52 protein-coding genes (2 of these 52 running past the window's edge) are annotated in these 57,671 nt (G+C 55.1%); 27 read left to right on the top strand and 25 right to left on the bottom strand.

Annotated features, from left to right (window positions below):
- The 3 genes from clpA to UF64_RS20130 form a co-directional block, all read right to left on the bottom strand.
- Positions 1–2,297 carry the 5' portion of an ATP-dependent Clp protease ATP-binding subunit ClpA gene (gene clpA / locus UF64_RS04780; protein WP_044827478.1) on the bottom strand. It extends 22 nt beyond the left edge of the window, so the window shows 2,297 of its 2,319 coding nt (coding positions 1–2,297); its start codon is at positions 2,295–2,297; its stop codon lies off the left edge, out of view.
- A gap of 3 nt (positions 2,298–2,300) precedes the next feature.
- Positions 2,301–2,627: an ATP-dependent Clp protease adapter ClpS gene (gene clpS, locus UF64_RS04775; protein WP_008890601.1), complete on the bottom strand. Its 327-nt coding sequence runs from the start codon at positions 2,625–2,627 to the stop codon at positions 2,301–2,303.
- A 303-nt stretch (positions 2,628–2,930) separates the two neighbouring features.
- Positions 2,931–3,443: a phasin family protein gene (locus UF64_RS20130; protein WP_152630605.1), complete on the bottom strand. Its 513-nt coding sequence runs from the start codon at positions 3,441–3,443 to the stop codon at positions 2,931–2,933.
- Here UF64_RS20130 and UF64_RS20125 point away from each other — a divergent pair.
- Together UF64_RS20125 and UF64_RS20120 are read left to right on the top strand one after the other, a co-directional pair.
- Complete coding sequence (locus UF64_RS20125) at positions 3,442–3,939, top strand: hypothetical protein (protein ID WP_152630604.1); 498 nt, start codon at positions 3,442–3,444, stop codon at positions 3,937–3,939. The two genes, UF64_RS20130 and UF64_RS20125, sit on opposite strands and share 2 nt — an antisense overlap.
- A gap of 42 nt (positions 3,940–3,981) precedes the next feature.
- Positions 3,982–4,341 (top strand): hypothetical protein, encoded by a 360-nt coding sequence (locus UF64_RS20120; protein WP_044827475.1) that lies wholly within the window; start codon positions 3,982–3,984, stop codon positions 4,339–4,341.
- A gap of 270 nt (positions 4,342–4,611) precedes the next feature.
- Here the strand turns inward: UF64_RS20120 and UF64_RS04755 are convergent, their stop codons facing one another.
- The gene (locus tag UF64_RS04755) at positions 4,612–5,361 is read right to left on the bottom strand and encodes a hypothetical protein (protein WP_044827474.1); all 750 of its coding nucleotides are present in this window, start codon (positions 5,359–5,361) and stop codon (positions 4,612–4,614) included.
- Positions 5,362–5,575: 214 nt separating this feature from the next.
- Here UF64_RS04755 and UF64_RS04750 point away from each other — a divergent pair, with 214 nt between their 5' ends.
- Positions 5,576–6,844, top strand: a complete 1,269-nt coding sequence (locus tag UF64_RS04750; protein WP_044827523.1) for a D-alanyl-D-alanine carboxypeptidase — start codon at positions 5,576–5,578, stop codon at positions 6,842–6,844.
- Between the two features lie 86 nt (positions 6,845–6,930).
- Here UF64_RS04750 and pgmG read toward each other — a convergent pair whose 3' ends face one another.
- The 6 genes from pgmG to UF64_RS04720 all read right to left on the bottom strand — a co-directional run bounded on the left by pgmG (position 6,931) and on the right by UF64_RS04720 (position 13,269).
- Positions 6,931–8,346 (bottom strand): phosphoglucomutase/phosphomannomutase PgmG, encoded by a 1,416-nt coding sequence (gene pgmG, locus UF64_RS04745; RefSeq protein WP_044827473.1) that lies wholly within the window; start codon positions 8,344–8,346, stop codon positions 6,931–6,933.
- 8 nt (positions 8,347–8,354) lie between these two features.
- The gene (locus UF64_RS04740; protein WP_044827472.1) at positions 8,355–9,671 is read right to left on the bottom strand and encodes a UDP-glucose/GDP-mannose dehydrogenase family protein; all 1,317 of its coding nucleotides are present in this window, start codon (positions 9,669–9,671) and stop codon (positions 8,355–8,357) included.
- Between the two features lie 80 nt (positions 9,672–9,751).
- A complete protein-coding gene (gene galU / locus UF64_RS04735) occupies positions 9,752–10,639 on the bottom strand; it encodes a UTP--glucose-1-phosphate uridylyltransferase GalU (protein WP_044827471.1) in 888 nt (295 codons plus the stop codon).
- Between the two features lie 113 nt (positions 10,640–10,752).
- A complete protein-coding gene (locus UF64_RS04730) occupies positions 10,753–11,580 on the bottom strand; it encodes a DnaJ domain-containing protein (protein WP_044827470.1) in 828 nt (275 codons plus the stop codon).
- On the bottom strand, positions 11,580–12,302 hold the full coding sequence (locus UF64_RS04725; RefSeq protein WP_044827469.1) for a hypothetical protein: 723 nt from the start codon (positions 12,300–12,302) through the stop codon (positions 11,580–11,582). Before UF64_RS04725 ends, UF64_RS04730 begins: the two co-directional genes overlap by 1 nt.
- A gap of 67 nt (positions 12,303–12,369) precedes the next feature.
- On the bottom strand, positions 12,370–13,269 hold the full coding sequence (locus UF64_RS04720; RefSeq protein WP_044827468.1) for a division plane positioning ATPase MipZ: 900 nt from the start codon (positions 13,267–13,269) through the stop codon (positions 12,370–12,372).
- A gap of 239 nt (positions 13,270–13,508) precedes the next feature.
- On the opposite strand from UF64_RS04720, the gene UF64_RS04715 reads away from it, so the two are divergent.
- The 4 genes from UF64_RS04715 (at position 13,509) to UF64_RS04700 (ending at position 17,629) form a co-directional block, all read left to right on the top strand.
- Entirely contained in the window at positions 13,509–14,498 is a 990-nt protein-coding gene (locus UF64_RS04715) for a hypothetical protein (protein WP_235284964.1), read from the top strand.
- 46 nt (positions 14,499–14,544) lie between these two features.
- Complete coding sequence (locus UF64_RS04710) at positions 14,545–15,681, top strand: NAD(P)/FAD-dependent oxidoreductase (RefSeq protein ID WP_044827466.1); 1,137 nt, start codon at positions 14,545–14,547, stop codon at positions 15,679–15,681.
- A gap of 32 nt (positions 15,682–15,713) precedes the next feature.
- Positions 15,714–16,886, top strand: coding sequence for an endo alpha-1,4 polygalactosaminidase (locus UF64_RS04705; protein WP_044827522.1), 1,173 nt, complete (start codon positions 15,714–15,716; stop codon positions 16,884–16,886).
- 152 nt (positions 16,887–17,038) lie between these two features.
- Complete coding sequence (locus tag UF64_RS04700) at positions 17,039–17,629, top strand: 2-hydroxychromene-2-carboxylate isomerase (protein WP_044827465.1); 591 nt, start codon at positions 17,039–17,041, stop codon at positions 17,627–17,629.
- A gap of 112 nt (positions 17,630–17,741) precedes the next feature.
- On the opposite strand, the gene UF64_RS04695 is transcribed toward UF64_RS04700, so the two are convergent.
- The gene (locus UF64_RS04695; protein ID WP_044827464.1) at positions 17,742–17,975 is read right to left on the bottom strand and encodes a hypothetical protein; all 234 of its coding nucleotides are present in this window, start codon (positions 17,973–17,975) and stop codon (positions 17,742–17,744) included.
- A 541-nt stretch (positions 17,976–18,516) separates the two neighbouring features.
- Here UF64_RS04695 and UF64_RS04690 point away from each other — a divergent pair.
- Positions 18,517–19,566: a Glu/Leu/Phe/Val dehydrogenase dimerization domain-containing protein gene (locus tag UF64_RS04690; protein ID WP_044827463.1), complete on the top strand. Its 1,050-nt coding sequence runs from the start codon at positions 18,517–18,519 to the stop codon at positions 19,564–19,566.
- Positions 19,567–19,657: 91 nt separating this feature from the next.
- Here the strand turns inward: UF64_RS04690 and UF64_RS04685 are convergent, their stop codons facing one another.
- From UF64_RS04685 to putA, 3 genes are all read right to left on the bottom strand, one after another.
- Positions 19,658–19,891, bottom strand: coding sequence for a bacterioferritin-associated ferredoxin (locus UF64_RS04685; protein WP_044827462.1), 234 nt, complete (start codon positions 19,889–19,891; stop codon positions 19,658–19,660).
- A 164-nt stretch (positions 19,892–20,055) separates the two neighbouring features.
- The gene (locus UF64_RS04680) at positions 20,056–20,685 is read right to left on the bottom strand and encodes a BON domain-containing protein (RefSeq protein WP_044827461.1); all 630 of its coding nucleotides are present in this window, start codon (positions 20,683–20,685) and stop codon (positions 20,056–20,058) included.
- A gap of 249 nt (positions 20,686–20,934) precedes the next feature.
- Positions 20,935–24,738: a bifunctional proline dehydrogenase/L-glutamate gamma-semialdehyde dehydrogenase PutA gene (putA, locus tag UF64_RS04675; RefSeq protein WP_044827460.1), complete on the bottom strand. Its 3,804-nt coding sequence runs from the start codon at positions 24,736–24,738 to the stop codon at positions 20,935–20,937.
- Positions 24,739–24,943: 205 nt separating this feature from the next.
- On the opposite strand from putA, the gene UF64_RS04670 reads away from it, so the two are divergent.
- Both UF64_RS04670 and UF64_RS04665 read left to right on the top strand, forming a co-directional pair.
- Positions 24,944–25,417 carry an Lrp/AsnC ligand binding domain-containing protein gene (locus UF64_RS04670; RefSeq protein ID WP_008890579.1) on the top strand — a complete coding sequence of 158 codons (474 nt, stop codon included), beginning with the start codon at positions 24,944–24,946 and terminating at the stop codon, positions 25,415–25,417.
- Between the two features lie 120 nt (positions 25,418–25,537).
- Positions 25,538–26,170: a 2-hydroxychromene-2-carboxylate isomerase gene (locus tag UF64_RS04665; RefSeq protein WP_044827459.1), complete on the top strand. Its 633-nt coding sequence runs from the start codon at positions 25,538–25,540 to the stop codon at positions 26,168–26,170.
- An 11-nt stretch (positions 26,171–26,181) separates the two neighbouring features.
- On the opposite strand, the gene UF64_RS04660 is transcribed toward UF64_RS04665, so the two are convergent.
- Complete coding sequence (locus UF64_RS04660) at positions 26,182–27,177, bottom strand: hypothetical protein (RefSeq protein WP_152630602.1); 996 nt, start codon at positions 27,175–27,177, stop codon at positions 26,182–26,184.
- 202 nt (positions 27,178–27,379) lie between these two features.
- On the opposite strand from UF64_RS04660, the gene UF64_RS04655 reads away from it, so the two are divergent.
- Genes UF64_RS04655 through UF64_RS04635 form a run of 5 tightly spaced genes read left to right on the top strand, consistent with a single transcriptional unit; the run spans position 27,380 to position 33,257 of the window.
- Entirely contained in the window at positions 27,380–28,990 is a 1,611-nt protein-coding gene (locus UF64_RS04655; protein WP_044827457.1) for a carboxyl transferase domain-containing protein, read from the top strand.
- A gap of 7 nt (positions 28,991–28,997) precedes the next feature.
- A complete protein-coding gene (locus UF64_RS04650; protein WP_044827456.1) occupies positions 28,998–29,810 on the top strand; it encodes an enoyl-CoA hydratase/isomerase family protein in 813 nt (270 codons plus the stop codon).
- Between the two features lies 1 nt (position 29,811).
- A complete protein-coding gene (locus UF64_RS04645; protein ID WP_044827455.1) occupies positions 29,812–31,815 on the top strand; it encodes an acetyl/propionyl/methylcrotonyl-CoA carboxylase subunit alpha in 2,004 nt (667 codons plus the stop codon).
- Complete coding sequence (locus tag UF64_RS04640) at positions 31,815–32,729, top strand: hydroxymethylglutaryl-CoA lyase (protein ID WP_044827454.1); 915 nt, start codon at positions 31,815–31,817, stop codon at positions 32,727–32,729. Before UF64_RS04645 ends, UF64_RS04640 begins: the two co-directional genes overlap by 1 nt.
- Positions 32,730–32,747: 18 nt before the next feature.
- The gene (locus UF64_RS04635) at positions 32,748–33,257 is read left to right on the top strand and encodes a GNAT family N-acetyltransferase (RefSeq protein WP_044827453.1); all 510 of its coding nucleotides are present in this window, start codon (positions 32,748–32,750) and stop codon (positions 33,255–33,257) included.
- A gap of 16 nt (positions 33,258–33,273) precedes the next feature.
- On the opposite strand, the gene UF64_RS04630 is transcribed toward UF64_RS04635, so the two are convergent.
- The 5 genes from UF64_RS04630 to UF64_RS04610 all read right to left on the bottom strand — a co-directional run bounded on the left by UF64_RS04630 (position 33,274) and on the right by UF64_RS04610 (position 38,881).
- Positions 33,274–34,662, bottom strand: a complete 1,389-nt coding sequence (locus UF64_RS04630) for an MATE family efflux transporter (RefSeq protein WP_044827452.1) — start codon at positions 34,660–34,662, stop codon at positions 33,274–33,276.
- Positions 34,663–34,699: 37 nt separating this feature from the next.
- Positions 34,700–35,875 (bottom strand): hypothetical protein, encoded by a 1,176-nt coding sequence (locus UF64_RS04625; RefSeq protein ID WP_235284962.1) that lies wholly within the window; start codon positions 35,873–35,875, stop codon positions 34,700–34,702.
- Between the two features lie 531 nt (positions 35,876–36,406).
- Positions 36,407–36,934, bottom strand: coding sequence for a DUF934 domain-containing protein (locus UF64_RS04620; RefSeq protein ID WP_044827450.1), 528 nt, complete (start codon positions 36,932–36,934; stop codon positions 36,407–36,409).
- Entirely contained in the window at positions 36,921–38,576 is a 1,656-nt protein-coding gene (locus UF64_RS04615; RefSeq protein ID WP_044827449.1) for a nitrite/sulfite reductase, read from the bottom strand. Before UF64_RS04615 ends, UF64_RS04620 begins: the two co-directional genes overlap by 14 nt.
- 11 nt (positions 38,577–38,587) lie before the next feature.
- The gene (locus tag UF64_RS04610) at positions 38,588–38,881 is read right to left on the bottom strand and encodes a DUF2849 domain-containing protein (protein ID WP_044827448.1); all 294 of its coding nucleotides are present in this window, start codon (positions 38,879–38,881) and stop codon (positions 38,588–38,590) included.
- A gap of 216 nt (positions 38,882–39,097) precedes the next feature.
- On the opposite strand from UF64_RS04610, the gene UF64_RS04605 reads away from it, so the two are divergent.
- Complete coding sequence (locus UF64_RS04605; RefSeq protein WP_044827447.1) at positions 39,098–39,514, top strand: DUF1489 family protein; 417 nt, start codon at positions 39,098–39,100, stop codon at positions 39,512–39,514.
- An 8-nt stretch (positions 39,515–39,522) separates the two neighbouring features.
- On the opposite strand, the gene gcvA is transcribed toward UF64_RS04605, so the two are convergent.
- Positions 39,523–40,464 (bottom strand): transcriptional regulator GcvA, encoded by a 942-nt coding sequence (gcvA, locus tag UF64_RS04600; protein ID WP_044827446.1) that lies wholly within the window; start codon positions 40,462–40,464, stop codon positions 39,523–39,525.
- 138 nt (positions 40,465–40,602) lie between these two features.
- Between gcvA and UF64_RS04595 the strand changes: the two genes are divergently transcribed.
- The 3 genes from UF64_RS04595 (at position 40,603) to UF64_RS04585 (ending at position 43,134) form a co-directional block, all read left to right on the top strand.
- Complete coding sequence (locus tag UF64_RS04595) at positions 40,603–40,845, top strand: DUF1127 domain-containing protein (protein ID WP_161794594.1); 243 nt, start codon at positions 40,603–40,605, stop codon at positions 40,843–40,845.
- 243 nt (positions 40,846–41,088) lie between these two features.
- Positions 41,089–42,141 carry a polyphosphate kinase 2 gene (gene ppk2, locus UF64_RS04590; protein ID WP_052657456.1) on the top strand — a complete coding sequence of 351 codons (1,053 nt, stop codon included), beginning with the start codon at positions 41,089–41,091 and terminating at the stop codon, positions 42,139–42,141.
- A gap of 105 nt (positions 42,142–42,246) precedes the next feature.
- The gene (locus UF64_RS04585; RefSeq protein WP_304413227.1) at positions 42,247–43,134 is read left to right on the top strand and encodes an NAD(P)-dependent oxidoreductase; all 888 of its coding nucleotides are present in this window, start codon (positions 42,247–42,249) and stop codon (positions 43,132–43,134) included.
- 84 nt (positions 43,135–43,218) lie between these two features.
- Here the strand turns inward: UF64_RS04585 and UF64_RS04580 are convergent, their stop codons facing one another.
- Entirely contained in the window at positions 43,219–44,715 is a 1,497-nt protein-coding gene (locus UF64_RS04580; protein WP_235284961.1) for a S41 family peptidase, read from the bottom strand.
- A gap of 380 nt (positions 44,716–45,095) precedes the next feature.
- On the opposite strand from UF64_RS04580, the gene UF64_RS04575 reads away from it, so the two are divergent.
- The 7 genes from UF64_RS04575 (at position 45,096) to rsmA (ending at position 54,697) form a co-directional block, all read left to right on the top strand.
- The gene (locus tag UF64_RS04575; RefSeq protein WP_044827442.1) at positions 45,096–46,862 is read left to right on the top strand and encodes an acyl-CoA dehydrogenase; all 1,767 of its coding nucleotides are present in this window, start codon (positions 45,096–45,098) and stop codon (positions 46,860–46,862) included.
- Positions 46,863–47,076: 214 nt separating this feature from the next.
- Entirely contained in the window at positions 47,077–48,195 is a 1,119-nt protein-coding gene (gene lptF / locus UF64_RS04570; RefSeq protein ID WP_235284960.1) for an LPS export ABC transporter permease LptF, read from the top strand.
- On the top strand, positions 48,192–49,295 hold the full coding sequence (lptG, locus tag UF64_RS04565) for an LPS export ABC transporter permease LptG (protein ID WP_044827441.1): 1,104 nt from the start codon (positions 48,192–48,194) through the stop codon (positions 49,293–49,295). Before lptF ends, lptG begins: the two co-directional genes overlap by 4 nt.
- Before the next feature lie 3 nt (positions 49,296–49,298).
- Positions 49,299–51,491 carry an LPS-assembly protein LptD gene (locus tag UF64_RS04560; RefSeq protein WP_044827440.1) on the top strand — a complete coding sequence of 731 codons (2,193 nt, stop codon included), beginning with the start codon at positions 49,299–49,301 and terminating at the stop codon, positions 51,489–51,491.
- A gap of 6 nt (positions 51,492–51,497) precedes the next feature.
- Positions 51,498–52,778 (top strand): peptidylprolyl isomerase, encoded by a 1,281-nt coding sequence (locus UF64_RS04555; protein WP_044827439.1) that lies wholly within the window; start codon positions 51,498–51,500, stop codon positions 52,776–52,778.
- A gap of 24 nt (positions 52,779–52,802) precedes the next feature.
- Positions 52,803–53,819: a 4-hydroxythreonine-4-phosphate dehydrogenase PdxA gene (pdxA, locus tag UF64_RS04550; protein ID WP_044827438.1), complete on the top strand. Its 1,017-nt coding sequence runs from the start codon at positions 52,803–52,805 to the stop codon at positions 53,817–53,819.
- A 5-nt stretch (positions 53,820–53,824) separates the two neighbouring features.
- Positions 53,825–54,697: a 16S rRNA (adenine(1518)-N(6)/adenine(1519)-N(6))-dimethyltransferase RsmA gene (gene rsmA, locus UF64_RS04545; protein WP_044827437.1), complete on the top strand. Its 873-nt coding sequence runs from the start codon at positions 53,825–53,827 to the stop codon at positions 54,695–54,697.
- A 23-nt stretch (positions 54,698–54,720) separates the two neighbouring features.
- Here the strand turns inward: rsmA and gmk are convergent, their stop codons facing one another.
- Both gmk and UF64_RS04535 read right to left on the bottom strand, forming a co-directional pair.
- Positions 54,721–55,353, bottom strand: coding sequence for a guanylate kinase (gene gmk / locus UF64_RS04540; RefSeq protein WP_044827436.1), 633 nt, complete (start codon positions 55,351–55,353; stop codon positions 54,721–54,723).
- 20 nt (positions 55,354–55,373) lie between these two features.
- Complete coding sequence (locus tag UF64_RS04535) at positions 55,374–56,258, bottom strand: YicC/YloC family endoribonuclease (RefSeq protein WP_044827435.1); 885 nt, start codon at positions 56,256–56,258, stop codon at positions 55,374–55,376.
- Between the two features lie 193 nt (positions 56,259–56,451).
- Here UF64_RS04535 and UF64_RS04530 point away from each other — a divergent pair, with 193 nt between their 5' ends.
- Entirely contained in the window at positions 56,452–57,243 is a 792-nt protein-coding gene (locus tag UF64_RS04530; protein WP_044827434.1) for an SDR family oxidoreductase, read from the top strand.
- A 66-nt stretch (positions 57,244–57,309) separates the two neighbouring features.
- On the opposite strand, the gene mltG is transcribed toward UF64_RS04530, so the two are convergent.
- Positions 57,310–57,671: the 3' end of an endolytic transglycosylase MltG gene (gene mltG / locus UF64_RS04525; RefSeq protein WP_044827433.1), read on the bottom strand. 613 nt of this gene lie beyond the right edge of the window; 362 of the gene's 975 nt are visible here — the last part of the coding sequence; its start codon lies beyond the right edge, outside the window; it ends in the stop codon at positions 57,310–57,312.

The following is a 57,671-nucleotide window of genomic DNA, read 5'->3' as shown; positions in this document are numbered from 1 at the left end:
TTCTTTTGCTGTTTCTCGCCGTTTTCATCTTCCGGATAACGGAAGACGACAGCATCGTCTTCGATATCGACCAAGACAGCCCCGCCCTTCGACAGCTTGCCAAACAGCAATTCTTCAGCAAGCGGCTTTTTGACGTGTTCCTGAATGACCCGGCCCAACGGACGCGCACCGAATGCAACGTCGTAACCGCGCTCTGCCATCCAGGCCCGTGCAGCTTCGGTCAGTTCGATCGAAACGTTACGGTCCGCCAGCTGCGCTTCAAGCTGCAGGATGAACTTGTCGACAACCATCTTGACGACTTCCGACTTCAGGTTGGCGAACGGAATGACCGCATCCAGACGGTTGCGGAATTCCGGCGTGAAGGTGCGTTTGATTGCCTCTTCATCTTCACCGGTACGCATTTCACGCTTGAAGCCGATCGGCGGTTTTGCCATATCCGATGCGCCGGCATTGGTCGTCATGACCAGCACGACGTTGCGGAAATCAACCGTCTTGCCGTTATTGTCGGTCAGCTTACCGTGATCCATGACCTGCAGAAGAATATTGAACAAGTCCGGATGAGCCTTTTCAATTTCATCAAGCAGCACAACCGCGTGCGGATGCTGATCCACGGCATCGGTCAGAAGACCACCCTGATCAAAGCCGACATAGCCCGGCGGTGCACCAATCAGGCGAGAGACGCTGTGGCGTTCCATATATTCCGACATGTCAAAGCGGATGAACTCGATCCCCATGACGGTTGCCAGCTGCTTGGTGACCTCAGTCTTACCGACACCGGTCGGGCCAGAGAACAGATAGCTACCAATCGGCTTTTCCGGTTCACGAAGGCCGGCACGCGCAAGCTTGATTGCACTCGCGAGTGCTTCAATCGCGCCGTCCTGACCAAAGACTACGGTCTTAAGGTCGCGCTCCAGATTAGCCAAGGCCTTGCGGTCGTCGGTCGAAACCGATTTTGGTGGGATACGGGCAATCTTGGCGACGATTTCCTCGACATCGCGTTTGCCAACCGTGCGCTTGCGTTTGCTTGGTGCAACCAGCATGCGCGACGCACCAACCTCGTCAATCACGTCAATCGCACTGTCAGGCCGCTTACGGTCACTGATGTAACGTGATGCTAGCTCAACCGCAGAACGCAGCGCTTCGTTGGTGTATTTGACCTGATGATGCTCCTCGTAATAGGGCTTGAGCCCCTTAAGGATCTTGACGGTATCTGCTTCGGACGGTTCCTCGACATCGATTTTCTGGAAACGGCGGACAAGGGCGCGATCTTTTTCGAAGTGCCCGCGGAATTCCTTATAGGTCGTCGACCCGATGCAACGAAGCGACCCACTTGCCAGCGCAGGCTTGAGAAGGTTGGACGCATCCATTGCCCCGCCCGACGTCGCACCGGCACCGATCACGGTGTGGATTTCATCAATGAACAGAACAGCACCTTCGTACTCTTCGAGTTCCTTGACCACAGCCTTGAGGCGCTCCTCAAAATCACCGCGATAGCGCGTTCCGGCCAGAAGTGCGCCCATATCAAGGGCGAAGATCGTGGCGTTCTCGAGCACTTCGGGCACGTCACCATCATTGATGCGGCGCGCCAGACCTTCGGCGATGGCAGTTTTACCAACCCCCGGATCCCCGACATAAAGCGGGTTGTTTTTGGTACGACGGCAAAGAACCTGAATAGTGCGGTCAATCTCGCTCTGGCGGCCGATCAACGGATCGATCTTGCCACTCTGCGCCTTGACATTAAGGTTCACACAATAGGCCTTAAGCGCCTCGCCTTCGGCCGGGCCGCTGTCATCGCCTTCCGGCGGCATACCGGAAACCGGTTCTTCGTCGGCACCGCGCGGGATGCGACGCTCATTAAGCTCGGTCGCCTTGGCGATGCCGTGTGAAATGTAATTCACCGCATCAAGGCGCGTCATATCCTGCAGTTGCAGATAGTAAACCGCATGCGACTCCCGCTCCGAGAACAGAGCAACCAGCACGTTTGCGCCGGTCACTTCTTCGCGGCCGGACGACTGGACGTGGATGGCTGCACGCTGGATCACGCGCTGGAAACCGGCGGTCGGCTTTGGGTCAACCAGACGTGCACTGATCAGACCGGAGAGTTCGCTATCGGCGAATTCCAGCAGATCAGACCGCAGACGATCAATATCAACCCGGCAGGCCTTAAGCACCGCCAGCGCATCCTGATCTTCGGTCAGCGACAACAGAAGATGTTCAAGAGTGGCATATTCGTGCCGGCGCTCCGACGCATATGCGAGCGCACGGTGCAGGCTTTCCTCAAGATTGCGCGATAGCATATGTCACTCCTTCTCTAAGGTACACTGCAGCGGATGCTGATTCTGGCGGGCCAGGTCCATGACCTGGTTAACTTTGGTCTCTGCAATTTCATATGTGAAGACACCGCACACTCCGACACCCTTTCGGTGCACCTGAAGCATGATTTCGGTGGCTTCTTCACGGCCTTTTTCAAAAAACCGTTCCAGTACGTGAACGACGAACTCCATCGGCGTGTAGTCGTCATTCAGCAACAGCACCTTGTACATGGACGGCTTTTTCGTCTTGGGCCGTGTCTTTGTTACGATCCCCGTGTTCGGCAGATCAGTGCCGTCATTATCCTGCTCAGTCATCGTCTACTTACCGGAACCCTTATTTCCTGCGTGAACTCCATGATAGGTCATTGCCAAACTCTTTCAAAGTCCGCTACGCGGTTCTCACTAGGAATTTATTGTGCATCCGAGTGTTGTTTGTTGTCCATCTTCGATTCATTTAGGCCGCGAATAACGCACTGCAAGATCAAGCAACAAACTTCCTGATTATTGTTGATCCAAAATGGCATGACAGGAAATCAGGCAAAGAAAAAGCGGGCATGGCCAAAAGCCATACCCGCCCGGAAATTCTGATTGCTGGAATACCCAACATCGTCGCTTGCATCATTTCATCGCAGCATTGGTTGCCTTGCTGATCGCATCCAGGCTGTCTGAGATGGCAGAAAACATGATTTCCTGCATCTTTTCGCCTTCGGCCATGCTGCTGGCATAGCAGCGATTGAGGATGCGCGAATGCAGCTCCTGAAGATCAGCAAGGCTTTCGACCTTGGCCAGCTCATCAAGATCGTCCTGTGATGCTTCAAATTCCTTCTGCATCCAGCTTGAAAGCTCGGTTCCGATCCCGCCGGTCTTTTCAAACATCGTCATGGTTGCCTGCCAGACTTCCTCGAAACTTTTCTTCTGGGTATCGAGGAGCTCTTCATACTGTGCAGCAACCCGCGACCCAGCCCCGGAAAACACATCGGCCTGACCGGTCATGGTTTCAAAGATTTTACCGAATGCTTCGTTGGCAGCAGAAACGCTGTCTTCGAAGGCATCATTGCCAGCCGCAACCATAGCTTCCACCTCGGGCGTTTTCCAAAGCTCGAAATACGGCTCCATACCGGTGCCATCCATGAACAGCGCACCAAAGCCAAATACGTCAGCCTGCTTAGGCGTGGCTTTTGGCTTAGCCTCGACCGTTTTTGGCGCAGCTGCCGGCTTGGCCGGGCCCGGCACAGGTGCCGGTTTGGCAGGTGCTGCCGATTGCGGCGCGGCCGCCTTTACAGCAGGCTTAGCCAGTGCCTTTGGCGCAGCTGCCGATTTGGTTGCAGCACTTGCCGGGGCAGCAGCCGCCTTTTTCGGAGCAGCCTTAGCGGTTGCTGCCTTGGTAGCGGTTGTCTTTTTTGGGGCGGAAGAAGCGGCCGACTTGCTCGTTGCCGCAGATTTGCTTTTCGTGCTCACAGTACTGACCTTTTCAGTTTTGGTGGATGGTACGGGCGCTGTCGATTTTGCTGCCGGCGTGCTTTTCGCAGCAGGTCGCGCGGCCCCGGTGGTTGCAACAGGTGACTTCTCAGAGGGTTTCGATGTCTTCGGCGCTGGTGAAGATGAAGGCGCCTTGGACGCTGGTTGAGTTTTCTCGGAGGCAGCGGCACTGCTCGCAAGCTCTCCCGAAGTGCTGGATTGCGCGTTTTCGGCACTCGCCGCACGTGACGGCTCCGGCATCGCAGGCGCTTCGGCCTTGACAGGCTCGGGCGATGCACTGGCTGACGCAGCCGAGCTTTCCGGCGCTTTAGTCAGGGGAGCTTCGGGCGTCGCTGCCGGAACCTCTTTAGCCGCCACTGCCGGTTTTTCGTCTGCACCCGATACCTTCTGGGCAGCAGCCTCGATCTCGGAAGATGTCATCACCCTGCGCTTGGAAGGTGTGCTTCCCACTGCGGGCGCTGTCGATTTGGGCGACGCTTTGGAAACCGGCTTCGTTGCAGTTTTCCCGGATGTTTTTTTCCTGGAATCAGCCATTGCCTCGACCTCCTGATCGCCGGGATACACATCCCGGATCAATGTTGCATTGCAACATAACCCTAGATGGAAATACCCCGCTTCGTCAAGCACAGTTTAGTGACATTTCGGACACAAACCGAGGTTCGGGATCAATGAAAAACGCCAGAAGTCCGCGATAAACTTCAAAATGACTTATTGAACAAGGCACTAGCAAAAGTCATCGCTGCATTGCAGCAATATGGTGCAACGAAACAGCAGCACGCACCTTACATGCTGCTGTTTCAATCTTTTGGTCGTCGCTGCCCTAGCGAAGCATGTTTCCACGCACGGTGCGGTAGAAATCACGAGAGTCGTTATTCTGAACGTAGTGCAATTGCGCAGCCCCCTGGGACCGCGCATTTTCAACGGCAGGCGGTTCAGGCAATTCGCGCTCCACGGATGACAGGTTTGCCAAAACATCCGGGAAATCAAGCGCGCGCATGTCATCAACACCCGATGCCCATGCCGCCAGCGTTATGTTGCTCGAAGAACACCCGATTGCCACCCAGTAGTAGTCATCGGAATAAAGACGCAAACCATCACGGCTTTGGGTTCCGAAGCCTTCAGCCTGCAGGGCATCGGTGATGGCGAGGTAGGATGCGCGATCAATCCGGTCGACCGCCTCTTCCCCGCCAAAGGCGCCAAGCGGCGCATTCAACTCAACATTGATATCCTTGACCTGAAGCGGGCCGAACACGCGCGTGGTCAGGTTGAATTCTTCGTTGCCGGGATACGGCATCAGCTCAAAAACGCGCACTTCCTTGTAGTAGTCAGCATTGTAAATGATGCGGATTTGACCATCAGCAGTCCCCGCCGAACAGGCCTGACGCAGATCATCGGCATTCAGATACGAAAACCAGGATGCCTTGCGCACAAGCGGATTACTGACATCACTTGTCTGGGTAAAGGTGCAGCCGCCAAGCCCGGCAATCACAAGTGCTGCGATGCCTGCCTTGGCCCAATTGGCACGGGTCGTTGCGCTACGGGTGTGAACTGAAACCCTCTTTTCAAACATTCGATCCTCGATTTTTTGCCGATCTGGAGATATAAAATGTACTTTCGCGTATAAAAATGGCCATCTCAAGGCCCGAGTGACGACCGTCAAAATTTGATGCTCTTAAACATTTGTTTAAGGCTGGGATGCGACAGTGAGCTTATTTAGTTCTTGGGGAAACCTCAAAGCCGAGCCCGATATAATGCGTTTAATGACCCTTGCCGGGCCAAATGCAATGGCCAAAGCTCAGTCCGCCGCACGCACGCTTTGCATGCGTGGCCTTGTTCCTGTGCTTTTGTGTCTGGTCGCAATCATCTCAGTCACGGTTCTTTCGCCGTCCGCTGCCCTTGCGCGGACTTATACGGCGATGATCATTGATGGCGATACTGGCGAAACGCTGCATGAATACCGCCCGGACCATAAGGTCTATCCGGCATCCCTGACCAAAATCATGACCCTTTATATGGTCTTTGATGCACTCGAACACGGCAAGGTGTCGCTTTCGACTCGCATGAAGGTTTCCAAACGCGCCTGGGGTCAGGCCCCGTCCAAACTGGGCCTTAAGGCCGGTGAAACCATTTCGGTCAAGGACGCGATCCTGGCACTGGTAACCAAATCAGCCAATGACATCGCAGTTGTTGTTGCCGAGCATCTTGGCGGCACGGAAATCAAGTTTGCCCAGATGATGACATCCGAGGCACGCCGCCTTGGCATGACGCGGACCACGTTCCGCAATGCGTCGGGCCTGCCCAACCGCGGGCAGATGACCACCGCACGCGACATGATCAAACTGGCTGTGGCGCTTCGCAAGAATTACGGCAGCTACTATCATTACTTTGCCACCCAGAAGTTCCGTTTTGGCAACCGCACCTATGGCAACCACAACAATCTTCTGGCGTCCTACTATGGCACCGACGGGATCAAGACCGGCTATATCAACGCATCGGGCTTTAACCTTGTTGCGTCGGTCAATCGCAATGGCAAACGCCTGATCGGTGTTGTCTTTGGCGGGCGTACTGCACGTACCCGCGATGATCAGATGAAAAAGCTTCTCGATCAGGCCTATGTCAAACTGACCAAAGAAGGCGAGATCGTTGTTCCACGTCCGCGTATCAGCCCGGAAGACAAGATCCTGCCGGCCGACGCCCAGTTGCTGATTGCCAAACGCAATACGCTGCGCGAAGCCGAACAGCCGGGCCGCATTGATACGCAAACGGTCGTAACCCGCCTGAAACCCGAAACCGATGCAGGTTGGGGCATTCAGGTTGGCGCGTTTAGCGACCAGCGCCGTGCACAGGAAGCCGTTCTTGCCGCTGCGCGCACTGCACCCGATGTTCTGCGCCTGACACGTGCCGCCGTCGAACAGCAATCCAGCGGCACCGGTATCGTCTATCGCGCCCGCCTGCTGGGCTTTGATGGCGAGACCGAGGCACGCGCCGCCTGCGCCGCACTCAAGCGCGAAAACGTCGCCTGCATCCCGGTAAATGCTGGTGACGCTGGCTAACAGCCGCCGACCAAGTAAAGAGATACAAAAAAGCCCGTCAGAGTGTTCTGACGGGCTTTTTCAGTTTTGACGTTATCGCTTGGGACTTAGTGTCCACCACCCGGGGCAAAGAAGTCGTCCGAGGACAAACCGCTTTTAACCAGCTGATCGGTCACCTGCCCTTTAAGGCGTTTCAGGCCTGCTTCATCACCCGCTTCACAGCGGGCCACAATGGCCGGCTGGGTGTTGGATGCACGCAGCAGCCACCAGCCGTCTTCGGTGCTGACGCGTACGCCATCAATGCCACTAACTTCGGCACCGGCTTCAGCCAGACGCGCACGGACTTCCTCGATCAGGGCGAACTTGCGATCATCCGGGCAATCGATGCGGGTTTCCGGCGTATTGACGGCGACCGGCATCGCTGCGCGCCATTCGGCAAGGCTTTTGCCACTTTGCACCAGAATGCGATAGAGCCGCACAGCAGCATAGGTCGCATCGTCATAGCCATAATAGCGTTCGGCAAAGAAGATGTGGCCGCTCATTTCGCCGGCGATCGGTGCCTTTTCCTCGATCATTTTGGTTTTGATCAGGGAGTGACCGGTCTTCCACATGATGGCCTTGCCACCAATCCGGTTGACCTCGTCAAACAGAGTCTGGCTGGCCTTTACATCGGCAATAATCGCAGCACCCGGCTGGCGCTGCAGAACATCCGCCGCATAGATCTGAAGCAGCTGATCGCCCCAAAGCACATTGCCCATGCCATCAATCACACCAATCCGGTCACCATCGCCGTCAAAGGCGACACCCCAGTCGGCATTGTGTTTGGCAACAGCGGCCTTGAGATCAACCAGGTTGGCTTCAACCGTCGGATCGGGATGGTGGTTCGGGAAGTTGCCGTCGATATCATCAAACAGCAGATGATGCGTCCCCGGCAGCTTTGCTGTCAGCTTGCGCACAACATCACCGGCAGAACCATTGCCGCAGTCCCAGACAATCGTCATCGGATTGGGCACATCACAATCAAGTTCGGCCAGAAGTCGTTCAACAAAGCGATCTTCGATCTTGATATCGGATGCGCTGCCCTGCCCGGTTTCAAAATCACCGGCAGCGGCAATTTTGCCAAGTTCCTGAATGGCATCGCCAAACACAGACTTGCCAGCATTGAGCATCTTGAAGCCGTTGTAGTTTGACGGGTTGTGCGAACCGGTAACCATGATGCCCGCATCGGTCTTTTCATCATAAACCGTGAAATAAAGCATCGGGGTCGGGCCGCGACCAATGCGCACGACGTCGCAACCGGTCGACAGAATGCCTTCTGCGAGTGCTGTGGCCAGTTCTGGCGAGCTCAGGCGGCCATCACGCCCCAAGGCAACGCGTTTCCCACCGGATCTGCGCACCATGGTGCCGAATGCCTTGCCCAGCGCGTTGGCGTCAGCTGGATGCAGGGTTTCGCCCACAACGCCACGCACGTCATATTCGCGCAAAACAGAGCTATCAAACTTGTGTCCGGCAGAATTCGTCATGATTTGGATTAGCCTCCGATAGATGCACGACCGACACAGGAATAGCTGAAACCGTTTTCAGTCATTTCAGTCGGGTCATAAACGTTACGCAGATCAACAACGATCGGGTGTTTGAGCGCGTCCTTGATACGATCAAGGTCCATACCGCGGAATTCGTTCCACTCGGTCAGGACAACCATCGCATCCGCACCCTCGACCGTGTCATAGGCGTTCTCGCAATAAGAAATGCCATCAAGGAGCTTTTTGGCTTCTTCCATGGCTTCGGGGTCATAGGCCTTTACATTGGCACCTGCCGCGATAAGGGCGGGCACGATATCAAGGCTCGGCGCATCACGCATGTCATCGGTGTTGGGCTTAAAGGCAAGGCCAAGGATGCCGATAGTCTTGCCCGCAACAGAACCGCCACAAGCCGAAATCACGCGATCTGCCATTGCCTTTTTGCGCTTGGCATTCACATCAACAACCGTTTCGATAATGCGTAGCGGGCTGTCATATTCCTGGGCAGTACGGACTAGCGCCAAGGTATCTTTCGGGAAGCAGGACCCGCCATAGCCAGGCCCGGGATGCAGGAATTTTTTGCCAATACGGCCATCAAGACCGATGCCACGCGCAACGTCATGCACGTCCGCCCCGACTTTCTCGCAGAGATCGGCAATTTCGTTGATAAAGGTGATCTTGGCCGCCAGAAAGGTGTTGGCCGCATATTTGATCATTTCCGAGGTTTCACGGGTGGTGAAGACAATCGGCGTTTCGATCAGATACAGCGGACGATAGAGATCGGACATCACTTCGCGTGCCCGTTCGTCACTGGTACCGATAACGACACGATCCGGGCGCATGAAATCGCCAATCGCCGAACCTTCACGCAGGAATTCGGGGTTCGAAACCACCGCGAATTCGGCATCCGGGCGTTTTTCACGAATGATGCGTTCCACTTCGCGGCCCGTCCCGACTGGAACGGTCGATTTGGTCACGATAACCGTGAAACCATCCATGGCTTCGGCGATTTCTTCGGCCGCAGCATAGACATAGCTCAGATCGGCATGGCCATCGCCACGACGGGTCGGGGTGCCGACGGCAATAAAGACAGCGTCCGCGTCCTTGACCCCTTCCTTGAGGCTGGTGGTGAAGGTCAGACGACCTGCCTTGACGTTATTCTCAACCAGAACATCCAGGCCGGGCTCGTAGATTGGCATGATACCGTCTTCGAGACGGGCGATTTTTTCCACATCCTTGTCGACACAAACGACGTCCGTACCGAATTCGGAAAAACAGGCACCGGAAACAAGACCAACATATCCGGTCCCGATCATAGCTACGCGCATGGAGGTTCTATCCTGCTAAGTAAGTCCCGACCGAAACAATTCATCATTCTGTTCCGGTCGGTCATGGTTGACATGAGTGGTTATTGCGCTGCTTCGCCTTGGGCGAATTCGTGAATAAGCTGACGAACATCGTCACGCATATCTTCACGCGCCAGTGCAAATGACATGGTGGCTTTCAGGAAGCCGATCTTGTTGCCGCAATCGAAACGACGGCCTTCAAAGTTGTAACCATAGAACGGCACGTGACCGATCATGGCCGCCAATGCGTCGGTCAACTGGATTTCATTACCAGCACCGCGCGGAATATTTTCAAGCACATCGAAGATGCCCGGATCAAGGATGTAGCGCCCGATAGCCGACAGGGTCGACGGCGCTTCTTCAGGCTTGGGTTTTTCAACCATGCCGCATGCGCTGACAAGGCGACCATTGGTGCCTTCAATCTCAAGAACACCATAACGGTGAACTTCCTCGCGCGGGACATCCATAACGGCAACCATGTTGCCGCCGGTGCGGCCATAGCTATCAACCATCTGCTTCATGCAGGGAACTTTTGACTGGATAAGGTCATCGGCCAGCAGCACGACAAACGGCTCATCGCCAACCAGCGACTTGGCGCACAAAACAGCATGACCAAGCCCCAGCGGATTGCCCTGACGGGTATAGGTGACACGACCATTTTCCGGAATCATTTCAAGCGCCTTGGAAAGCGCGTCTTCCTTGCCGCGCTCTTTCAGGATGGCTTCAAGTTCGGCGGAACGGTCAAAATGGTCCTCAATCGCGGTTTTGCCGCGACCGGTGACAAAAATGAATTCTTCAATGCCTGCAGCAATGGCTTCTTCGACAGCGTATTGAATAAGCGGCTTGTCAACGACCGGCAGCATTTCTTTTGGCATCGCCTTGGTGGCGGGCAAAAAGCGGGTTCCCATACCTGCAACCGGGAAAACTGCCTTCTTGATTCTTTTTGACATTCAATAGGTTCCTTTTTCAACCGCTGCACGCCAGTCCATGTCGGAATTGCCTGCATATATGCTTCTGCCACATTTCCAGAACACGGATCAAGCAAGCGCACGTATTATTGACGCTAATCTTTACATAGCCGTAACAAAAGGCTTCGCGCGGCATTGATCTTTGAGGCCAGATAGTCCGATCCACCATGATCGGGATGGACAGCCTTGATCTGCTTTTTATAGGCCCGGTTGATCTCCTCGCGGGTGGCGTTTTCGCCAACACCAAGGATTTTCCGGGCCTCATCAGCCGTCATGCCAGACGCGCTTGAACTCCTTTCGCCTTCACGGCCTTGCTCGTTATAGTTGCGGTCGTTTCCTCCGTTTTGTGCTCCGTCTTCGCCGTGGTCACCCTGGTGCCAGTTTTGCCATCCCGCACAATCGGGACGACGGTCAAGATAGGCCTCCAGAACCGCCCGGCTTTGGTCGGTTGCACTGCAACAGTCAACATAAAGCGACTGCAAGTCGTCAAGTCCCAAGCTGTCAAGATCGGCACCGGCATAGGGGCCGCTGACAACACCACCACGCATTTGCCCGGTTTCAAGATCAAGCACCATATGCAGAAATTCAGTGCGAATTTCCGAACTTGATCCAGCACCGGCCGTGCGGGTGCCAAAACTTCCCGGCTGGGCACGTTTTCGCGTTGATGCGAAAATCCTGCGCAAAATCGGCCACAGGAATCCAAGCTTCAACATGCGCACCAAAAACGGCACCATCGCCGCCAAAGCTGCACCCATCGCGGCAATTTTGCCGGTGAGCAACAACCAACCGGCAAGCATGATCAACACCAAGATGATCAGAAATAAGACAATTTTGCGGATTTCTTTGGGCTCGGCCTCTGTCATCCATCGGATAAAGAACCCGACACCGACAAATGCGGCGATGCCAATCAACAACCACTGCATCAACGCGGCTTTCGCAATTGGTGACCGAGCCTAAGCACTTCGTCGGAACCGGTTTTCTTTTGATAGATCGAAAGACCTTCCTGCCCGCCGACGGCGTAACTTGCCACAGCACCCAGCAAATCGCGAAGCTTGCCAGCCGCACTGGCATCAAACTGCATGAAAGCACCGCCGGTTATGCGGGCAATCTCGCCAAAGGCAAATGCCGCGTCCCTGTCATGGCCCTCCTGAAACATGAATGCCTTAACCCCCTTGAGCGCCAGTTTGCCGGCAATCGGGGCCAGATGATCAGGATTTTCTTCGATACAGTCGCCGACATAAATCAAGGAATCGATCTTTTTATCGCTGGCTTCCCGTTCGACATGGGCCAGAACACGTTCGATCTGGGTGTGCCCCGCCCGACAGGTAACCTTGGTGATATAATCGCGAAAGGATTTGGCATTGCGGCACCAGCCACTTGATTTGCATTCCGAAAGTCCGCGAAAGAACACAAGCTGCACATCAAGGGCGCCAACGCCGTCCACCGCCTCAAACATCTCGGCCTGAATTACGGCGGCATGATCCCAACTGGGCTGGCGGCTGGCGGTTGCGTCCATGGCAAAGATCAGACGCCCTTGCGCAGGCCCCGACGACGGTGCATGCACCGCAAGTTCGCGCGCCTTAACAAGGAAGTCTGCCACCTCCTTGGCCCCGGATGTCTCAGAAATGATATCTTTGCGCGTCAAGGAGCCCTGCCTGCTTCATATTCCGGTTGGACAATTTCATGTCCCACAAGATATAGGCCAGATGCCGTCAGATCGGCAACTCCTCGCCATCGGCTGGTTTGAAGCCGATCACTTCGAGAAGCGATCTGACTTCCTGACGGGCCGCCATATGCGACATGCTCATCGGGATGCCAACGCCCTTCTCACGCAAGTCCAGAAGCGTCAGCCCCTTGAGGAACAATTCGCGGTAAATCACGCGTTCGCCAAAGCCAGGTGCCTGACGGAACCGGATGCGATCCGCAAGCTTTTCAACGATTTCGGCGATATCGCGTTTGTTGCGCGCATCAAGGTGCGACAGGCGATTGCGCATCACAATCCAGTCAATCGTACCACCATCAATGGCTGCACGGCGCTTGCGCGCATCCCAGACCATCTCGGCATAGATGCTTGGCCCCTTGATCGACAGGTTATCCGGATCGATACGGGCCAGCATATCAAGATCAATGAAGCTGTCATTGATCGGGGTGATCAGGGTATCGGCACAGGCATGCGCCAGACGCGACAGGTAATTGTCACTCCCAGGGCAATCCATGACGATGAAATTGCAGCTGACCACCATTTCACCAAGGGCCGTGGTAAAGCGTTCGCGCTCATCAAGCTTGGCTTCGTTGCCATCAGACAATTCACTGCGATAGATCGGGCGATGTTCGGGCACCGGAAGTTTCAGGCCCTTTTTGTCGTTAAAGGCGATCCGGTTTTCGACATAGCGTGTCAGCGTCCCCTGCCGGGCATCGATATCGAGCGATCCGACCTTGAAACCCATCTTCATCAGGGAAACGATCAAATGCATCGCGGTTGTCGATTTGCCCGACCCGCCCTTTTCATTGCCGATCACGATTACATGGGCGCGATTGGACGGCGGCTGCTTGTCCGTTGCCGTCTGCTGGCCCGCGCTGTCCCCGTCTGCGCCGGTCTGTTGCACCGTCATGATAAAATGCTCCGTATCTTCAGGCTTATTGTCTTTGTCCCCAAGGCCAATCTCCCCAATGAGCCCGTTTAACCCCAAAAATCAAGGTAAAAGCGATCTGACTCACATCCTGCAGGTGACTGCCCCCTAGCCAATCTAGAAGCACAAAGGTAAACATAAGAGTAGCGCAACGCAAAAATGCGCCTGAAAACAAACTGAAAGGACGCAATGTGAAGTATCGGGCGGCTTTGATCGGCAGCATGTTTGCAAGCCTTCTGGTGGCAGCACCCCAGATCGCGCTGGCACAGCAAACCGGTGGGTTCGAACAAATCCCGCAAGACCAGAGCCCGGTTCTGTTTGTCACAAACACCGACGGCCAGAACAGCTTCCTGCGTCAATATCGCGACAACAGCACGGTTTTTGTCGGGCGCTGGTATGCGCAGCAATCGGTGAGCGAATCACCTGCTGCGGCAAGCGACCTTTACCTTGAAACCGTTTACACAACCTCTGCCCCCGGCTTTCGCTTCAGCACCGCCATGGCGTCCGAGCAGCTGCTTGATATGTTCGATAACCTAAAGGGGCGCAGCAGCCTGAATGGTGCGAACTTCGTGCAGGAAACCCGATACGGTGCAATTGCCCTGTCGCCCTTTACCCGCAATGGATCGCAATGTGTTTCCTTTGTCGGGCAATGGGATCCGCAAACACCAGCCCAGCGCGGCAGCCGCCTTCTGGGGTATTACTGCACCCCGACACAGGTGCAGGCGACAAGTGGCACCAGCGCGCCGCTCAATGGCCTGCCGATGATCGATGCACAGGAATTCGCCGCCGGGTTCTTTGGCCGTCTTACCCTTGAATTGCCGGAAAATTCCGCAATTGCAGCGGCTGTCGCGGGACCGGTTGATGACAGCGCCCTTCAGCAGCCCGAAGGCGAAACCACACCGCCGCCGATTGATGGCATTGATATCATCACCAATTGGCAATCGGTGCGCGGCACTGGCAAGCTTCGCTTTGATCAGCCTTCGGGTGAAGGCACGATGATCCTTGATGACGATAGCCGTCATTGCGAAGGCATCTGGCGCCATGAAGGCGGCGCGTATCAAAGCGATACACTGCCCTTTGGCAGCTGGTACGTCTATTGTAACGACAGCAGCTTTGCGCGCGGCCACTACACCAGCGAATCCCCCGCAATTGTTACCGGCAACGGCAAAGACAATCAGGGACAGGCTGTCTATTTCCGCCAAGCCAACTAAAACCTGACCAACGTTTTCCCACATCCCAACCAAGACATTAGTGATCATGACTACAGATATTCAAACCATCGTCATCGGTGCAGGCGTCGTCGGACTGGCCTGTGCCCGTTCTCTTGCACGCACGGGGCGCGAAGTCCTGATCATTGAGCAGCATGATGCAATTGGCACTGAGACCAGCGCACGTAATAGCGAAGTCATCCATGCCGGGATCTATTATCCGAAAGGCAGCCTGAAGGCAGAGCTTTGCGTTACCGGGCGAGAGATGCTGTACCGCTACTGCGCGGAAAACGGCATCGAACACAAACACACCGGCAAGCTGATCGTCGCCACCGCCGAAGACCAGATGACCGCATTGGCCGGGATCACGGAAAAGGCTGCGGAAAACGGTGTGAACGATCTGGTTTGGATCTCGCGCGAAGAGGCCCTTGAACGCGAACCGCTCCTTCATTGCGTTGGCGCACTGGAAAGCCCGTCGACCGGCATCGTCGACAGCCACCAGCTGATGGTCACCCTGCTTGGTGAGGCGGAAAATAACGGCGCGACCCTTGCAATCAATACCAAGGTCACATCAGTCAGCTTTGAAAACGGGCTTTATATCGTCAGCACCACCGATGCCGATGGCGAGGAAATGAGCCTGACCTGCGCGGAACTGATCGTTGCTGGCGGCCTGCACACCCAGACATTGGGCCGCAATTTTGCCGGTCTGCCGCCCGCAACCTTGCCGCCACAGCATTATGCACGCGGCTGTTATTTCACCCTGTCGGGCAAGGCACCGTTTTCCACCCTGATTTATCCGGCACCGGAACAGGCTGGGCTTGGCATCCACCTGACCCTTGACATGGGCGGCCAGGCGCGCTTTGGCCCGGATGTCACCTGGGTTGATGCGCCGAACTATGATGTTCCCGAGGAACGCCGGGCGGCCTTTGCCGAAGCCATCCGCAAATATTACCCCGACCTTGATGAGAGCGCCCTTCAGACTGGCTATGCCGGGGTGCGCCCAAAAATTCAGGCGCCGGGCGAAGCCGCACGCGACTTCATGATTGCCGATGAAAAACAGCACGGGCTTAATGGTCTTGTAATGCTCTATGGTATTGAATCACCGGGTCTTACTGCATCGCTTGCGATTGGCAACCGGGTGACCGAGCTGATCACAGCGCAAGGCAACATGCAGGCGGCATCATAATATCGCCAATATAATCAACGATGGATAAAGGCATGGCCAAGCAACGTCACAGCAAGTCACGGCAGATCCAACCGACGCCAATCACGTCAGGCGGGCAAGCCGCGCCCAGATCCATCTCGCGCCGAAACTTCCTTGGCACCGGTGCTGCCGGACTTGGTGGTGCCTTGCTGGCAAGCTCGCCGCTTGGTGCTTTCGCACAGGAACTCGAACCTTTTATCCCGCCCCCCAATAGCCTGAGCGACGGCCGAAGCGGCATCAATACCGGCAAACCGGAAAAAGATTTCATCGAGGAAATGCGCGATTACGTCATCGCGATCAGTCGTTGGGCGAAAAGCTATCGCAGTGATTTTTCGATCATTGCCATGAACGGGCTTGAGCTGACTGAATTCCTTGAAAAGACCCTGTTTGCCACCCGTGGCGTTGCCGAGCCGGCACGCAACTATCTGCGCGCGCTTGATGCCATCATGGTCGAAGCCCCGTTTTACGGTTTCGATAAATACGGCGAAGCGACCAATGCTGAAGAAACCAAATATATCCTTGGCTATCTGGAGCGCCTCAAGCTCGAGGGGCTGCAATATATCGCCGTCGATTACACCGAAAACCGGGCAGATATGGACAAGGCACGCGCTCAGCTCAGGGGACTTGATGCGCTTTATTACGCCGCCCCGCCGCCCGGCATGCAGCTTTCATCGCTGGCAAAGGTGCCCAGCACGCCGTTTGGTTCCAACCCGCATGTGATCGACAACATCCGGCAGGCCAAAAACTATGCCATGGTGCTTGATAGCTCTCCCTATGGCACCAAGGATGCCTATGTCGACGCGCTGGTTGCGACCAACTATGACACGCTGATCTTTGATCCGTTCCATCGCGGCACCATTCCGCTGACCTATGATGATATGAAACGGCTGCGCTATAAGCAGACTGGTACACCGCGCACGCTGATTTCATACCTCAATATCGCAACGGCTGAGACCTATCGCTATTACTGGCAAAGCGGATGGCGGGCCGGTAGCCCCGATTTCATCAGCGAAGGCAACCTGATGGCCCGTTGGGGTCAGGAAAACCACGTCCATTACTGGACCCGCGAATGGCAAAGCATCATCTTTGGCAGCGAGAACAGCTATCTTGGCAACATCATGAAGCTTGGCTTTGATGGCGTCCTGATGGCGGGTATTGATGAATATGCCTGGTGGCTGGATTACTAAATCCCAGCCCCACCTGTTCGCCAAGACCATCACAAACATATGAACGGATTTCTCCTGTCTCGTCATGACAGGTGTTTGACGAAGCATGTCTGCTTGGGCAGTGTAAAGCCCATTGAAAAACAACATCTGCCCAGCAGACACAGGAGGCCGACATGTCCGAGCCGATCATCCATTATTTCTTCGTGCAATCCCCGTGGTCCTTTTTCGGGTTTCGCCGCGCTGTCGACATTGCCAAAAAGCATGGCGTGAGCATCATTCACAAACCCTGCCGGGCGGCCGATGTCTGGGAACATGGTGGGGGCGTGCCGCTGGCGAAACGCCCGCAACCGCGTCAGGAATACCGCCTTGTCGAACTAAAACGCTGGTCGGAGCATCTTGGCATTCCGATCAATCTGCACCCGACGCATTTCCCGGTGGATGAAACGCTAGCAGCACGCACCATCATTGCGGTTCAGGAAGACGGCAAGGATGTCAGCGACCTGACAGAAACCCTGATGGGTGATATCTGGCTGCGTGAACGCGATATTTCATTGCCCGCGACCGTGCGCGATGCGCTGGTCTCAAGCGGCCTTTCGACCGAATATCTGGAAAATGCTGATCTTCCGGCTGTTGCCAAGATCTATGACGACAATTGTCATTCGGCGCGCGAGCGCAATATCTTTGGCGTGCCGACCTATTTCGTCGGCAACGAAATGTTCTGGGGTCAGGATCGTCTGGATTTTGTCGACCGCGCCCTGCCCTGATCATTCGCATTCATAGCATCATCCAGAAACACATCGGGCGGGGATTACCCCGCCCGATGTGTTTTCGTCCATGCATACCCCATGGACCATATCTCTGCCCGCTTAGCGTAAATCAGCCAAGGCGTTTGACGTGATCGACAACGAAACCGTCTTCTGACGGATAGCTGTTTTCGATCATGGCAAGGGCCTTGGATTCGTCGCTTGCCGCAACTTCATGAGTTTGAACATCAGCCCAACGGTCATCAAAGAGATCGTGGGATCGGTTCTCTTTGACACACTCGCGCACAGCCTGATTGTGCAGCTCAACCTCATAAACGGTTTGGCGATGGTCTGTGAATGCAGACATTTCCGCCGCTCTCCTTACTTTTTGTTCGCTGGCGCCGCCCAGACGCCAACCTGTCCTGAACCGGGAATCTCAACCACAAGATACCCAACCGTGAGTCTACGTTTCGCTCCTTAACGAGCCGTAAATTATCCGGTTGATTCATATTTCCTGATTAATTGCTCCGGTTTCAAGTGCGAATTTGGCATGGCCGCATGATCAATTCCCTGATTCAGGACAAATCACCGAATGTGCACCGCAACATAAATTGGCCGATCCAAAAGTCCTAAAATGCACACTGCCAGAGAATCCGCCAAAAGCTGAATTTGGCGCTCTGGTCGACAACCGAGACATTTTGCACCGCACATCTCGCGCAATAAAATTACAAAGTAATTCCGACAGACTCAGAATAATTCCACACCACAGTAGCGCCTCAACCGAAACGGTCTTTTTTCCAACTTCCGGGAATTAGAAATTGATCAAAAGCCCGATGCATCAAACATAAAGGGATAAGCAGGAAACAGCCTGCACCGGAACAATGATGCTGCCAGGAGGCTGCAAGAGGATGAACGTCTTTTCCGATATCGCCTTTGACGACCATGAACAGGTCGTCTTTGCCAGCGACAAATCCACCGGTCTGAAAACCATCATCGCCGTCCATAACACCAACCTTGGCCCGTCGCTTGGCGGCTGTCGCATGTGGCCCTATGCCAGCGAACAGGAAGCCATCCATGATGTTTTGCGGCTGTCGCGCGGCATGACCTACAAGTCGGCCCTTGCCAATCTGCCGCTTGGCGGCGGCAAGTCTGTCATTATCGGTGACCCGCGCAGCCAGAAGACACCGGAATTCTTCCGCGCCATGGGTCGTGCTGTCGAACAGCTTGGCGGGCGCTATATCGTGGCCGAGGATGTCGGCACCAGCCCCGAAGACATGGGCCATATCGCAAGCCAGACCAAACATGTCGGCGGCATCAATGATGGCAAGGACCCGGCACGCACCGGCGACCCGTCGCCCTTTACCGCCTATGGCGTTTTCATCGGGCTTAAGGAAGCGGTCAAATTCAAGCATGGCAGTGACGACCTGAATGGCATGCGCGTCGCGGTTCAGGGGCTGGGGCACGTTGGCTATCACCTGTGCCGGATGCTTCATGCTGCTGGCGCCAAGCTGATTGTTGCCGACCTTAATGCCGCCAGCATGAAGGCCGCCGCCATGGAATTTGGTGCAACCGCAGTTCCGGTTGATAAAATCCTGTCGGTTGAGGCCGATCTCCTTGCCCCTTGCGCCTTGGGCGGGGTCATCAACGACAAATCGATCGATGAACTCAAGGTCGGCGTAATTGCCGGTGCGGCCAATAACCAGCTGGAACATGATCGCCACGGCGAGATGTTGCGCGAAGCCGGCATCTTGTATGCCCCGGATTACGTCATCAATGCTGGCGGTGTGGTCGAAGTCTATTACTGCCGCGAAGGCAAAACCGTGGCCGAAACCAACATGCATATCGAAGGCATCGGCGAAACCGTGCGCGAAATTTTCAAACGCGCCAAGGAGCAGAACCTGTCGACCGGCTTTGTCGCCGATCGTCTGGCCGAAGAACGCTTTGGTCTGAAGAAATAACGGCCCTGCTCAAACCGCATCAGGCACAAACAACAAAGGCGAGGCCATATGGCTTCGCCTTTTTCGTTTCGCTGGAATATTGGGGAGCGCCTTATTCGGCGGCAATCGGTTCGATATTTGCCGTTACAGCTGCTGCATCATCACAATCGCAATTGCCGCAGGTCTTTGCCTGAAGCAGCTCAGCACGCATATGGCAGGCGCATTTACCACATTGCGGTGCGCATCCATGGAAACGGAACACGTCCGCCGGACGTGTTGCCCCGCCCTGCTCGGCGGCATGGCGGACGTCTTTTTCCTTGAGCGCATTACAAATGCAGACATACATGGTGCGATTGCAATCAGTTATTAATTACGTGAAATCACCTCTAAATTAAATGCGAATGGTTTTCAAACACTTTTGCAACAAATCCGGACAAAAAAATTCCCCACAAAGACGAACGCCTGCGGGGAATTTCCAAAAAACTGTTTTATCACAAGGTGATCGGTGTATCAGGCCGTTGCAATGTGGCTGACGACCTTGGTCACACCTTTGATCCGGCGCACGATGGAAAGCACCTTTTCAAGCTCTGCACTGCTTTGTGCTTCGCCCATGATGTAGACGACATTCTGCACTGACTGCCAACGATAGTTGACGGAGCTCACACCTTTTTCGGCCAATAACAATGCCTTGATCTGACTTTCGATCCAGACATCGGATACCGACTGGGTGGCCGAATCCGTCGGGACGGCATTCTTGCCGTATTCGTCTTCGGCCGCATGGTAGGCATCAATCGTTTCCTGATCGGCAATCACCAGATGGTCATGGACGGTTTTGATGCGGTTGTCCTGTTTGACCAGCGACATGACGTCGTAATACTTGCCCTTGGAATCCACCATGCCGGTGACCATGACATTCTGTTCCCAGATATCGATATTCACATCCATCAGATAGGTGTGATCAACCTTGGAGAACTCACCAAGGATGCCGGACTTGATCTGGGTATCGAGCCACTGGTCATTGCCTGTGCGGTCTTCCAACGGCATCTGCAACGGCCCACAAGCCGCAAGCGGCACCGCCAACAGCGCACATACCGATACCGTTTTCAGGACACGGCCAAAACCGCGGGTCACCTTGATCATTCCTGTTCTCCTTGTTCATGCCTGCCCGACATGGGTCAATCTTCTTGCGTCAGTTCCAACGCCGCAGGACGTGAACTGTTCCGGCCAATAGCTATTGCAGCCAATTTTGACGAAAAAAAGCCCGACCTTATGTAAGCCGGACGCATCCTACATCAGAGTTCATGAATAAAAGATAGAAAAATGGACCGGAAATTCCTTTCCGGTCCATTTGCAGAAGTCACGATTACAAGGCCGACAGCCTAGCTTTGATCAATCTTCTTCCATCGACATCAGGGATGCGTTACCCCCGGCAGCCGTGGTGTTGATCGTGATCGTCTTTTCGGTGGCAAAGCGATGCAGGAAGGCCTCATCAGGCAGTGCACCGTCATCCTCGGCCCCGCTATCGGAAATCAGCGACAGGATCGCGCCATCGCGTTTCGCCAGCAGCTGCTTGAACGAGGTCACCCGATCAAGGGTGGCGACACAGGATACCCCGGCGATGTCACCATCATACATGGCACCAAGACCGGTATTGGTCCCGACGGCCTTCACAAGCTTCGCCGGAAGACCTGCCTGTTGGGCCAGTGCCGGAATATCGGCAAGCCACTTCTGATCACCAGCCAGGATCACCGCATTGCCCGCGGCCAAGGCCGCCCCCAAATGACGTATAATCTTTGCCGGTTCGACGTCCTTGTCCGCCTGCACCAGATAAACCCCACGCCCCTGACAATAAAGGTCATTGGTTTCGCCGGTCGGCCCGGGCATCCGGGTCGGCGCGACAAAGCCGTTTTCCGAAAGGGCGGCAAAGTTCGCGACATGATCCGCACCCGCCATCAATGCATCATTCCCCGATGCATCCATTTTGGCCGACAGCTTTTCAAGGATGGTCACGCGCGCGTTGCCATCAGTTGCCTGCCATTCTTCCTGAGCTGCCAACATCGCGGCATATTCGTTGGCCGCAATGACGTCCTTGACGATGATCGGCGCGCGGTCGTCCGAGGCCGTATCGTTGGAAATGGTCTGGGCATGCGCAATCGGCTTGGCAAAGCGTTCGACATAGTGCGGACCACCGGCCTTTGGACCGGTACCCGATTTACCCTGCCCGCCGAACGGCTGAACACCAACCACCGCACCGATCTGGTTACGGTTTACGTAACAGTTGCCAACACGCAGCTTCTGGGAAATCTCCCGCACGGTGGTATCGATACGTGAATGGATCCCCAGCGTCAGGCCGTAACCCGATGCATTGATCTGATCAAGAATCTTGGGCAGGTCACGCGCCTTGTAGCGCACCATATGCACGACCGGGCCGAACACTTCGCGTTCCAGCACCTCGATCGACGGAATTTCGAAGCAATGCGGGGCAAAGAAATTGCCGCCTTGGCATTCAGGAAGTGTGTCACAGGCATGCAGAAGCTTGGCTTCCTTTCTCATGCGCTCGGCATGGGCTTCCAGCACCTTGCGCGATTTCTCGTCAATCACCGGACCGACATCGATATCAAGGAACTTCGGATCACCAACCCGCAGTTCCTTCATCGCGCCGACCAGCATGTCGCACAGCTTATCGGCAATGTCTTCCTGCACGAACAGCACACGAAGGGCCGAACAACGCTGACCCGCCGACTGGAAGCCGGAAATGATCGCGTCCTGCACCACCTGTTCTGGGAGTGCGGTCGAATCCACAATCATCGCGTTCTGACCACCGGTTTCCGCAATCAGCGGCAATGGCACGCCCGGGCGCTTTGCCAGCGCCTGGTTGATGACCTGTGCGGTTTCGGTCGAGCCGGTAAAGGCCACACCGGCAATGCGCGGGTCATTGATCAGCTGATTACCGATCACACGGCCCGGCCCCGGCACCAGCTGGAATGCCGATCCCGGCACACCGGATTCAAGGATCAGTTCTGCCGCACGGGCGGCAACCAGTGAAGTCTGCTCTGCCGGCTTGGCAATGACAGCATTTCCTGCTGCCAGTGCTGCTGTCACCTGACCAAGGAAGATCGCCAGCGGGAAGTTCCACGGGCTGATGCAAACGATCACGCCACGACCTTCAAGCGGGCTGCCTTCGCGGAAGGTTTCCTCTGCCCGGTTGGCATAATAGCGGCAGAAATCGACGGCCTCACGCACCTCGGCAACGCCATCAAGGTAAAGCTTGCCTGCTTCGCGCTGACAAAGGGCGATGAACTCGTCCATGTTTTCTTCAAGCAGATCACCCAGACGGCGCAGCGCCTTTGCCCGGTCGCTTGCCGGTGTCTTGTTCCAGGTTTCATAACCCTTCACGGCTGCGACAACGGCGGCCTCAACATCGGCCTCGGTCGCCTGAACAAGGTCACCGACCTTTTCATTCAGTTTCGCCGGGTTGATGACATCAATCGGGGTGCCCGATACCAACTTGCCATCAATCAGCGGCGCTGCGTTCCAGGTTTTGTCCTTGATCTCGGCAAGCTTGGCACTCAGCGGCAAAAGCTTTTCGGTATCGGTCAGGTCAATCCCGCGCGAGTTCACACGCGTTGCACCATAAAGGTCAATCGGCGCCGGGATCTTCGGATGGCCTTTGCGCGGAAGGGCTGCCATCTTTTCGATCGGATCGGCGATCATTTCCTCGATCGGCAGTTGTTCGTCCTGAATACGGTTCACAAAGCTGGTGTTGGCCCCGTTTTCAAGCAGACGACGCACCAGATAGGCCAGAAGGTCTTCATGGGTACCGACCGGTGCGTAAACACGGCACGGTACGTTCTCACCGTTCTTATCGACGATCTGCTCATAAAGTGCTTCGCCCATGCCATGCAGGCGCTGGAATTCAAAGGTGCGGTCATTGCCCGCCATCTCAAGGATTGACGCCACGGTATGCGCGTTGTGGCTTGCGAACTGGCAATAGAACGCATCGCGACGCGACAGCATCAATTTGGCACAGGCCAAATAGGACACATCGGTCGATGCCTTGCGGGTAAAGACCGGATAACCGTCAAAGCCGTTTTCCTGACTGAATTTGACTTCGGTATCCCAGTACGCGCCCTTCACAAGGCGGACCATCATCTTACGCCCGACCTTGGTCGAAAGATCCGCCAGCCATTCCAGAACGTGATAGGCACGCTTCTGATAGGCTTGAACCGCCAAACCATAACCTTCCCAGCCATCAAGATCCGGATCGGCAAAGACCGTACCGATAACATCAAGCGACAGGTCAAGACGGTTGGCTTCCTCGGCATCGACGGTGAAGCCGATATCGTATTTCTTCGCCAGCAGCGCCAGTTCCTTAAGCCGCGGGGTCAGTTCACTCATTACCCGTTCGTAGTTGGCAAAGTCATAGCGCGGATGGATCGCCGACAGCTTGACCGAAATACCCGGACTGTCGATCGGGCCGCGACCATTGGCAACGCGGCCAATATCGTGAATGGCAGTTTCGTATGCCTTATAATAGCGATCTGCATCCTTCATTGTGCGGGCGGCTTCGCCCAGCATGTCATAGGAATAGCGATAGCCTTTTTCCTCATTCGCCTTGGCGCGTTCGGATGCTTCGTCAATGGTGCGGCCCATCACGAACTGGCGGCCCATGATGCGCATCGCGTGATTGAACGCCTTGCGAATGACCGGCTCGCCCGAACGACCGATCATGCGTTTGATCAGACGGCTGGGATCAGCCTTTTCGGCCTTGCCAAACTTGATCACCCGCCCGGTCAGCATCAGCCCCCAGGTCGATGCGTTGACAAAGAAGCTGTCGGAATGGCCCAGATGGCTTTGCCAATCGGCATCAAACAGCTTGTCCTGAATAAGTTTGTCGGCGGTGACCGCATCGGGCACACGCAGCAATGCCTCGGCCAGGCACATCAGGATGACGCCTTCCTTGCTGGAAAGCTCGTATTCGTGCAGCAGGGCATCTATGCCGCTTTTGCCGTTATCGGCACTGCGCACGCGGGCAACCAGCTGATAGGCGCGGCCCTGAACACGTGCGGTCTGTTCCGGGGAAAGACGCGCGGTTTCGATCAGGCGTTCAACGACGGCCTCTTCATCAGCGCGATAGGAATCGCGGATCGTCTGGCGGATTTTGTTCGGTTGGGGCAAGTCGGTACGGAACATGTTTTAAAGCCTCTCCCTGATGTTGGACTTTTGCCGACCCCGAAGAACGCACGTTTTTCCAAGCGCTTCGGAGCCTTTTGCACCTCTATGGCGACAGACAATATTATTTCATCCGAAAAATGTGCTGCCATTTTTGGCTAAATTACGATATATCATCCACGGATTTTATATTCTTGTAGTCACAAACACTGGCTGGATATTTAAAATGCAGAAGAACCACAAAAGCTTGGACAAGATCGACAAACAGATCCTCCGCGAGCTGCAAAATGATGGTCGCATGTCCAATGTTGAACTGTCGCGCCGGGTCAATCTAAGCCCGACCCCGTGCCTTGAACGTGTGCGCCGCCTTGAACAAAACGGCTTTATTACCGGCTATATGGCGACACTCGATCCGCGAAAGCTTAACCAGTCGCTGGTGGTCTTCGTTGAAATCACCCTTGATCGTACCACACCTGACGTTTTTGACGTTTTTGCGGCCGCGATCAAAAAGCTGCCAGAGATCGAAGAATGCCACATGGTCGCGGGCGGTTTCGACTATCTTGCCAAGCTAAGGGTTGAGGACATGTACGCCTATCGCGAGTTCCTCGAACGTCTGTCTTCGGTTCAGGGGGTCGGTCAGACTCATACATATGTTGTGATGGAAGAAGTAAAAGTCCGGCCGGGCATCGTTATTCCGTGATTTCACTTTTTTGTTGATTCGCAACAACTTAATAGATCAAGATCACGCCCACCAAAGCAGACAGAAGATCTGTAGGGCAAAGTTGTTGTTCAAACAAAAACGGAAAACGGGTGCAGGAACATGTCTGAAGTCAGCTTCTATTTCGATTTCTCGTCACCTTATGGCTACCTTGCCGCCGAACGGATGGAAGAGTTCGAAAAGCGTCTTGGCGTTACGGTGGTCTGGCGCCCCTTCATGATTGGCGCGGCCTTCAAGCAGACCGGGCAAAGCCCGCTTCTCGATCAGCCGATCCGTGGCCCCTATTTCCGACATGACATGGAACGCTGCGCACGGTTGCAAAATGTTCCGTTCCAAATCCCGACGAACTTTCCATATGCCGCACTGGTACCGACCCGGGCCTATTACTGGCTTGAATCGCGTTCGCCAATGCTGGCACGCAAGTTTGCCATGGATATCTATCGCGGCTATTTCGGCGACGGGCTTGATATGGCCAACCCGGAAAATGTCTTTGCCGCCGCGACCCGCCATTCTATCAATGCCAGCGAAATGCGCGCTGCCGTCGAATCCCAGAAATGGAAAGACCATGTCCGCGCCGTTACCGAAGATGCGATTGCCATGGGCGCATTCGGCTCGCCTTTCTTCTTTTACGAAGACGAACCCTTCTTCGGAAATGACCGCATTGACCAGCTCGCCCAGTGGATTTCACTGCGCAAAGGGGCAGCCGGCAGCTTGATCGACGACCCTGCCGACTAACCAGCCCCACTCTAATCCAGCAAATGCTCTTGCGCGTTCTTGACTGACATCCAGACTCTCGCATTGCGATCAAGCGCCTGCTGCACATCCGCACGGGTCAACTTTTCATCTAGCAGCGCGACGGCCTGTCTGCCCCAGTCATTCTTGGTGCAGGCCACGTGATAATTGGTTTTTGTCGATGCCTCGCGAAATGGATGGGTGATGACCTTTGGCATTTTTGCATCCCGAGGCTTGAGCTTCTCGTTCAAAAGCAGCCAGGTAATCGCCCAAGGCGGTGCCAGTGAAAAGTCCACCCGCTCCATTTCAATCATCGACAGGATCGGCTCGATGAAATTCGGCGTTGGATGGCGGATCACGACAGACTCCCCCTCATAGCTCTGGATGATCTCATCAATCCCGTCGCCATAAGATATGCCCGCCCCGACCCCGACAACAAAACCATCCCCAAGCAATTGCCTGAGCGAGACATTTTCATCAATTTTATCGCGCAGTTTCTTGTTGCTGGCAGCATAAACCAGATGACTGGTATCAAGCACAGCAGTCGGATGATCGGTGAAATAGACGAACTCTTCGCGCTCGGAGGTTTTGATTAGTCCGGGCACGCAATAGTTGCCCGATTTTATCAAGCTGAACAGTCGGGCTATGTTTGCATGCCCCTCAACCATCCCCGGACCGGCTTCATGCCCCAAAAGGGCTTTCACGATACCGCCATGCACCCCCTTGCCAGCCAGCGGACCACTCGAAATGCCGATCGGTGGAACATCAGCCTTGAGCCAATGAATATTGCTTACGGCTTCCTGCGCTTGCACCGGCGCTGTGGCGAAAGGGCCTGCAAGCACCGACAAAAACATAAGCCAGATCAAAGCCGTATAAGATTTTTCTTTTTTACGCCAACCAAACTCGAGCACGAACCATCTCCATGTGTCTCCAAACATGAGTGTATTCTGCGAAGGCGCCCCCTGTAAACAAAACCGACTAGGTGCGCCGCAGCAAAAAGCAACCTTCATTGCATTGAAATTCCTGCATTCTTTCGACCAACGAAGGGCCTATCAAACGCTTCATAATCAGCGCATTTGCAGCATATATATAATTTCGGTACTAAAATACCGATTTAATATTGACGTTTACGTAAACTTCACCCATAACAACAGCCATAAACACCCTGCACGCGGGCCCGATTGCCCACAACAAAAACGGTGAAAACGGACGATGACGGTACTGAAATCTGCGGTGAACGCCCGTTCAGAAGAATTCCGCAACAATGCCGACCATATGGAAAAACTGGTCGCCGATCTTCGTGATCAGATTGCGACGGTCAAACTGGGCGGCGGCGAACGCGCCCGCGATCGCCATACCGGTCGCGGGAAGCTCCTGCCACGTGAACGCATTCGCCAGCTTCTTGATATTGGCTCACCGTTTCTCGAACTCTCCCAGCTTGCCGCCCATGGCATGTATGGTGACGAGGACGTCCCGGCAGCGGGCATCATTACCGGCATCGGCCGGGTATCGGGCGTTGAATGCGTGATTGTCGCCAATGATGCGACGGTCAAGGGTGGATCCTACTACCCGATGACCGTAAAGAAGCATTTGCGCGCACAAGAAATCGCGCTGGAAAACAACCTGCCCTGCATCTATCTGGTCGATAGCGGTGGGGCCAACCTGCCGCGCCAGGATGATGTTTTCCCCGACCGTGATCATTTCGGACGGATCTTCTTTAACCAGGCAACCATGTCATCTAAGGGCATCCCGCAGATCGCGGTTGTCATGGGGTCCTGCACGGCGGGTGGTGCCTATGTCCCCGCAATGTCTGATGAAAGCATCATTGTCCGCAAACAGGGCACGATTTTCCTCGGCGGTCCGCCGCTGGTGAAGGCCGCGACCGGTGAAGTCGTCTCGGCCGAGGAGCTTGGCGGGGCAGATGTTCATTGCAAGACGTCCGGTGTCACCGATCATTATGCGCAGGATGACAGCCATGCGCTGTCGATTGCACGCGACGTGGTCAAGAACCTGAACTGGACCAAGAACCCCGGTCTGACCTTGACCGAACCGCGCACACCCGCCTATGACCCGCGCGAGATTTATGGCGTGGTACCGACCGACACCAAAAAGCCCTATGACGTTCGCGAAATCATTGCCCGCATCGTTGACGGCTCCGAGTTTGATGAATTCAAGGCGCAATACGGCACAACCCTTGTCACCGGATTTGCCCGCATCTTTGGCTATCCGGTCGGCATCGTTGCCAATAACGGCATTCTGTTTTCCGAAAGCGCGCTCAAGGGTGCGCATTTCATCGAACTATGTGCCCAACGTGGCATTCCGCTGGTGTTCCTGCAAAACATCACCGGTTTCATGATCGGCCGCAAATATGAAAGCGGCGGCATCGCCAAGGATGGCGCCAAACTGGTCACCGCTGTTGCCACCGCCAATGTCCCGAAATTCACCGTTCTGATTGGTGGTTCGTTCGGCGCTGGGAACTATGGCATGTGTGGCCGCGCCTATAGCCCGCGCTTCCTGTGGATGTGGCCAAATGCCCGCATCTCTGTCATGGGGGGTGAGCAGGCCGCCAACGTTCTGACGCAAATCCGCGCCGATGCTATGGAAAAACGCGGCGAAAGCTGGCCGGAAGCCGAACAGGAAGAATTCAAGGGCCCGATCCGCGATCAGTACGAAGAACAGGGTCATCCATACTACGCGTCCGCGCGCCTTTGGGATGACGGTGTGATTGATCCGGCCGATACCCGCATGGTTCTGGGCCTTGGCCTGTCGGCGGCACTCAACAAACCGGTCGAAGATACCCGGTTTGGCGTGTTTAGAATGTGAGGTCGCCATGAGCAATGTAAACACCGATAACATTTCTGATGCCGCACTGTGTGAAATTGCGGACAATGGCGTTGCGACCATCACACTCAACCGCCCGGAAATTCACAACGCGTTTGATGATGTCCTGATTGCCGACCTGACCGCCAAGATCGAGGCACTTGATGCCGATCGTGCGGTCCGCGTGATCATCCTGACCGGGGCGGGGAAAAGCTTTTCAGCTGGTGCCGACCTGAATTGGATGAAGCGCATGGCGGGCTATAGCCATGCCGAAAACCTTGCCGATTCCCGCGCACTTGCCAAACTGATGAAGGTTTTGAATTTCGCATTAAAGCCGACCATTGCCCTGGTCAATGGCGCGGCGTTTGGTGGCGGAGTTGGTCTGGCCGCATGTTGTGACATCGTGATTGCATCGGATCGTGCCAACTTCTGCTTATCGGAAGTCAAGCTGGGCCTGATCCCGGCGGTGATTTCACCCTATGTCGTTGAGGCCATCGGGGTTAATCAGGCACGGCGTTATTTCCTGACCGCTGAGCGCTTTGACGCCAAAACTGCCCAGCAAATCGGGCTGGTGCATGAAATAACCACACCCGATGAACTGGCAGCACGCGGACAGGATATGGCGAAGCTTCTGCTGGCCAATGGTCCGGATGCCATGCATGCCGCCAAGAACCTGATCTACGCGGTTGCCAACAAGCCGATTTCGGATGCCGTGATTGACGACACCGCACAACGTATTGCCGATCAACGGGCAAGCGACGAGGGCCGCGAAGGTGTCGGTGCCTTTCTGGAAAAACGTCCCGCGAACTGGAGCAAGAAATAACATGCCGCGCAAACTTCTGATCGCCAACCGCGGTGAGATCGCCTGCCGTGTGATCAAGACCGCCCGCCGCATGGGAATTGCCACGGTTGCCGTTTATTCCGATGCCGACGCCAATGCCCTGCATGTCAAACATGCCGACGAGGCCTATCATATTGGCGCGCCCGCGCCCAAAGACAGCTATCTGCGTACCGACCGCTTGCTTGAGGTCATCGCGCAATCGGGTGCCGATGCTGTTCATCCTGGTTATGGCTTCCTGTCGGAGAATGCCGGTTTTGCCGATGCGCTGGAAAAGGCCGGATGTGTTTTTGTCGGCCCGCCGGCAAGTGCCATCCGCGCGATGGGATCAAAATCCGAAGCCAAGAAAATCATGGGCAAGGCCGGTGTGCCGCTGGTCCCGGGCTATCATGGCGAGGACCAGGACCCTGACCTTTTGGCCGCAGAGGCCGACAAGATCGGCTATCCGGTTCTGATCAAGGCGTCGGCTGGCGGCGGCGGCAAAGGCATGCGTGCGGTTGAAACCGCCGCCGATTTCAAGGATGCGCTGATCAGCTGCAAACGCGAAGCTGCGAGCAGCTTTGGCGATGATCATTGCCTGATTGAAAAACTGATCGTCAAACCGCGCCATGTCGAAATTCAGGTCTTTGCTGACAGTCATGGCAACGCCGTTTACCTGTTTGAGCGCGATTGCTCCTTGCAGCGCCGCCACCAAAAGGTGATTGAAGAAGCCCCTGCCCCGGGCATGAGCGAAGAACTCCGCGCCCAGATGGGCAAGGCCGCCGTCGATGCCGCCAAGGCGATTGGCTATCAGGGGGCCGGCACGGTTGAATTCCTGCTTGATGCATCGGGTGCGTTCTATTTCATGGAAATGAATACCCGTCTTCAGGTCGAACATCCGGTGACCGAAAAGATCACTGGCGAAGATCTGGTGGAATGGCAGCTGCGTGTGGCCGATGGCGAAAAACTGCCAAAGGCGCAGGAAGACCTGTCGATCAACGGGCACGCCTTTGAAGTGCGCATCTATGCCGAAGATCCGCAAAATGACTTCCTGCCGGCAACCGGCAAGCTTGTTCATATGCGCATGCCGCGTGAAACCGATCATGTGCGGGTCGATACCGGCGTTTATGAAGGCGGCGAAGTATCGATCCATTATGACCCGATGATCGCCAAGCTGATCACGTGGGATGTGGATCGCAAGGCAGCACTGCGCCGTATGGCAACAGCCCTTAATGACGTACAGATCGTCGGTGTCACGACCAATACCGGCTTCCTTGGCAATATCGCCCGCCATCCCGCCTTTGAACGTGGCGAGGTCGAAACCGGCTTCATCCCGAACTATCAGGATGACCTGATCCCCGCACCCAGCACCCCCGATAACGAGGCACTGGCGTTTGCAGCCCTCGATATCCTGCTGACCCGCGATGTGGAGGCCGCCGCCCACGCAGCCCAAAGCAGCGATCCCTATTCCCCCTGGCACAGCACGGCGGGATTCAGGCTTAATGACGACAACCATCACGACCTGATCCTGCGTCATGATGGGTCGGACATGCTGGTGAAGGTGCATTACCGCGATCAGGGCTATGTCATCGACATGCCCGATGGTAGCGCTATCATCGCCCGCGCCGAACGCGATGAAAACGGCGCCATCGTTGCAAGTCTTGATAACGTTCGCAAACGTGCCACCGTCCTGCGCGATGGTAATCGTCTGATGATATTCCGCGATGGTCGCTCGGACCGTCTGGACATCTTTGATCCGCTGGCAGCTGCTGGCGGGGCAGAGGGCACTGGTGGCGGCCTGACAGCCCCGATGCCGGGCAAGATCATTGCCGTGATGGCCGAGGCCGGCCAGGCGGTCACGGCTGGTGACAAGCTTGTCGTGATGGAAGCGATGAAAATGGAACACACCATTTCCGCCCCTGTATCGGGCACGGTCAAGGAAGTGTTCTTTGGCGTCGGCGATCAGGTCGATGATGGCGCGGAGCTGATCGCGATTGAGGAGGCCGAATAATGGCCCTGATTTCCGATCTGCCAAGCCGCGTCAAAATCGTTGAAGTCGGCCCGCGTGACGGGCTTCAGAACGAAAAGGTGATGGTTCCGACCGCGACCAAGGTCGAGCTGATCCACCGCCTGAATGACGCCGGATTATCCGTGATCGAAGCCACCGCCTTTGTCAGTCCGAAATGGGTACCGCAAATGGCCGACGCGACCGATGTCATGGCGCAAATCACCCGCAAAGCAGGTGTGACCTATCCCGTGCTGGCGCCGAACATGAAGGGCCTTGAGGCTGCGATTGCCGCAGGCGCAACGGAGGTTGCTGTTTTTGGGGCCGCGTCCGAAAGCTTCTCGCAAAAGAATATCAACTGTTCGATCTCTGAGAGCCTTGATCGCTTCCGCCCGGTGGCAGATGCCGCACGCAAAGCAGGCCTTGCCGTGCGGGGTTATGTCTCTTGCGTTTTGGGTTGCCCCTATGAAGGTGATATCGCGCCTGAAAAAGTCGCAGAGGTCGCAAAGGCACTTTATGACATGGGCTGCTATGAAATCAGTCTGGGCGACACCATCGGCACCGGCACACCGACCAAGGCACAGGTGATGATCGACGCCGTTGCCAAACATGTCCCCATCGAAAAGCTCGCCGCGCACTTCCATGACACCTATGGTCAGGCGCTCGCCAACCTGCTGGCCGTGCTGCAAATGGGTGTTGCCACCATCGACAGTTCCGTCGCTGGTCTGGGCGGCTGCCCCTATGCCAAGGGGGCCAGTGGCAATGTCGCAACCGAGGATGTTGTCTATATGCTGAACGGGCTTGGGATTGAGACCGGTATCAATCTTGAAAAGCTTGCCGAGACAGGAAGCTGGATTTGTGATCAGATAGGAAAATCAAGCGCATCGAAGGTCAATCTGGCCTTGGCAGCACAGAGATAACCAGCAGGGAACGAGTGGATGGGCCCGTCAAAATACAGCTTCCGACGGGCCACCCCAAATGATCTGCCGATGATTGGCCGCTGGCTGCATGTGCCGGAAGTTGTCCGCTGGTGGGGCGAACCCGGCGAGCAGATTGAACTGATTTCCGAAGATGTCGAACTGGCCGAGATGGCGACACTGATTGTGTCATACCGCAATCGGCCCTTTGCCTTTGTCCAGCATTACGACGCCCATCAATGGCCACAGGCGCATTTTGATCCCCTGCCCCAAAACACCCGCTGTCTTGATGCCTTTATCGGCGTGCCCGACATGATGGGGTGCGGGCATGGGCAGATGTTTTTGAAAATGCTGACTGCGCAGTTGTTCGAACGTGGCGCCCCTATGATTGGGATTGATCCCGATCCCGAAAACGAACGCGCCATTCGCTGCTATGAGGCGATTGGCTTTGTGGCCGGGCGGGAATATGACACCGCCAAGGGCCCGTGCCTTTTGATGACGCTTGATGCCCGCAATCAGAAACAAAGCTGATCTTTCTACGACCAAATCACCCAGCATTCCCACGTCCAGCCAAGGACTTATGCGGCCCCGATTGCAACGATTGATCTGACTGCGGTTTGTGGCACGCCAGCCTGTAGCTGACTATGCCAGTTAAGGCACCAAACAACACAATAGCTGCGACCTGCCCCCACAAAACTCCCACGGCCCCGAAATAGATGCTACCCAACCAGACGAGCGGAATCACGCCAAGAAACTCCTTGGCAAGATCGGCAAGCATCGCAAGGTTAGGCCGCCCGGTAACGTTAAAGAAGGTATGGGATGAAAACTGCAGGCCCAAAAACATGTAAAGCGGCGCAATCGCCCTACAGAACAGCCCCAGCAGGTTTCCGGTTTCCGGTGTGGTGCGAAACAGTTCCGCCAATTGGTCAGACAGCACAAACAAGAGTGCCGATACCGCCAGACCATAGACAACAATCAGCCCCCAGACCGAATGCCAGATGGCGCGAACACGATCCGTGCGTTTGGCGGAAAAATTCTGTCCGAAGATCGGCCCGATAGCCTGGGGCAAGGCCATGTAACCGACAAAGGCAAATGGCGCGATGCGTTCTATGATCGCCATTGCCGCGACGGCATCTGACCCAAACTTTGCCATCGATGCCATGATAAAACCGCTGGCAATTGGCGGGCCGGTTTTAGCCAACCCCACCGGCACGGTGACCTTGGCAATTTCGCGAACATCGTGCACGAATAAAGCACCGTTAAAACGGCCCAGCATATTGTGCACATTGCGCACGCCATAAAACGCGATCACCATGATCACGATGCGCGATATCACGGTGGCCCAGGCGGCACCTTCCACCCCCCAGCCAAAACCAAAGATGAAGATGGGATCAAGCACACCGTTGGTGATCGCCCCTGCGATCTTTGCCCACATCGATCGTTGTTTGGCCCCGATCACCCGTAAAAGCGCACCGGAGGACATGCTAAGCACCAGAATGGGCAGACAAAGCATGACGATCTGCAGATAACTTGTACCAAGTTCATGGACGCGTCCGGATGCGCCAAGCCAGACAAGCATCGTTGGTGCGCCCCACCAAATCGCCCCTGTCATCAGAACCGAAAGAACGACACCAAAAAGCAGAATATGCGTTGCCATCATACGCGCGCGGTAACGGTCACCGATCCCTTCGGCCCGTGACACAAGTGCGGTCATCGACGTCGACACCCCAAGCGATATCGCCAGCGTGAAAAATATCAACGGCCACGCGAAGCCAAGTGCGGCAACAATATCGACATCACCCAGAAGGCTCAGAAAGAACAGATCGAGCGCATCGACAGCCACCATCGCGACAAGCGCAAGCATACTTGTTGACGCCATGCTCAGGATATGGTGCAGAACCGAACCACCGATAAAATACTGCTGCTGCAACGCCATTTTATGTTTGATCCGTCACGGTTGAAAAAGTGAGGCATCAATCGTTTTTGAAAGAGCTTGCAGATGTGTCGGCACTGATAAGGAACTTGTGCCGCTGCCGTCTTGAAAGACGTTCTGTTTCTGCCGCCGATATTTGTTGTTTCGCCGCAAGGCTCAGATCCGTTCCAGCCTTCCATTTCGCCGCGATGACGCTTGGATTTTGCGGGCAGAACTCATTTAGCCGGGCAATAACATGATGCTGCACACGGCCAGCCTCGGGAAACTTCCGGTCCGTCCAGAAGCGTTTGCGCGGACGGAAATACCCGACCTCATCAAGAAACGAAACGCCGAAATAGTGGCAAGACTCAAGCGAATTGTAGAATTGTTCATCAAAGACAAAACTGCCGTCCTTGCGCATCGAATGCGTCAGGCACCAGTCCAGCATCCCGTCAAGCTGCGTTGATGCGAAATCCTGTTGAGCTGGTGTCATATGCGACCAGCCATGACGGAATATTTTCGCGACATCATAGTTGTTGTGGTTGTTAAAGTTACCACGGCTCCGCCAGCCGACCGGATATTCCTCACCACGCCGTTCAAGGGTTGTTCGGATCAGGCTTGGCCAATGGCGAACATCCCCCTTCCGATAGGACACAATGTGGAACGTAAAACTCAGGTCATCATAGCGATGGGTTTTACCCTCCGAACAATACCATGGGCCCCAGTAACCGGTTTCCGGGTTCTGAATATCGTCGAGGAAATCGGTAAAGGCCTTGATATAAGCATCATCAAGCGCGATCCCGCGCACATGTTCGCGGGCAAAATTGCGCAGGCGCGGCTTGAAGCAAAGCTGCGCCAGACAGCACAAGACCGATCCCAGTTCATCACGTTTGTTGCGCCCGGTTGCGGCAATATCCGACACCAGAAGATCTTCGAGATAGGCGCGCATTTTCGGGATGGTTGATACCGGCTCCAGAAAATGGAGCGGATGGCGCGGTGCGCGTTTTTCAGTCGCCAGTTCATGCAGACGCACAATAGTCGCATCAAACTTGTGATGAAACTCGGTATATTGCCAACCCCAAGATCCATCGACCGATGATTGGCGCGCAACATAGCTTTGATCAGTTTCGTCAAAGCTGTTTTCAAGACGGGCAACCAGACTATCAAGGCGCGGCCAATACGCCGTGTAGCGTGAAAGCCACTTGGCATAGATGTAGAGCTGCTGGGAAGCCAACATCGTACGACTATATTCGCTAAATCGGCTCAATGTGCCAGCTATGACACCAAGGCGATCCTTATATCTCCGAACTTTATCATGATAGGTATGGTCATAACGGGTGAAATCCCGCTTGATCATGCATCCATCCATCGCATGTCCAATCGCCAACACAGAAAAAATCGCTGACTACGGGCACCCCTCTTAATAGAGAAGTCAGCCGTCGCCATCATAGCCGAACTATTCACTAAAGCGACCGCGCACGTGGACAAAAGAAAAGGTTGTTTCAAAGACTCAATAGCAAGGCCCACGATCGCAAACTCGTACCAACCACAACAACTTATAAGTTGTTGTGCGCACCGGAGCAAACATCCATTAATTGCCCCCCGTATCCACGTAAAGATTTTACACGAGGCGTCCTTTTTCCTTTTACAAGAATAATTTGTCAGAAGTTAGGCTCGTCGAAGCAGCAAAAATAACGGGCACCCGTTTGGGTGCCCGAAAGATGGACCAAAAATATTCAATCGAAATGCAGAGGGTAAGGTCAGTTGATCAAGATGCTTTCTGACCTAGCGCCGCGCGACGACGTTCGCGCAATGATTGCGCGGTGACTCGGCCATCGCCAGTCGGTTGATAATAAACCGACATTTCCTTAAGTGCGGCACGCACCTTGTTCAGCGCCACTTCGCCTTCGACCTTAAGGTCATAAGAATCAAATCCGCAGCGATGCATATAAAGGATCTGATCACGCAGAACGTCGCCAACCGCGCGAAGCTCGCCGGTGAAGCCCATGCGTTCGCGCAGCACCCGGCCATAGGAATATCCGCGGCCATCGGTATAGGCCGGGAAATTGACCGTGATGATCGACAGGCGATCCAGATCATCCGCCAGATCTTCCGGTGCGTCGCCCGGGTTCAACTGAACACCAAGCCCACCATTGCGACCCAGAAGGCTGTCGCGCTCTTCCTTGAAACGTTCGAGCGGTACAATCAGGTTTTCATCGCTCGACGGCAGGTCGCCTTCGGCGTCAACCGTGATCCATTCCTGTTCGATCAGGCTGTCATTCTTAACGATCGCCATAAAGAACCTCCTTGAACGGATCCATGCCGACACGACGATAGGTGTCGATGAAGCGTTCACCGCCGTCGCGGATATCAATGTATTTCGTCACCAGGCTTTCAATGGCATCGACCACCTCGGCCTCGGAGAAACCGGCACCGGCGATCTTGCCGATCGAGGCATCCTGGCTGGCGTCACCACCAAGGGTGATTTGATAGAATTCCTTGCCGCGTTTATCGAGGCCAAGAATGCCGATATGACCGACATGGTGATGCCCGCAGGCATTGATGCAGCCGGAAATCTTGATCTTGAGCTCGCCGATATCATGCTGACGATCAAGGTCGCTGAACCGTTCGGAAATACGCTGAGACAGCGGGATCGAACGCGCCGTCGCCAGCGCGCAGTAATCAAGACCCGGGCAGGAAATGATGTCGGTGACATAGCCAAGGTTGGCCGTGCCGAGGTTATCGGCATCAAGGGCGGTCCAGAGCGCGAACAGATCAGCCTTTTTGACGTGCGGCAGAACAAGGTTCTGTTCGTGGGTCACACGCACATCGCCAAAGCTGTATTTTTCCGAAAGATCGGCAACCAGTTCCATCTGGGTATCGGTCGCATCACCCGGAATGCCGCCAATCGGTTTCAGCGACACGTTGGCAATCGCATAGCCCGGCTGTTTGTGTTCGATAACGTTCGAACGCACCCAGTTGGCGAAACGACGGTTTTCGGACTTGTGACGTTCGAAATCGGCGTCGTCATCGGCAAGGGTTTCAAACGCCGGCGGGGCGAATTGTTCGATGTAATGAGCGATTTCCGCATCATCAACGCGCAGCGACCCGTCCTTGATCTGGGACCATTCCTCTTCAACAAGTTCGCGGATTTTATCAATGCCTTCCTCGTGGACGAGGATCTTGATACGCGCCTTGTACTTGTTATCACGACGGCCAAAGCGGTTATAAACGCGCAGGATCGCTTCGAGATACGAGAACAGATCGTTCTTGCCGATGAAGTCGCGAATGGTCTTGCCAACAAACGGTGTCCGGCCAAGACCACCACCGACAATGACTTCAAAACCGGTTTCGCCCGCATCGTTCTGATGCATGCGCAGGCCAATATCATGGACCTTCACCGCCGCACGGTCATTGGGCGATCCGGTAACAGCGATCTTGAACTTACGCGGAAGATAGGTGAATTCCGGGTGGAAGGTCGACCACTGACGGATCAGTTCGCAATAAGGACGCGGATCCTCGATCTCATCGGCTGCGGCACCGGCATACTGGTCGGTCGTGGTGTTACGAATGCAGTTGCCTGATGTCTGAATGGCGTGCATTTCAACCTTGGCAAGGTCAAGCAACGCATCAGGAATCTCATCAAGCTTCGGCCAGTTATACTGGATGTTCTGGCGCGTGGTGAAGTGGCCATAGCCCTTGTCATAGACCCGCGCAATCATGCCAAGCTGACGGAGCTGGTCAGCGCGCAGCGTGCCGTAGGGAACAGCAACGCGCAGCATATAGGCATGAAGCTGCAGATAGACACCGTTCATCAGACGCAGCGGACGGAACTGTTCCTCGGTAATGTCACCGGCAAGGCGGCGTTTTACCTGTTCGCGGAACTGTTCGGTGCGTTCATGAACAAGCTGGCGGTCAAAATCGTCATAACGATACATCGGGGCTCTCCTTATACCGCCTGATAGCCAAGGTCTTCGCGGACGCTTGGGCCTTTGGTGCGCAGAACTTCGCGGTATTTTGTCGGCATAAGATCCGAGCCCTGCTGTTCGACATCAATCAGGTACGGACCGACGATGACGATATCGAGTTCGGGTGCACTGGCCTCGGCCAGAAGCGCATCTGCGGCTTCCTTGCCTTCGGCGGTGCGGGCATCGTTGATGTTTTCGCTCCAACTACCATCGCTGGTCAGGAACACCACCAACCCGTCATCCAGACGGTTTGCCGTGACAACTTGCAGGGACATTCGGTTCTCTCAGCCTGTAAATCTCTCGGGTTTGGTCCTGTTATGGACCTTTTCTGCACCAGAATTTGGCTGACTAGCCCTTATTGGTCAAGTTTTTTTGTGAAATATGATAAATTACACTTTATTTTGTGTTTTAATAATCCACTATTGACCGCTTGGCGTACGGGTTTTACCTCATCAGTCATTGAACACCATCGCACAAGAAACCTTCCTGTTATGCCCTTGAACATCATCAAACTGAGTGTCGGCACCGATAGCCCCGAAAGCCTGAAGGAATGGCAGACCTATTTTCAGGCCATGCACGGACGGATTTTCCACACCACACGCATGACGCCCAAGCGCAAGGAAGAGATTCTTGATGGCGGATCCATATACTGGGTGATCAAGGGGGCGGTGCGGTGCCGCCAGCGGGTCATCGATCTTGAGGAATTCGTCAATGAAGAAGGCACGAAGTATTGCCGCATCGTACTGGACGAAGAACTGATTGCCACCCGCCCCTATCCGCATCGCGCGTTTCAGGGATGGCGCTATTTCCCAGATGACAAATGCCCACCCGATGAAAAACAGGGCGGCGGTGCAGATGCCCTGCCCGATGACATGGCCGATGAATTGCGTGACCTTGGCCTGATCTGAGGCGCACCTTACGCCAGTGTATTTTCCTCGTCCGGGTCAATCTCGCGCAGCATCTCGGAGACTTCATTTTTAAGCCAGTCGACAAACGCCTTCACGCGTGGGCGCCTAAGGTGTTCTTCGGGATACACCAGATAATAGGCCCCGCTTGATGCAACGCTTTGCGGGAACGGCCGCACCAGGTTGCCTGCCGCCAGATCAAGTGCAGCCAAGCTTGTGCGTGCCATGGCAATCCCCTGCCCCATCAGGGCTGCCTGAATGACCATATCGCCGGAATTAAACCGCAGACCGCGACTGACATCGACACCTTCAGCACCAACGCCCTTAAGCCAGAATTCCCAATCAGCCGCATGCGGGTGATCAATAAAGGTGGTCGCGTCATGCAGCAACTGATGCCCGGCGACGTCAGCCGGGTCTTTTGACACCGGATGGGCCGCAAGGTACGCCGGACTGCAAACCGGGAAAGACTCGTCACGCATCAGCATCTCGCAGACAAGCCCGGGATAGTTACCACTGCCAAACCGTACAGCCAGATCGATGCCCTCGGTCCGCAGATCAACAAGCCGGTCATCGGCATGAATGCGCACATCGATATCAGGATAGGCATCGCGAAAATGTCCAAGGCGCGGCACCAGCCACTTCACGGCAAAGCTTTGCAGGACGCTGACCGTTACCACACCGGTTTCCTCCACCAGCATCAGGCGTTCGATTTCATCAGCGATGCGTGAAAACCCGGCCGTGGTTGCTTGGGCCAATTGCGCGCCTTCTTCGGTCAGGTGGATCTGACGGGGCAACCGATGGAACAGCTTGAAACCCAGATATTCCTCAAGCTGGCGGACCTGCTGGCTGATCGCGCCCTGGGTCACAAACAGTTCTTCGGCAGCCTTGGTAAAGCTCAGATAGCGGGCAGCGGCATCAAAGGCACGCACGGACTGCAAAGGCGGAAGCCGCATGAATATTGCTCCAATCACATGGATTAGCATTTCTAATCCATGTGATCAGAAATACTCGTTTGTTCCCTGCGCAATATAGGCGCACTATGCCTTCAACAGCAAACATTGCATTAGCAGTATTAACTCATGGAGAGAATGATGGCTTATTCCCTTAGCCCTGCTCCGTCTGCCGTGGAGCGCCAACCAAAAGCATCGATCAGTACGTCCTTCATCAATCTTGTTGGTCGCCTGAATGACCTGAGCAACCAGTTTTCACGCTTTCTTGCCGTTCGTGAAGAACGCCGGATGTTGCTGAAAATGTCTGATCATCAACTTTCGGACATCGGCATCACCCGCGCCCAGGCCGAAGAAGAATACCGGCAGTCTTTCAAACTGCGCTAACCCCGCACGGGATCAATCCGGCGCCACACCGCCCCCACGGAAAATTGCCGGGATTGATCCCCCCTTCGTGCCACCGCACAACCTGCCCGCTGCCCGTTCGATGCCCCCACATCGAGCGGGCATTTTCATTTGTCGACCGGGATCGATTTTATAAAACCATTATTTGATCCATTGCATTGCAGCGAGGTCAATAATCGCTCAAAGTTGGAACTGTATCTGGCCACAACCGACGGGAACCGGCGCATGACTGCGGAAAAGAAAGCGGCAAAAAAATCCGACAAACCAGCCAAGGATGACAAAGACGATGCCTTGGGAGATGCGACGCGACGCACAGCCAAAAGCCGATCCGCGGCCAACCGGACTGAAACCCTATCGACACTCGATAGCGAAGCGAAAGACAGGTTCTTGCTGGACTCCGAGAACATGACCATGGATCGGCTTGACGATTTCCCCTCAAGCTCGAATAAGACCACCAGCCAGAACCTTAGCAATATTCCGAACGATCAGCTGCCGCCAGACATCGACCTGAACCCGAAAGCGCGGGCAAAGAAGATGCATGGCAAGCAGTATCTGGAACTGATTGCCCCGCTTCACATCGAGCTCCTGAAACTGCAAAACTGGATCAAGGCGGAAAACCTGAAATCCCTGATCATTTTCGAAGGGCGCGATGCCGCAGGCAAAGGTGGCACCATCAAGCGGTTTACCGAGCACCTTAACCCGCGTGGCGCGCGCATTGTCGCCCTTGGCAAGCCAAACGACCGCGAACTGACGCAATGGTATTTCCAGCGCTATATCGAACATCTGCCAAGTGGCGGTGAAATCACCCTGTTTGATCGGTCCTGGTATAACCGGGCGATGGTCGAACGGGTCATGGGTTTCTGCAGCATGTTTGATGTCAGCGAGTTTTTGCAGTCCGTGCCGGAACTTGAACGCATGCTGATCCGGTCCGGCATTCACATGACGAAATTCTATTTCTCGGTCAGCAAAAAGGAACAGGCACGGCGCTTCAAGCAGCGCCAAACCGATCCGCTGAAACAATGGAAGCTAAGCCCGGTTGATCTGGCCTCCCAAAACCTTTGGGATTCCTATACCGAGGCCAAACGCGACATGTTCTTCCACACATCAACCACCGACAGCCCGTGGGTGATCGTGAAGTCCGATGACAAGAAACGCGCGCGTATCAACGCCATTCGCTTCTACCTCGCGCAGTTTGATTATCCCGGCAAGCGCCCCGAGATCCTTGTTTATGACCGCCGGATCATTCACAGCGTCGCCGAGGAACTTGATGAGGATTGAGCAACCTGCTCGGGCTCTGGTCTTCCAGATCGTGAAAACATTGTCGCGGTAACATTTGCGTTCATTGACATTGCCCTCACTGCAACCTTTACTGGATGCATGTAAATCTTCGGGAGGCAAACAATGGCAAAATGTGCATTTATCGGTCTGGGTGTCATGGGATATCCGATGGCCGGTCACTTGCAGAAAGCAGGTCACGACGTTACCGTCTATAACCGTACCGCAGCAAAGGCGGAAAAGTGGGTTTCCGAATATGGCGGATCGTCCGCCCTCACCCCGGCCGAGGCGGCAAAGGGTGCGGAATTCGTCTTTTCCTGTGTTGGCAATGATGACGACCTGCGCAGCGTGATGCTGGGCGATGCGGGCATGTTTGCCGGCATGGACAAGGGTTCTGTCTTGATTGACAACACCACCGCATCGGCCGATGTCGCGCGCGAACTTTACGCGGCGGCCAAGGATATGGGCATTTCATTTATCGACGCCCCGGTTTCCGGTGGTCAGGCCGGTGCAGAAAACGGTGTTTTGACCGTCATGTGTGGCGGTGATCAGGATGCGTTTGATCGCGCTGCCCCGGTCATTGATGCCTTTGCCAAATCCTGCAAACTGATGGGTGACAGCGGTTCGGGCCAGCTGACCAAAATGGTCAACCAGATCTGCATCGCCGGTCTGGTCCAGGGCCTTTCCGAAGGGGTTAATTTCGGCGTGAAGGCCGGCCTTGATATGGAAAAGGTTCTGGATGTGATTTCCAAGGGTGCGGCTGGCAGCTGGCAGATGGAGAACCGTGGCAGTACCATGGTTGAAAACAAGTTCGACTTCGGCTTTGCGGTTGACTGGATGCGCAAGGATCTGGGCATCTGCCTTGAAGAATCCAAGCGCAATGGTGCCCGCCTGCCGGTCACAGCGCTTGTTGATCAGTTCTATGCCCAGGTGCAGGAACGCGGCGGCAATCGCTGGGACACCTCCAGCCTGATTGATCTGCTGTCACGCGGTTAAAGCACCGGCGATCCAAACATCAAGACAAACAAAAAGCGCGGCCTTTGCGGGCCGCGCTTTTTGCATTGATATCGTTTTAGGCGATTACAAACCGGCACGCAGAAGCGGCTCAACCTGATTGCGGTAATTGGCCAGCGGGCCGTTATCGAAATAGCCTACCGCACATTCAAGGACGGAATCGCGGATGGGTTCTTCACCCTCTGCGAGGTTTTCCTCAAGGTTCTCGCGGCTCGATTTGCCAAGACGTTCGATCTCGATATCCTGCTCGCAGCTGGTCGCTTCAAGCGTTGCCAGGGACTGGCGCGGATCACGACGGCGCGACGGCAGTGCGTGTTCAAGATCAATCTCGCGCTCGAACTCTTCGGCATCGGCCAAGGTAACTTCGATGTCGGGAATCACGCCATGGCCTTGCACAATGTGGTTTTCCGGCGTGGTGTAATAGCCAGTGGTGATTTTAAGCCCACCGCCAGAGGTCAGCGGCATGATGCGCTGCATCGAGCCCTTGCCAAAGGAACGCTCGCCTATGATGATGCCGCGCCCGTTTTCACGAAGGGCAGCCGCCATCAGCTCCGCACCGGAAGCCGACCCGCGATCGAGCAGGATCGCCATGGGTACCTGATCAAAGAAGTCGGACCGGTCGGCCTCGTAGCTGCGCAATTTGCGCTCCCCACGGCCTTCGGTGGCAACAATCAGACCATCACGCAGGAACTGGTCGGCAATATCGGCTGCACTATCCAGAAGCCCGCCCGGATTACGACGCAGATCAACAATGATGCCCCTCGGGGATGCGATCCTGTCTTCGAGTTCGCGCAGATATTCCTGCGTCTGATCAAGGGTCGTGGCATCAAAACGCGACACGCGGATATAACCAATATCCTGATCAATGATGCTTGCAGTTACCGATGGAACTTCGATCCGGGCGCGTTTGACTGTGACGTCAAAGCTGTCTTCGACACGCTTGATGGTGAGCGTCACCGGATCACCGACGCGGCCACGCATGCGGCGTACTGCTTCGGAAATCGGCTCCCCAACCATTTGATAGCCATCGATATGGGTAATTCTGTCATCCGGGCGCAGGCCCGCACGCGCGGCTGGTGTATCGTCAATCGGGGAGACAATCCGGATACGTTTTTCATCATCAAGCGCAATGACGATACCAACACCGGCAAAACTGCCTTCGGTACTTTCCTGCAGGCGGCGGAACATGTCATCCGTCATGTAGGCGCTGTGTGGATCAAGGTCATGCAGGCTGTCATCCAGCACCGCACCGACCACACCGACCGGCGATGTGTCATCGGTTTCAAGATCGCCCAGCATGGCAATGCTGTTATCGATGAACGCCATGCGATCGATTTTCTCGACATAGGTTTCCGACAGCACCTCTAGCGCTTCGGCATAAAGCTTGTCGGCATGGGCAAACTGTTCCTCGCTCGCACCGGCGGTCACGCTGGTGCGGTAGGCATCGAGAAACCTGCGTTCTTCATCGCTTGGCCATGCCGGACCGGCACAGGCCACCAGTCTTGTTCCGGCGAACGAAATCAGCACCGCAAACAAAATTGGCAATATTCCCTTACGCAGCAACAGCTTGCTCCTGTCCCTCAATTTTTTCGACCGAATGTATATCGGGCATCATTCGACCTTCAATTCCCGCAAGTCTAGCCTGCCTTTTTTCGCTTGGCGACCCCTTGGCATGCAATCGGCGCCAGATCACGCAACTTTTACCTGTTTGGGCGCTTACACGCACCCCCTCGCAACATATCGGTAGTCTTGTGTCATTTCGCCAGTGTTCGTGCTGAATTGCGCGACTTCAACCAATGTTGAATGTCGTCTTTCGCACGATCACGCGAAACAGACTCGATCTTGGCGCGCTGGATCGTTATGCTACGGCCAACAAAACAAGGTCGGCACAAAGCTGACTATTCCGAGCGGGCGGCTCACATTTCAGGGAGACGTCTTTTTTCATGAGCGACTTTACGCCCCCCATTTCAGATATCCGTTTTCTGATCCATGACGTGATTGGTCTGGATACGGTATCGATGCTGCCGGCCTATGCGGAAACCACCCCGGATCTGGTTGACGCCATCCTTAAAGAAGCCGGCAAATTTGCGGGCTCTGTCATCGCACCTCTTAACCGGATTGGCGATCAGGAAGGGGCAAAACTTCAGCCAGATGGGACTGTCCGCACACCAACCGGCTGGACGGAAGCCTATGCACAATTCTGCGAAGGCGGCTGGCAGGGTATTTCGGCACCTGAAAGCGAAGGCGGCATGGGGCTTCCGATGTTACTCGGGGCTGCCGTTGCCGAGATGTGGCAGGCGGCGAACATGGCCTTTGCGCTTTGCCCGATGCTGACATCCGGTGCGATTGAGGCCCTGATTGCCCATGGTTCGGATCAGCAACGTGAATTGTATCTTTCGCGGATGATATCAGGCGAATGGACCGGCACCATGAACCTGACCGAGCCGCAGGCCGGTTCTGACCTTTCGAAGGTTCGCAGCACTGCGGTGCCGCAGGATGATGGCACCTATAAAATTTCCGGTCAGAAGATCTTCATCACCTATGGCGATCACGAGATGACGGAAAATATCGTGCATCTTTTGCTGGCCCGTACACCCAATGCCCCTGCTGGTGTTAAAGGTATCTCGCTCTTTATCGTTCCGAAACACCTGGTGTCGGACAGCGGTGAAATCGGTGCGCGCAATGATGTGACCTGTGTGTCGCTTGAACACAAGCTTGGCATTCATGCCAGCCCGACGGCAGTCCTTCAGTTTGGCGACAAGGGCGGTGCAACCGGCTATCTGGTTGGCGAGGAAGGCAAAGGCCTCGCCTATATGTTCACCATGATGAACAATGCCCGTCTTGCCGTTGGCCAACAGGGTGTCGCCATTTCCGAGCGCGCCTATCAGCAGGCGCTGGATTATGCCAACACCCGAAAACAGGGTCGGGATGCCAAAACCGGTGAAGAGGCCCCGATTGCCGTTCATGGCGATGTCCAACGCATGTTGATGCGCATGCGGTCCTCAACCGATGCGGCGCGTGCGCTGTCGTTCTATGCCGCGACCCAACTGGATCTTGCCCATCATCTGTCTGATGCAAGTGAACGCGCAACTGCGCAAGCGCGCGCGGATCTTCTGATCCCACTGGTCAAGGGTTGGTCGACCGATCTTGGCGTCGATAACGCATCCCTTGGTGTTCAGGTTCATGGTGGCATGGGCTTTATCGAGGAAACAGGCGCGGCACAGCACCTTCGTGATGCGCGTATTGCGCCGATCTATGAGGGTACGAACGGCATTCAGGCGCTTGATTTCATCGGGCGCAAAGTGCTTCGCGACCAGGCACATGCCCTCAACGCGTTGCTTGCCGACATCAAGGAAACGATCCGCGACGTTCAAGCGGGCGATGACACGAGCGATCTTGCGCAGGCAAGCGGTGAACTGGATCACGCAATTACCGATATTGAAACCTCGACGGCTATCGTGCTCGAACGTTGTGCTGCGGATGCGGACATGGCGCAGGCATTGGCCACGCCATATTTGCGACAAGCGGCCTTGTGCATTTCCGGATGGTTGATGCTGCGCGCACTTCATGCCGCGAACAGAGCCGAAACACCGGGAGACTTCCGCATTTCCAAGACAAAAAGCTGCAGGTTCTTCTTTACACAACTCCTGCCAGAGGCCGCTTTCATGGCGGCACAGGTGCGCAATTGCACGGCCCCGCAAATGCATTAACGACGGTCACATTTTCGCCGTGCTTTGTGGCCAGAACCAAGTCGCATCATCGCCGCCAATGCGGAACGATGGTGCGACTTTCTTATTACCCGAATTCAACCAGCCCGATCATTCCCCCAAATGCAGGTCAACATTCGGAAATCCCGCAAGATTTGAACGGGTTTGACGACAATTTCCTGTTTCGGTTTTCGATTGCTTCTCTATAATCCGCCCAATGAATCGCTTAACCCGATATATGCTCAAACAGCAGCTGATCATGATGGTCTTTGTCACACTGGGACTTCTGTGTGTGATCTGGCTGTCGCAAAGCCTGCGCTTTGTTGAAATGATTGTGAATCGGGGCTTGTCGATCTCTGTCTTTTTACAGCTGACATCGCTACTGCTGCCCAGCTTTTTGACGATCATTATTCCGATCGCGCTGTTCTTCGTGATTGTATTTTCCTACAATAAGCTTATCCAGGACCGCGAACTGATCATCATGCGCGCGGCGGGGTTGAGCCAATGGGCGCTGGCCAAACCAGCACTGATTGTCGCACTGCTTTCAACAGCAGTGTGCTATTTCCTCACACTGTTCTACCTTCCCTACAGCTACACACAGTTCAAGGAACTGCAGTTCTCGATCCGCAACGACTTCTCGTCGGTTCTTTTGCAAGAAGGCAGCTTCACGGATATTGACGGCTTGACGGTATACGTGCGCGAAGTCGGCCGGGATAACGAGCTGCTCGGCATTCTGGTCCATGATGCCCGCGATCCGGATGCGCAAACCACGATGATGGCCAAACATGGCGCGTTGGTTCGCACTGACGAAGGCCCGCGGATTGTCTTGCTGGATGGCAACCGCCAGGAAGTCAATGCCGACGACGGCACCATGTCGATCCTTTATTTTGATCGTTATGCGGTTGATATCGCCCATAGCACGACAGAGGAAGGCTTGCGCTATCAGGAAGCGCGCGAGCGCAGTGTGTATAACCTTCTGACTGGAACGCCGCCGGATATTGCGCAGCATGATCTGGGCTCCTTCCGCGCCGAAGGTCATGATCGTTTGATCTCCCCCCTTAACGCCATCGCATTTGCCAGCATTGCATTGGCTGTTCTTGTTTCAAGCAGCTTCTCGCGACGCGGACAGACTGGAAGGCTCTTGGCGGCAATTGGTTTTATGGTTATTTGTCAGGCAACTGGGATCGCGATGAAAAACCTTGCGGCCAAGAATCCGGCACTTGTCCCGCTGATGTACATGAATGCGCTAATCCCGATTGGCTTGGGACTTTATTGGACGTTCCGCGGTCCGGTGATCAAAGCGCGGCGTGCAACTACCCAAGAGGCAGAAGCATGAGAATTTCGCCGCTTCTGACATGGTACTTTGGCAAGCATGTCCTGATCTCCATTCTGGCGATCCTAGCACTTCTCATCGGCCTGATTCTGATTGGCGATACCATCGAACTTCTGCGACGTGCTGGGAACAAGCCAGACGCGACTGTTGGGATTGTTCTGCAGATGGCGACCAGCCGAATTCCGTTCATGACCGAGAAGGTCCTGCCCTTTGCCGTTCTATTTGGGTCGATGTTCTCGTTCTGGAAGTTGACTGGCAATCAGGAGTTGGTCGTGACACGTGCGGCCGGTGTTTCTGCATGGCAGTTCATGCTGCCGCCAATCCTATGCGCCATCATTCTTGGCAGTATCCAGGTCGGCGCACTCAATCCGCTTTCCTCGATCCTGCTGCAGAAATACGAAACACTCGAAGCGCGCTATCTGCAGAACAACGCCAGTGTGATGAACCTTTCGTCAAGCGGGCTTTGGTTGCGTCAGGGGACGCAGGACGGACAAGCCGTTATTTTTGCGCGTTCGGTCAGCAGTCAGCAGGGTGATCAGCTTGATCTTCGGAACGTGACGATCTTCCGCTTTGAAGATGCGGATGATTTCACGACCCGCATTGATGCCGGGCGCGCTGTTCTGGAACCAGGCACTTGGCATTTCTATGATTCGTGGACTTTTGTTCCCGGCCAAGCCAGCACTTTCGCCGAAGAAATGATGCTGCCGACAAACCTGACGGCGCGGAAAATCCAGGACAGCTTTGCGTCGCCAGAAACCATGTCATTCTGGGATCTGAAGCCCTTTATCACGCTGCTTGAGCGTGCGGGATTTAATGCAACTCGTCACCAGATCCATTTTCACAGTCTGTTGTCGAGGCCTTTACTTTTATGTGCCATGGTTTTGATCGCGGCAGCATTTTGCCTTAAATTTTCTCGACGTCGTCGCGCCTCCCTTGTTATCGGTGGGGGTGTTGCAACCGGGTTCATTTTGTATTTTTGCACGGACGTCATTTCGGCACTGGGCGTTTCCGGCGGCATTCCACCGATTTTGTCGGCCTGGGCGCCAGCGGGAATATCCTTGTTGCTCGGGGTTACTACATTGTTACATCTTGAGGATGGCTAGCCTATGGTCATGGCGGGGGGAATGATAAAAAGACTGACAACAGGCACCATTCTGGGCTGTGGGATTTTAGTTGTCGGCAGCTTTGTAAATCTGCATCCGGCAGCCGCACAAACAAGCGCCTCGGAAACTCCGCAGCAAGAACCGGCCATCCTGTTTAGCGCAGATGAGGTTGACTACAATCAGGACCTTCAGACCGTTACGGCTCGCGGCAATGTCGAGATTTCACGTGAAGGCCGAATTCTGCTTGCCGATACGGTGAGCTATGATCGTTCTCAGGATGTTTTGACAGCCTCGGGCAATGTCAGCATCACTGAGCCCAGCGGTGAAGTTACCTTCGCGAGTTATGTCGAACTTAGCGGTGATTTCAAGGACGGGATCGTCCGGGATATTTACGTACTGCTCGACGAGAACACCCGTATTGCCGGCGCCGGAGCACGACGCAGCGGCGGGAATTTTACCGAAATTGCCAAAGCCGTTTACTCCCCTTGCAAGGTCTGTGAAGACGATGGAAGTGGCGCGACACCTCTTTGGCGCATACGTGCGGCCCGCGTCTTACACGATGCAGACGCAAAAACGGTAGAATACGAAGATGCCCGTTTGGAAGTTGCCGGCATTCCGGTCCTTTACTCTCCATATTTCCAGCATCCAGACCCGACAGTAAAACGTCAGTCCGGTTTGCTTGCCCCGTCATTTGGCAGCACAAGCCACGTTGGCACCTACTTCAGTCAACCCTATTACTGGGCGATTGACAAAAGTAAGGATATGACCTTCACGCCGACTTACACAACGGACGAAGGCCCTTTACTCGCGACAGAATATCGGCAACGCTTTAACGCCGGGGAGATGGAGGTGGTAAGTAGCGCAACCAACGACAGCAATGAAAGCTGGCAAGGTCATATTGATGCTGAAGGACGCTTTGACATTGACCCGACATGGCGTTGGGGCTTTGACGCCGAACAAGCCACTGAAAAAACTTATTTGTCGCGTTATGGCTTTGGGTCACCATCGGTCCTGACCTCTAACCTTTTTACCGAAGGGTTTAGGGGCGCGAGCTACACACGCGCAGACGCGTATTACTTTCAGGGTCTAAAAAGTGACGATGACCGTGATACGACACCTATGGTGCTGCCTCATTTACAGTTTCATGGACAGTCTGCCCCCGCCCAGTATGGCAGCATAACAACGCTTGACTTGGATGCATTGTCACTCACACGTGAAGATGGTACGGACTCACATCGTGTTTCAGCAAAGGCGGGATGGGAACTTCCCCATTTAGGTTCCATGGGCGACGTCACCAAACTCAGCCTGTCAATTCGTAGCGACAACTATATTGTCTCTGATGTGAGTCGCGAAGGCAGAGACGACTACAGCGGTTACGCTGGACGCATTCTTCCCCTTGCGGCTATCGACTGGCAGATGCCCTTCGTCAGCAATCAGGGCGCCTACCATCAGGTTATCACGCCGATTGCGATGGCGGCATGGTCTCCGAACGGCGGCAACCCGGCAGAGATATCAAACGAGGATTCCCAGTCGTTTGAGTTCGATGACATCAATCTGTTCGCTCATGATCGCTTTGGGGGCTTGGACCAAGCAGAGGACGGCTTTAGGGCAAGTTACGGACTCGAATGGGGAGTTTACGGTCCAGATGGTGGATACACGAGCGCAATGTTCGGTCAAAGCTATCGAGAGAACGAGAACGAGAACGACACCTTTGCATCAGGATCAGGCCTTGATAAGCATCTTTCTGACTATGTTGGACGCGTTACCGTATCACCTAGCAGCTATTTAGATCTGACATACCGTTATCGACTAGACAGCGATGATTTTTCTGCCCGCCGCAATCAGGTTAATTTATCTGCTGGCACTTTGGATACAATAAGAATCAATACCTCTTACGTTCACTTCACAGACGATGCGGGAAGCGAAGAGTTCGATGAACGTGAGGAAATCTATTTCCGAGCGGACAGAAAATTCAGCCAATACTGGTCGGGGCACGCCTATGGCCGCTATGACGTCGATCAGTCTGACCCCTTGGAATACGGTATCGGTTTCGTTTATGAAGATGAGTGCTTCATCTTTGATGGTCGTGTTCGCCGGACCTTCTATCAGGATCAGGACCTAGGTGAGTCTGACGAGTTCCTTTTCCGTCTGGTCTTCAAGACCTTGGGCGAATTTGCATCTGCAGCCGGATTGTAAGTAAAAATGATTTCCAAATTTTCGATTTCGACGTCCTTGAAAATCTGCGCTGTGATGGTGGCTGTCACACTTTCGATGATGGCTACACCGCTGCGCGCCCAGTCGCCTGTTGGTGTTGCGGCGGTCGTTAATGATGATCCGATTTCGATCATTGATCTTGTTGAGCGCATCAAGCTTGTTGCCGTGTCCTCAAATATCGAGATGACGCCTCAACGCAGCAACGAAATGGCGCCGCAGATTTTGCAGCAGCTGATCAATGAAAAGCTACAGATGCAGGAAGCGGAGAGGCGCGACATTGAAGTCACCGACGAGGATATCGCGCGCGGAAAGTCGATGATTGAGCAAAATGCGGGTCTGCCAGACGGTGCATTGGATCCTTATCTGACCCAGCGCCAGATTACACCGGGAACGATTGAAAACCAGATCCGTCCGCAGGTTGCCTGGCAGAAGCTTCTGGGCACCATGCGCAATGAAGTCGAGATTTCCGAAGCCGAGATCGACGACAATCTTGAACGCATCATCAGCAACCAGGGAAAACCGCGTAACCGTGTTCAGGAAATCTTCCTGCCGGTCGACAATCCGCAGGACAGCACGCGCGTTTATCAATCTGCTCAGGAAATTCTTGGCGCTGTTGATCAGGGGGCCGATTTCGGCGGTCTAGCACGGCAGTTTTCGGCCAGTGCAAGTGCGGCCAATGGTGGCGACCTTGGCTGGCTTTATGCCGGTGAAATGGCCGGCGAATTGCAACAGGCCGTCAACCAGCTTCAGCCCGGCGAGGTCAGCGCTCCGATCCAGACCATTCGCGGATATCACATCCTGAAGCTTCTTGATCGCCGCGTCGGTGACGCCAATGCCGTCACCGATACGAGGCTTGATCTTTATCAGCTGTTCGTTCCGATCAGTGGCGACATGCCCCAGGATCAGATTGATAACAGAATGGCGGTCCTGCAGAACACGCGCGAAACAGCCGATAGCTGTGAAGCCATGGCAAATGTTGCTGTCGACCTTGGCTCAGACCTGAGCGGCAAGATGGAAGGCATTTCGCCCGGCGAATTGTCCGGTCCGATCCGCCAGGCTGTCAGCAACCTTGATCAAGGCAAACCGTCAAACGTCATTCGCGTCGATGGCGGTGCACTGATGGTCATGATCTGCAACATCACCGAAGAAAGCAATCTGCCAACCCGTCAGGACATTGAAAACCGGCTGCGCATGGAACGCCTTGATATTCTGGCGCGTCGCAAACTTCGTGAACTGCGTCGTCAGGCCTTTATTGATATCCGGACCTGATCCGGTCGATAGGACTAAAAGAGGATGACAGCACTCGCACCCATCGCGCTGACCATTGGCGAACCCGGCGGCATCGGGCCAGAGCTTGCGGTCAAGGCATGGCTGAAGCGCGAACAGGATGAGATCGCGCCATTCTGCCTGATCTCCCCTGTCAGTGTTGTCAAACAGGCAATCGCGCAGAGCGGAAAGGATGTCCCGCTTGAGGTCATCAAGACGATTGATGCAGCAACAACGGTCTTCAATCACGCCCTGCCGGTCTTGGAGATCGCTGATATTTCTACCGATGTCGTATCCGGTGTCGCGTCGGCGAAAACCGCCAATGTTGTGATCGAGAGCATCACAAGGGCGGTTGAGCTGGCAACCAAAGGTGACGCCTGTGCAGTTGTCACCAATCCGATCCAGAAAAGCGCACTTTATGAAGCCGGTTTTAGCCATCCCGGCCATACAGAGTTTCTGGCTGAGCTTGCCGGCCCCGGAACAATCCCGGTCATGATGCTGGCCAACAGCCAGCTGCGCGTGGTACCACTGACCATCCATATTGCGCTCAAGGATGTCCCGACACAGCTGACAACCGAGCTGTTTGTCGAGCGTTGCCGGATCACCCACCAATCACTGAGAGAAGCATTCGGGATTACCGTCCCCCGTCTGGCCGTTGCCGGACTAAACCCGCATGCGGGTGAGGACGGTGCAATGGGAACCGAAGAGCAAACCATCATGGCGCCCGCCATCGAACAACTTCGGAACGAAGGTATCGATGTTATCGGTCCGCTTCCGGCAGACACGATGTTTCATGCAGAAGCACGCGCCAATTATGACGTCGCCCTTTGCCCCTACCACGATCAGGCTCTGATCCCGGTCAAGACGCTTGATTTCCATGGTGGTGTGAATGTCACGCTGGGATTGCCATTTATAAGAACATCGCCCGATCATGGCACTGCGCTGAATATCGCCGGCAAAGGCATTGCGCGCGCCGACAGCCTGGTCGCCGCCCTTAAGATGGCAGCCGAAATGGCAACCAAACGCCTTGCGACAGGAGCCTGACCAACGTGTCAGAACAAAGCGAACCAACAACCGGCAAACTCGCCAATGACGGCCTTCCGCCGCTACGTGACGTCATCGCGACCCACGACCTTTCGGCACAAAAGAAGTTCGGTCAGAACTTCCTGTTTGATCTGAACCTGACTGGGCGTATCGCCCGCGCGGCCGCCCCGCTGGACGATGCCACCGTCATTGAAATTGGCCCGGGCCCCGGTGGCCTGACCCGTGCCTTGCTGTTTCACGGCGCCAAGAACCTGACCGTGATTGAGCGTGACCCGCGCTGCCAGCCGGTTCTGGAGCACATCAGCAATCACTATCCCGGTGCACTGCACGTCATTGATGGTGATGCGCTGGAGGTCGATGTCACCACGTTGGGCCCGGCACCGCGCAAGATCGTCGCCAACCTGCCCTATAATGTCGGAACACAGCTTCTGCTGGGCTGGTTGATGCAGATTGATCAATTCGCCAGCCTAACTCTGATGTTCCAGAAGGAAGTCGCCGAGCGTGTCGTAGCCCGCCCGAAGACCAAGGCCTACGGTCGTCTGTCGGTGCTCTGTCAGTATCTATGTGACTGTGACATCCTGTTTGATGTCCATCGCAGCGCCTTTACCCCGCCGCCGAAGGTAACATCCGCCGTCGTGCAGCTCCGCCCCAAGGCGGATCGGGGCACCGACATCAATCTTGATAGCCTGGCCAAAATCACCCAGGCCGCCTTTGGTCAACGGCGCAAGATGCTGCGCGCCAGCCTCAAGACGCTAAACGTCAATGTCGGAGAGTTGCTTGCAAAGGCCAGCATTACTGAAACATCGCGGGCCGAGGAACTCAGTGTCGCAGACTTCGTTCGCCTGACACAGGTTCATGATGAAATGGCCGCTTCGTAAGGCAGCCATTTTCCTATTCTGTATCAGTCGGTCAGAAGCTTTTTTACAAAGCCCGGCAAACCGGTCTGACGTTCGCGTTTGATCCGCTCAGCGCCGATGATGTGCCGCACATCGGCGATGCAACGATCGAGATCATCGTTGATCAGCACATAGTCAAATTCTTCCCAATGGCTGATTTCCGCACCGGCCTTGGCCATGCGTTTCATGATCACGTCATCGGCATCCTGCCCGCGATCGCGCAGGCGGCGCTCCAGCTCGCCCGATGATGGCGGTAGGATAAAGACCGACACAACATCGTCTCCGCCCTTGTCGCGCAGCTGACGTGCACCCTGCCAGTCGATGTCAAACAGAACGTCACGCCCTTCGGAAAGCGCCTTGTCGACCGGTCCAAGCGGTGTGCCGTAGTAGTTGCCAAACACCTCGGCCCATTCAAGCAGCTCGTCATCGGCAATCATGTGCTTGAAATCATCGACGGACTTGAAGAAGTAATGTTTCCCTTCTTCCTCGCCTGGGCGGGCCTCGCGAGTGGTGGCTGAGACCGAAAGCGAAATCTTGTCATCGTTTTCAAGCAACTGACGGGTGATGGTCGTTTTACCCGCACCGGACGGAGCACAGAAAACCAGCATCACGCCACGGCGGTTATGTGGATCAGTCATCAAAGTTCCTCCCTGCCCGCTTATTCGACGTTCTGGACCTGCTCGCGGAGCTGATCAATGATCACTTTAAGCTCCATGCCGCAGTTGGTCAGTTCAATATCATTGGCTTTCGAGCATAGCGTATTGGCTTCACGATTGAATTCCTGACAAAGGAAATCAAGCTTCCGTCCGATCGAACCACCCTTGGTCAGCATGTCACGGGCGGCCGTGATATGCGCTTTCAGGCGGTCAATCTCTTCGCGGATATCGGCCTTGGTCGCAAGGATCGCTGCTTCCTGATGCAAACGTTCGGGATCAAACTTGCCCGCATCCATCAATTCTTCGACCTGGCGCTTCAGACGATCCTTGATCGCCTCGGCACGGGCGGCTTCGCACTTCTGCGCACGGGTCACGGTTGCTTCGATGTTATCGACATGGCCACGCAGCATGGCGTCCAGCTTTTCGCCTTCCTCAGCCCGGTGTGCGGCCATCTGATCAATGGCTTCGTTCAGGCTCGCCAGCACGGCAGCATCATTGGCTTCGCGGGTTGCTTCGTCTTCCTGTGGCTCATAGGCCTCAAGCACGCCACGCACATTCATAAGATCGGCAATCGTGCCAGCCGAAAGGCTGCTGGTATTGTCGAACTCTTCGGCAAGCTGGACCAGTTCGGACAACAGTTCCCGGTTCACCGAATAGGCATTGGTGTCACCAAAACGCGACACATTAAGCGTGACACCCATATTGCCGCGCTTGAAGCGTTTGGAAACCGCATCGCGGACCTTCGCTTCAAGGCGTTCAAACCCGCCATTCAGACGCAGGCGAACATCAAGGCCCTTGCCATTGACGCTGCGCAGTTCCCAGGTCCAGCCAAAACCATCAGCCGCGCCATCAACGCGTGCAAAGCCGGTCATGCTTGAAACGGTCATATTTCCATCCAGTTTGCTTTTGTGTTTGGGCGTTTATAACGATTGCCCCTACTCCCGCCAAGGGTCAACACAGCTAACACACACCATATCGCCAATATGGTATTTATAGAGCCTGTTTCATAATGCTGCCCTATTGCTGCAGCATGTTCCGCCAAAATCGATCCCGTTAATTCAAAACCCCGAACGAGCAACAATGTCCTTTCAGTACAATGCCATTCTGATCACGGGTGCCAGTTCTGGCATAGGTGCTGCCTTGGCGCGTCATTTTGCGCGCACTGGCGTGACCCTTTTTATCAGCGGACGCAACCAAACCCGCTTGCAACTGGTCGAAAATGACTGCCGCGCGGCCGGGGCAAATGTCTATGCCGATGTTCTCGACGTAACATCGCGCGAAACGATGGAGGCCTATGTCACCCATTGTGACGAAATCGCACCCCTTAGCCTTGTCATCGCCAATGCCGGTATTTCGGCCGGGACCGGTGGGCTTGGCGAAAGCCCGGAACAGGTGCGCGATATCTTTGCCACCAATGTTGCCGGCGTGCTTAACACCATTGATCCGGCAATCAAGGTCATGCGGACCCGCAGACGGGGTCAGGTCGCACTGCTCGCGTCACAAGCGTCCTGGCGTGGCTTGCCCTCTGCCCCGGCATATTGCGCCAGCAAAGCCGCTGTGCGGGTGTATGGCGAGGGATTGCGTGGCGCATTGACCCCTGATGGCGTGAAGGTCAATGTCATTTGCCCGGGCTTTGTTAAAAGCCGCATCACCGATGGCAATGATTTCCCGATGCCCTTCTTCATGCAGGCTGACAAGGCCGCCCGCAAGATAGTGCGTGGCCTTGAACGTAACAAGGGCATGATCGCCTTCCCTTGGCAAATGAACCTGATTATCGGAATGCTCAAGATGACGCCGCAATGGCTGCTGGATTTGGCCGCATCGCGGATCCCGAAGAAAACATCATCACCCGATGGCGTGAGCGACCATTAGAAACAGAAAAAGGCGGCATTCACACGATGCCGCCTTTGTCATTTTAGTCTGATCGCTCGCAGAGCATTACTGCCCGTCGCGAATACGCCGCCATTTGGCAACGTTGCGATTATGCTCCTTGAGCGTGCGGGCAAAGGCATGCCCACCCGTGCCATCCGCAACGAAATAGATATCCTCGGTCGCGGCCGGATGCAGGACAGCATAAAACGCTTCACGGCCCGGATTGGTAATCGGGCCCGGCGGCAAACCACCCGTAACATAGGTGTTATACGGGCTGTCAAAACGCCAGTCCTGACGCGTTAAGGGACGTTCAAGACGCTTGTCCGGACTGATGGCATAGGCAACCGTCGGATCAGACTGCAGGCGCATATCACGACGCAGGCGATTGACAAACACCCCGGCAACGCGGGCGCGTTCACCAGCAACAC

The organism is Thalassospira sp. HJ (assembly GCF_000948415.1).
In the GTDB taxonomy this organism is placed as follows: Bacteria; Pseudomonadota; Alphaproteobacteria; order Rhodospirillales; family Thalassospiraceae; genus Thalassospira.
Note: the sequence above shows the minus strand (reverse complement) of the source record. Positions and strands in the feature narration are given on the sequence as shown.

Bases quoted from the DNA above. Each gene is read 5' to 3' on its own strand.
- clpS (WP_008890601.1), bottom strand. From the start codon at position 2,627: ATGACTGAGCAGGATAATGACGGCACTGATCTGCCGAACACGGGGATC.
- UF64_RS20125 (WP_152630604.1), top strand. From the start codon at position 3,442: ATGAACAGCGCACCAAAGCCAAATACGTCAGCCTGCTTAGGCGTGGCT.
- UF64_RS20130 (WP_152630605.1), bottom strand. From the start codon at position 3,443: ATGGATGGCACCGGTATGGAGCCGTATTTCGAGCTTTGGAAAACGCCC.
- UF64_RS04755 (WP_044827474.1), bottom strand. From the start codon at position 5,361: ATGTTTGAAAAGAGGGTTTCAGTTCACACCCGTAGCGCAACGACCCGT.
- UF64_RS04750 (WP_044827523.1), top strand. From the start codon at position 5,576: ATGGCCAAAGCTCAGTCCGCCGCACGCACGCTTTGCATGCGTGGCCTT.
- pgmG (WP_044827473.1), bottom strand. From the start codon at position 8,346: ATGACGAATTCTGCCGGACACAAGTTTGATAGCTCTGTTTTGCGCGAA.
- UF64_RS04740 (WP_044827472.1), bottom strand. From the start codon at position 9,671: ATGCGCGTAGCTATGATCGGGACCGGATATGTTGGTCTTGTTTCCGGT.
- galU (WP_044827471.1), bottom strand. From the start codon at position 10,639: ATGTCAAAAAGAATCAAGAAGGCAGTTTTCCCGGTTGCAGGTATGGGA.
- UF64_RS04730 (WP_044827470.1), bottom strand. From the start codon at position 11,580: ATGCAGTGGTTGTTGATTGGCATCGCCGCATTTGTCGGTGTCGGGTTC.
- UF64_RS04720 (WP_044827468.1), bottom strand. From the start codon at position 13,269: ATGACGGTGCAACAGACCGGCGCAGACGGGGACAGCGCGGGCCAGCAG.
- UF64_RS04715 (WP_235284964.1), top strand. From the start codon at position 13,509: ATGTTTGCAAGCCTTCTGGTGGCAGCACCCCAGATCGCGCTGGCACAG.
- UF64_RS04710 (WP_044827466.1), top strand. From the start codon at position 14,545: ATGACTACAGATATTCAAACCATCGTCATCGGTGCAGGCGTCGTCGGA.
- UF64_RS04705 (WP_044827522.1), top strand. From the start codon at position 15,714: ATGGCCAAGCAACGTCACAGCAAGTCACGGCAGATCCAACCGACGCCA.
- UF64_RS04700 (WP_044827465.1), top strand. From the start codon at position 17,039: ATGTCCGAGCCGATCATCCATTATTTCTTCGTGCAATCCCCGTGGTCC.
- UF64_RS04695 (WP_044827464.1), bottom strand. From the start codon at position 17,975: ATGTCTGCATTCACAGACCATCGCCAAACCGTTTATGAGGTTGAGCTG.
- UF64_RS04690 (WP_044827463.1), top strand. From the start codon at position 18,517: ATGAACGTCTTTTCCGATATCGCCTTTGACGACCATGAACAGGTCGTC.
- UF64_RS04685 (WP_044827462.1), bottom strand. From the start codon at position 19,891: ATGTATGTCTGCATTTGTAATGCGCTCAAGGAAAAAGACGTCCGCCAT.
- UF64_RS04680 (WP_044827461.1), bottom strand. From the start codon at position 20,685: ATGATCAAGGTGACCCGCGGTTTTGGCCGTGTCCTGAAAACGGTATCG.
- putA (WP_044827460.1), bottom strand. From the start codon at position 24,738: ATGTTCCGTACCGACTTGCCCCAACCGAACAAAATCCGCCAGACGATC.
- UF64_RS04670 (WP_008890579.1), top strand. From the start codon at position 24,944: ATGCAGAAGAACCACAAAAGCTTGGACAAGATCGACAAACAGATCCTC.
- UF64_RS04665 (WP_044827459.1), top strand. From the start codon at position 25,538: ATGTCTGAAGTCAGCTTCTATTTCGATTTCTCGTCACCTTATGGCTAC.
- UF64_RS04660 (WP_152630602.1), bottom strand. From the start codon at position 27,177: ATGAAGGTTGCTTTTTGCTGCGGCGCACCTAGTCGGTTTTGTTTACAG.
- UF64_RS04655 (WP_044827457.1), top strand. From the start codon at position 27,380: ATGACGGTACTGAAATCTGCGGTGAACGCCCGTTCAGAAGAATTCCGC.
- UF64_RS04650 (WP_044827456.1), top strand. From the start codon at position 28,998: ATGAGCAATGTAAACACCGATAACATTTCTGATGCCGCACTGTGTGAA.
- UF64_RS04645 (WP_044827455.1), top strand. From the start codon at position 29,812: ATGCCGCGCAAACTTCTGATCGCCAACCGCGGTGAGATCGCCTGCCGT.
- UF64_RS04640 (WP_044827454.1), top strand. From the start codon at position 31,815: ATGGCCCTGATTTCCGATCTGCCAAGCCGCGTCAAAATCGTTGAAGTC.
- UF64_RS04635 (WP_044827453.1), top strand. From the start codon at position 32,748: ATGGGCCCGTCAAAATACAGCTTCCGACGGGCCACCCCAAATGATCTG.
- UF64_RS04630 (WP_044827452.1), bottom strand. From the start codon at position 34,662: ATGGCGTTGCAGCAGCAGTATTTTATCGGTGGTTCGGTTCTGCACCAT.
- UF64_RS04625 (WP_235284962.1), bottom strand. From the start codon at position 35,875: ATGTTGGCTTCCCAGCAGCTCTACATCTATGCCAAGTGGCTTTCACGC.
- UF64_RS04620 (WP_044827450.1), bottom strand. From the start codon at position 36,934: ATGGCGATCGTTAAGAATGACAGCCTGATCGAACAGGAATGGATCACG.
- UF64_RS04615 (WP_044827449.1), bottom strand. From the start codon at position 38,576: ATGTATCGTTATGACGATTTTGACCGCCAGCTTGTTCATGAACGCACC.
- UF64_RS04610 (WP_044827448.1), bottom strand. From the start codon at position 38,881: ATGTCCCTGCAAGTTGTCACGGCAAACCGTCTGGATGACGGGTTGGTG.
- UF64_RS04605 (WP_044827447.1), top strand. From the start codon at position 39,098: ATGCCCTTGAACATCATCAAACTGAGTGTCGGCACCGATAGCCCCGAA.
- gcvA (WP_044827446.1), bottom strand. From the start codon at position 40,464: ATGCGGCTTCCGCCTTTGCAGTCCGTGCGTGCCTTTGATGCCGCTGCC.
- UF64_RS04595 (WP_161794594.1), top strand. From the start codon at position 40,603: ATGGCTTATTCCCTTAGCCCTGCTCCGTCTGCCGTGGAGCGCCAACCA.
- ppk2 (WP_052657456.1), top strand. From the start codon at position 41,089: ATGACTGCGGAAAAGAAAGCGGCAAAAAAATCCGACAAACCAGCCAAG.
- UF64_RS04575 (WP_044827442.1), top strand. From the start codon at position 45,096: ATGAGCGACTTTACGCCCCCCATTTCAGATATCCGTTTTCTGATCCAT.
- lptF (WP_235284960.1), top strand. From the start codon at position 47,077: ATGAATCGCTTAACCCGATATATGCTCAAACAGCAGCTGATCATGATG.
- lptG (WP_044827441.1), top strand. From the start codon at position 48,192: ATGAGAATTTCGCCGCTTCTGACATGGTACTTTGGCAAGCATGTCCTG.
- UF64_RS04560 (WP_044827440.1), top strand. From the start codon at position 49,299: ATGGTCATGGCGGGGGGAATGATAAAAAGACTGACAACAGGCACCATT.
- UF64_RS04555 (WP_044827439.1), top strand. From the start codon at position 51,498: ATGATTTCCAAATTTTCGATTTCGACGTCCTTGAAAATCTGCGCTGTG.
- pdxA (WP_044827438.1), top strand. From the start codon at position 52,803: ATGACAGCACTCGCACCCATCGCGCTGACCATTGGCGAACCCGGCGGC.
- gmk (WP_044827436.1), bottom strand. From the start codon at position 55,353: ATGACTGATCCACATAACCGCCGTGGCGTGATGCTGGTTTTCTGTGCT.
- UF64_RS04535 (WP_044827435.1), bottom strand. From the start codon at position 56,258: ATGACCGTTTCAAGCATGACCGGCTTTGCACGCGTTGATGGCGCGGCT.
- UF64_RS04530 (WP_044827434.1), top strand. From the start codon at position 56,452: ATGTCCTTTCAGTACAATGCCATTCTGATCACGGGTGCCAGTTCTGGC.